Below are 57,671 nucleotides of genomic sequence, written 5' to 3'. Positions count from 1 at the left end.
ACACTGAAGCCCTTAAGCCCGGATGCTTCGATCAATCGAGCAGCATAGTCCCCAGGTGGGTTTCGGAACACGGAGCCCGCATTGGGAAAATTCAGGGGTTGACTATGAATCCGGGCTGTCAACAGCGCTTTGATTTTTTGTCGAGACGTCGTTTGATCACCCTGTTTTAATTTGAACCATCCTCCGACAAACCATTCTTCTCTGTTTGGGCTGCCGGGCGACGGTTGCAAGGCAACATGTCGATAGCCGATTTGGTACATATCGGGGTCGCGCTCGTGTAACCCACCCGCTCGATCAATGCTGCTGACCTTCTCAACAATCTCCCAGGTCTCCGCGCCATAGCATCCCGCATTCATTGCCAAAGCGCCGCCTACTGTACCGGGAATCCCAGCCAGAAACTCAGCGCCCGTCAGGCCGTGCAGCGCAGCAAAACGTGCCACTTTGGCACAAGGCAGACCCGCACCCGCATAAATCACGCTTCTCATTCCCTGCCGTTCAACCAGGATCAAATCATTCAGTCGTGCATGCAACACGACGACCGCACCGCGTATCCCCCCATCACGTACCAGCAGGTTGCTCCCCAACCCGATAATGTGAACAGGCAGGTCATTGGGGCAATGGCATAGAAACTGAGCAAAATCTTGCAAATCTGCAGGCAAATAAAAATTATCCGCGATCCCTCCGGTACGCCATGAAATATGCTTACGCATCGATTCCCGTAGCCGCCATTCGCCTCTTAACAGCGCCGCATCCGTCCCAAGCGAACATTCCTTATCTGAAATATACATCGCGCTCACATGATGACTCGCTACCGATTGATTTGCCTCTAGTTGCCTCAATGCGAGCTTATTCATGATCTCATCTACCCATCACAGCTAATTTTTTTGTCATTTGCGATAGCTGGGCAGCCACTTTGCCTATCGAACCAGCACCCATCACCAGCACAACATCGCCGTCCATCACGATACTCTGGATAGCGGCAGGTAACGCCTCCACTTCCTCTACGTAGATAGGTTCCAATTTTCCGAGCACCCTGATCGCGCGTGCCAATGACTTGCTATCGGCAGCTACGATAGGCTCTTCTCCTGCAGCATACACTTCGGTCAGCAACAACATATCCGCACTGGACAGCACACTGACAAAATCCTCGAAAACATCGCGGGTACGCGTATAGCGGTGGGGCTGGAAAACCAATACCAAGCGGCGGCCAGGGAAGGCGCCTCGTGCCGCCGCCATGGTAGCGGCAATTTCGGCCGGATGATGTCCATAATCATCAATCAAAGTAAACCGGTTTTGTCCAGACTTGACTTCACCGTAGCGTTGAAAACGGCGTTCAACCCCTCTGAATGATGCCATCGCTTGAATGATAGCGGTATCAGGCACGCCGATTTCATTACACACGGCAATCGCTGCAAGCGCATTCTGCACATTGTGCAATCCTGGCAGATTAAGCGTGACTCCAAACTGGCGTGCTGAACCGTTTACACCAACACGCGCCTTGAAATGCATTCTCCCGCTATCATGGCGAATATCGGTTGCGCTGATTTGCGCTTGTGCTGTCAGACCATAGGTGGTTACAGGTTTGGTGATACCGGAGGCGATTTCACATACATTCTTGTCATCTATGCATAAAACGGCCATACCATAGAAAGGCAAATGTTCGATAAATTCGATAAAAGTCTGTTTGAGCTTGTTGAAATCATGACCATAAGTCGTCATATGATCCGCATCGATATTGGTAACCACTGCCAGAATCGGTTGCAGATAGAGAAAAGAGGCGTCCGATTCATCCGCTTCGACGACGATGAATTCTCCACTGCCAAGCTTGGCATGACTCCCTGCCGCCTCGAGTTTTCCGCCGATCACGAAAGTTGGATCCAGTCCCGCTTCTGCGAGAATACTGGCAATCAGACTCGTTGTCGTCGTTTTGCCATGCGTCCCTGCCACCGCTATCCCGTGACGTAAACGCAACAATTCTGCCAGCATAATGGCGCGGGGCACCACAGGTATTCGTCGTTCACGCGCTGCGGCAACTTCGGGGTTATCCGGCTTTACCGCGGTGGAAGTCACCACGACATCCGCTGAAGCGATGTTTTCTTTGGTATGCCCGATTTGAATGGCAGCGCCGAGTTGCAGCAGACGTTCGATCGTGAGGTTATAGGCCAGATCGGAGCCGCTGACTTTAAATCCTTGGTTGATCATCACTTCAGCAATCCCGCCCATGCCGGAACCACCAATGCCAACAAAATGTACATGCCTGACCTTGTGTTTCATCTCTCGGATTTTCCTATTTTTATGCAAGCCTCTGCGACTGATTGCGTCGCATCCGATTTGGCTAGACTTCGTGCACGTATGGCCATTTCCAGCAATCGTTCACGCGTTAGCCCTTTGATCAAGTCTGCCAGTCCTTCAGCACTCAATTTATCTTGCGGTAATAACCAAGCAGCCTGCTGCTCACTCAGATAACGCGCATTAGCGGTTTGATGATCGTCGACGGCAAACGGATAAGGAATAAGCACACTTGCGATTCCTACAGCGGCCAGCTCGGCTATGGTCAGTGCACCTGCACGACAAATCACCAAATCACACTCGGCATAACTGGCTGCTATATCATCGATAAAGGCGACTAGATTACCTGCCACGCCTGCCTCGTCGTAACACCTTCTCAGCTCATCCAAATGCGTCTTTCCGGCTTGATGCGTCACCCACGGACGATCATTCTCCGGAATGAGTTTGAGTACTTTAGGTAGCGTCGTATTCAGTATATGCGCGCCCAGACTGCCGCCGATCACCAGTATCTTGAGCCTCCCGGCACGGCCCGCGAATCGCGTTTCGGGCGTGGGCAACCGTGCAATATCTTCCCGCACGGGGTTACCTGTCACTTGTATCCTGCTGGTTGGACCTTCGAGAGCACCAGGAAAACCGAGCAATGTTCTATCCGCAATACTTGCCAGGATTTTGTTGGCGAGTCCCGGAATGGCATTCTGTTCATGGATTAAAAGCGGCTTATTCAATAGCGAGGCCATGATTCCGCCAGGAAATGCCGGATAGCCCCCCATCCCCAAGACCACGTCAGGTTTCGTGCGCCGGATGATGCGAGCGCTTTGCCAAAAAGCCAACAATAATCGCCACGGCAACCACAACCAGTCGATCGCTTTCTTGCCACGCACCCCCGTGAATCCGATGAGTTCCAAGCGATACCCATACTGGCGCACCAGCTCAGCTTCCATACCGCTTAGCGTACCGAGCCATATGATTTCCCAATCCAGCGACTTCATATAAGCTGCCACCGCCAGTCCTGGAAAAACGTGCCCCCCGGTACCCCCCGCCATGATCATGATTGTTCGCGCCATTTTAGCTCGCTCGATCCGTTTTCATCACACGCTCAACCCCTTTATTTTTTGCCGATTCTCCCAATCGACTCGCAATAACACGGCTAACGCGATACACGTGACAACAATACTGCTGCCGCCAAAGCTCATCAGCGGCAGAGTCAGCCCTTTGGTCGGCAAAATCCCCATATTCACTCCCATATTGATGAATGCCTGAAATCCCAGCCAAACACCAATACCCTGCGCCACCAGAGCCGAGAAGTAATTTTCCAGCATGGCGGCGACACGGCCGATAATAAAAGCACGTATCACGATACAGGCAAACATCGCCATAACCGCCGCCACACCGACAAAGCCAAGCTCTTCGGCAAGGACGGAAAACATGAAATCAGTATGTGCTTCGGGCAAATAAAATAACTTTTCCACACTGCCGCCTAACCCTACTCCTAACCATTCACCCCGCCCAAATGCGATCAACGCGTGACTCAACTGATACCCTTTGCCATAAGGATCCGCCCAAGGATCCAGAAAACCATCGATCCGGCTGCTTCGATAACCGACTGTCATGATTAATAAACTTAAGCTGACAATCAACAAACTCGCCACCCAGACAAATAGCTTCAAGCTCATACCGCCCATAAACATGATCGCAATCGCAATCGCCGTTACCACCACGAATGCACCATAATCGGGCTCTCGTAATAATAGAAAACCGACCAGTGAAATCATGACTAAGATGGGCAAAACCCCTTTGTGCCAACTATCCAGGTAAGCCGTTTTACGCACGACATAATCCGCTGTATAGATCACCATCAACAATTTCATCAGCTCGGATGGTTGAAAATTGACGATACCCAGCGATATCCAGCGTTGGCTTCCGTTGATTTCCCGGCCAATTCCAGGAAGCAGCACTAGAACCAGCAATACGATTCCGATCAGGATCAAATGAGGGCAGTAGGTACGCCACGCGCGCATCGGAAAATGGAAGGCTAGAAACCCAGTCGACAATCCTATGAACAAATAAATACTGTGCCGGATCAAATAATAATAGGAGCCACTTTCACCATATTCTGACTCAGCAATCGCGATTGACGCGGAATAGACCATCACCAACCCAAGACCCATCAAGAGCAATGTCGACCAGATTAAATAAAAATCGAAATCTGCCGACAGTTTTTCACGATCGATATCAGGCAAAACAATCATGGCTCAGTGGCTCTCCCGATCAGAATGAACAAATTTTTGTTCAATTTCTTTGACGGCGTGCGTGAATACCTCCGCCCGATGAATGTAATTTTTGAACATATCTAGACTCGCACACGCAGGTGATAGCATCACTGCATCACCCGGATGCGCCAATAAAAAACTGAGCCGCACGGCTTCTTCCATCGTTGCTACATAATGGAGAGGGACTTGGCTATCCTGGATGGCCTCGGCGATCTTATGAGCATCCCGGCCAAGTAGTACGACAGCGCGTGCGCAGCTAGCAACGGCTGGCTTCAATGGAGAAAAATCCTGACCCTTGCCATCTCCGCCGGCAATCAGCACAACGTTTTTCTGCATGCCGTTCAATGCTGCAATCGCTGATCCCACGTTAGTACTTTTAGAATCATCATAAAAGGTAACATCATTGATCACGGCAATTTTTTGCATGCGGTGTGGCAACCCCTTGAACTCGCGCAAGGCCTGCAACAAAGGTTCATAAGGTAGGGCCACCGCCCGGCACAACGCCATCGCGGCCAATGCATTGGCAATATTGTGCATGCCTGGCACCAATATTTCACTGGTTTTGAGTAAGTTGATCTTGCCCTGTGCAAGCCAAATATCGATGCCATTCCGCTGTAAGCCAAAATCCCTATCAGAAAGTGGTTCCCCCAAACCAAAAGTCAATTGCTTTCTGCCAGGCAACGCCATGGCGCGTATTGCTGCGTCATCCCTATTCAGAATTTGCACACTTTCTCTATCACTGATGAATAACCGGGCTTTGGCCGCCGCATAATCATGCATGCTGGTGTAGCGATCAAAGTGATCTTCGCTTAAATTAAGCACTGCTGCTGCATCGGCTGCAAGGTGTCGTGTCGTTTCCAATTGAAAACTCGAAAGCTCCAACACCCAGTATTGAGGGAGTTTCCCCCAATCCATACGACGCATCAGCGCCTCCAATACCGCGGGGCCTATATTGCCGGCAACTTCCACGTCGCAGCCGGCATTTTTGACCATTTCACCCACCATCGTCGTAACTGTCGTTTTGCCATTCGAACCCGTTATGGCCAATATTTTAGGACGGGGTTGTTCGGCTTGATCGAGCGCCCAGGCAAACAACTCAACATCGCCCACCACAGGCACGCCTCGTCTTATGGCGTCTTGTACCAGCGGCTCAGCGAGCGGCACCCCTGGGCTAATCGCAATTGCGTCAGCATCATCAAATGCCGCCGCATTAAATGGGCCACAATATATTTTTTCAGCAGGTATCATTTGTTCCAAAATAGGCAAATTGGGGGGCGCGACACGATTATCAGCCACGCATACCTCCGCACCCTGCCGGGTCAACCACCTCACCATGGATAGACCAGTTTCTCCCATTCCCAGTACGAGCCATTTTTTACCGTGCCAATTCATCTTAGCTTCAACGTTGATAATCCCACCAATACTAAAATGATCGTCAGAATCCAGAACCTGACGACCACCTGGTTTTCTTGCCAGCCCTTCAGCTCAAAATGATGATGCAGCGGCGCCATGCGAAAAATACGTTTACCAAACAGCTTAAACGAAGCCACTTGCAGCATCACTGACAGTGCTTCCATTACAAATACTCCCCCCATGATGACCAATACAATTTCCTGGCGAACGATCACTGTAATCACACCGAGTGCCGCCCCCAGGGCAAGTGCGCCCACATCACCCATAAAAACTTCTGCCGGATACGTGTTAAACCATAGAAATGCCAAGCCGGCACCCGCCAACGCGCCGCAAAAAACAGCCAGCTCGCCAGCATCCGGGATATAAGGGATACCCAAGTATTTCGCGAAGACGACATGGCCTGCCACATAGGCAAAAATAGCTAACGCACCACTGATCATGACTGTCGGCATGATAGCGAGGCCATCCAAGCCATCTGTCAAATTGACTGCATTGCTTGTGCCCACGATGACCAGATAGGTCAGCACCACGAAACCAAAAACACCTAATGGGATCGCGACTTCTTTGAAGAAAGGGACGATCATATTGGTTTGTTCCGGAAGTTCCGCTGTTGAGACGAGATACCATGCCACACAACATGCAATGACAGATTGCCAGAAAAATTTGACAGACGCGGAAAGACCCTTGGAATTACGGTGAACAACTTTGCGATAATCGTCTACCCAACCAATGAGGCCAAACCCCAAAGTCGTCAATAAAACTGTCCAGATATACCGATTATCGAGATCCGCCCATAACAGCGTGGTAATGACGATCGAGACGAGTATCAACGCCCCTCCCATGGTGGGTGTACCTGCCTTGACCAGATGGGTTTGCGGGCCGTCATCCCGCACTGATTGACCAATCTTATACGCCGTTAATTTACGTATCATCAGGGGTCCGACGATAAATGAAATCACCAACGCAGTGAGTGCAGCCAGCATCGTGCGGAGCGTAATATAACTAAAAACATTAAATGCACGAATATCCTGTGCAATCCATTGGGTAATTATTAGTAGCATACTTATCCTAAGAACAATACAGGTTGCCAATATTGCAGTGACTTTCTGCCATTACTTATTTGTCAATAAGAAGCCATAGCACCTCAACGCTCTAACCGTTTTATTACACGTTCCATCTGCATGAAGCGCGAACCCTTTACCAGCATAGTGACACCGATATCCAACGACTTCTCGGCTGCTGCCAACAGTGCCTCGATACTGGTAAAATGCTGGGCACCTTTACCGAAACCCTTTGCGGCATGTTCGCTCAAATCCCCTAATGTAAACAACTTTTCTATTCCCACATGACTTGCTTCCACACCTATTTGATGGTGAAACTCGGCGGCATCGGGACCCAATTCACCCATATCACCTAACACCAGTATCCTTTTCCCTGGGGTATCTGCCAATACGGCAAGTGCAGCCCTCATCGATTCGGGGTTGGCATTATAGGTGTCATCGATCAAGATTGCATTGTGTAAACCCCGTTTTTTTTGCATACGGCCCTGCACACCAGCAAATGCTGTCAATCCTGCCACAATCGTATGCTGATCAATGCCGACGGCGAATGCCGCTGCCGCTGCGGCAAGCGCATTGCAAATATTATGCCGACCAGGAACTTGTAAATGAAACGTCACGCTATCACCCGGGAAATTCATCTGCCATGCGGTCTTGCCATCCCCAGACCAAGGCTGGGCGGTGATTTGTGCGGGTTGATCTATGCCGAAGTCGATAACGCGTCTTTTTCCAGCAAGCTTCCGCCATAAAAAAGCATAGCGATCATCTGCATTGATGATGGCTATGCCGTCGTTAGTCAAACCATTAAAAATTTCGCCTTTGGCCTGAGCAACCGCTTCAACCGATCCTAACCCCTCGATATGAGCCGCACCTGCATTTGTAATCACTGCGACGGTGGGTTTGGCTAGTTGTGTCAAATAAGCGATCTCCCCCAGATGATTCATACCCATTTCGATTACGGCATATCTATGGTAGTCACGCAACCTCAGTAACATCAGAGGTACGCCGATATCATTATTAAGGTTACCCAGGGTGGCCAGTACACTGCCGGAAGCAGAATTTTTTTCCTTAATCTTTTTTTTGACTGCCTCGCTGAAAATCGAGGCAATCATTTCCTTGACGGTCGTTTTACCGTTGCTCCCGGTAACGGCTACAAGCGGCAAAGAAAAGCGTGTTCGCCAGAAAGATGAGAGTTGACCCAAGCCCAATCGGGTATCTTGCACACTCAACCAACCAAATTCTGGCAAAGACAGCGTGCGATCGGTCTTTTTATCGACCATAGCAGCCACTGCGCCCTGGTCTCGCGCACTGATAATAAATTGATGACCATCGAAGCGCTCACCGGATAGTGCCACAAAGAGATCACCGGGCTGAACGGTTCGACTATCCGTACTCACACTCGTGAATACAACATTGTCACCATACCAATCAGCTTGCAGCGCCTGTGCTGCCTCTTGCACGGTCAACATAACAACGCCTGTGACTTCAGATTGGCCAAATCACGGAGTACCTGACGTGCGACTTCTCGATCATCAAAGGGTATTTTTTTTCCTTTGATCTCTTGGTAAGCCTCGGATCCCTTGCCGGCGATCAACACCACATCACCTTTACGAGCACTGTGTATGGCCTGGTAGATGGCAGAAGCACGATCATCCTCTATGGCATAATTACGACGGTTACGCGGTATACCCAAAATAATCTCATCAATAATGACGTGTGATTCTTCGCTGCGTGGATTATCGCTGGTAATAATGACTTCATCGGCCAATCTGGTCGTGATCTCACCCGCAAGCCGACGTTTCCCCCGATCACGATCGCCCCCACAACCAAACACACAAATCAATCTGGGTTTCTGCAAGTTCGATTCGTTTTTTGTGCGATGGGTAGCAATCATCTCTCGTAACCCAATCAGCACCTTTTCAAGGGCATCCGGCGTATGCGCATAATCAACGATAACAACGGGCTGATCACCTCCACCCAATCTTTCCAACCGGCCAGCGACGGGTCTCACTTGCGATAACGCAGCGATTGCATCCTGAAAATCGATCCCACTTGCTAGCAAGGCGGACAACACCGCTAACAAATTCGATGCATTGAATGCGCTCATCAAGCCAGCGCTGACACGCCCATGCCGCCCATCCCATTCAACATCAAATGTTAACCCATCAATATGCACTGCCAGATTTTTTCCGCGCAGCAACTGAACATTCTTGGCATAGCTGCCAATTTTATCCGGCAATCTGAATCCATAGCCGATAATCTGCAGATCCTCCTTACAAGCAAGCTGATGTAGCAACTCCATTCCCAATACGTCATCCAGATTCAACACTGCGCATTGAAGGTCAGACCAGAAGAATAATTTTGCTTTGGCAGCAGCGTAAGCATCCATGCTGCCATGATAATCTAGGTGGTCGCGTGACAGATTGGTTAAAACCGCCACGGCGAATTTGGCACCGTTAACGCGCCCCTGTGCCAGACCATGCGAAGAAACTTCCATTGCCACGCAAGCCGCATTGGCGGAAAGCAAGTTTGCGATCTCTTCTTGGAGCAAAACAGCGTCGGGTGTTGTATTTCCCGAAGGTTTGAGCGCATCCAGAAATCCATTCCCAAGCGTGCCTATCACCGCCGTTTTCTTTCCGAGATGGGTCATGGTTTGAGCATACCAATGACTACATGATGTTTTACCGTTGGTACCCGTAATACCAACCAGCCACAATTTCTGCGAAGGATGCCCATATACGTGACTGGCAATCACACCTGCCTTTGTTTGTAACCCCTTAACTGCACAATTAGGTATTTTCCAACCCGCGTCCCAGGCAAATTGATGCTTTTCCCATATCACTGCATTGACACCCGCTGCAATGGCTTGCGGAATATCTTTTCGTGCATCGTAATTCTCGCCGGCATAAGCGAGAAAGGTATCGCCTGCCCTCAGTTTACGGCTATCGGTCACGAGGTGTTTGACAGGCACACCTAATTTTTCGAGCAGCTGGGTTACGAAATGTTCACCCGATTTTGGCGTTGCGCTTGCCATTATCCTTCATTCCCAAAGGTCGCAGGCAATGGCGAGGTAACGATATTGCCCAGTGCGTCGTGAGGTACGTTCAAATGTCTCAGCGCGCCCGACATAACCTGACTAAATAGCGGAGCTGCCACGGCTCCTCCAAAATATTGTCCTGCAGAAGGCTCATCAATCATGACCGCCACCACTAAACGAGGATTCGATACCGGTGCAAAACCCACAAAAGTTGAGATATAGCGATTTTTTGAATAACCTCTCATTCCTTCCAACGGTTTATGCGCAGTTCCTGTCTTGCCAGCAACCCGATAGCCACTCACTCTCGCTTGCATACCGGTGCCTCCTGGCTGCACTGCCATTTCTAACATTCTACTCATTGCCTGAGCTGTTTCTCGGGAAATGACTTGCTGTCCGGCAGGCACAACATCTTGCTTTAAAAGGGAGGCGGGTCTTAGCTGCCCATCTGCCGCAAAAATGGTATAGGCACGCGCCAATTGCATTAAATTGACTGAAATACCATGCCCATAAGACATCGTTGCTTGCTCTATTGGCCGCCACCGATGATAGGGACGCAAAACGCCCGTCGATTCACCAGGAAAACTGAGACCTGTTGGCATTCCAAAACCGGAGCGACTCAACATTTCCCAAAAAGTTTGGGGAGGAAGTAATAAAGCAATTTTTGCAGCACCTACATTGCTGGACTCCTGAATGACTTGCGATGCAGTTATCGTTCCTTTATTACGCACATCACGGATCGTTCTGTTGCCTATCTTGAGCAGGCCGGGAGAGGTATGAAACAAGGTATCTGCATTAATTTTACCCACCTCCATTGCGACCGCAACTGCAAACGGCTTCAATGTCGAGCCTGGCTCAAAAACGTCTACCAGCGCCCGATTACGGGTCTTCCCAGGGCGTATACTCGATCGTTGATTGGGGTTGTAGGCAGGGTAGTTAGCCAGTCCCAACACTTCTCCTGTTTGCGTATCCAGCACGACCACGCTGCCCGCCTTTGCTTGGTTGATTTTCACCGCGCGTTTCAATTCTCGATGGGCAAGATATTGAATCTTGCTATCGATTGACAGCGCCAAATTTTGACCAGGCCTAGGAGAACGAATTTTCTCCACGCTCTCAATGACTCGTCCTATGCGATCTTTGATCACACGGCGGCTCCCGTGTTCACCCGTGAGCACGTCCTCCCAGCCCAGTTCCACGCCCTCTTGACCTTTTCCATCTATGTCCGTAAAACCAAGAATATGGGCCGCCACTTCGCCTGTGGGGTAATAACGGTAAAACTCCCTTTTAAGATAAACACCTGCAATATTGAGACTTGCTATACCTGCAGCTATCTCTGGCGGCAATTGTCTTCGCAAATAAACAAATCGTTTTCTTTGATCCAATAACCGTTTGCGAACGACTTCCTCATCCATTTCGATTAGACGAGCCAACGCCTGTATTTGCTCCGGTGTAACGCTGACTTTTTGTGGATCGGCCCAGACAGATTTTACAGGGGCACTGATTGCCAAGACTTCACCATGCCGGTCTGTAATTTTCCCTCGCTGCGCGTTCAATTCGATGACACGGCTATAGCGAGATTGACCTTGTTGTTGCAAAAAATCCTTGTTAAAACCCTGCAAATAAATTGCCCGCACTGCCAAAACAATCATCCCAAGCAATAAAAGCATGACCAGCAGACGTGAACGCCAAGCGGGTAAAATCGATAAGGATGATGAATCACGCCACATGCTCAACGGGACTCCGAAGGATAATCCGAATCTGCGGAAGAAGCAGGCAAGATAATATGAATACTTTGCGGAGAAGGGACGACCATGTTGAGTTGCTCTCTCGCGATTTTCTCGACATGCCCATGCATTGCCCAAGTTCTCTGCTCTAGCAACAACTGATTCCACTCTATACCCAGCTGGTCCGTCAGCTCTTGCTCCTTTTCAAGCGCCATAAATAATTTTCGTGCTTCGTGCTGTGAAGTCACGATACCCAATCCACAAACAACAAGAATCATAATCAGAAAAATATTCAGCTTAACCATACCTTTACCCATTAATCATGATTCTTTCAGCGACACGCATGACTGCGCTTCTCGCTCGTGGGTTCTCCGCTATCTCCCGCGCGCTCGGGCGCAGCGCCTTTCCTACGATTTGCAGTCGCTGAGAACTCAACGCTCTCACTTCCTTATCCCGCAAAGGAAGCTTGTGTGGCAAATTATCCTGACTCGCCTCTTTGCGCAGAAAACGTTTTACGATGCGGTCTTCCAATGAGTGAAAGCTGATCACGACCAACCGCCCCCCCGGATTCAATAAATCTACGCATTGCGGCAGTGTCAACGATAGCTCTTCGAGCTCTTTATTGAGATAAATCCGTATCGCTTGGAAAGTACGCGTCGCCGGATGCTGCTTACTCCCCCGCTGATACCCACACGCGCGCACGACCGCTGCCACGATCTCGGCAAGCTGAATCGTGGTAGAAATGCGCTGCCGTGTTCTTGCCACAACAATTGCTCTTGCAACCTGCTTAGCATACCGTTCTTCGCCATAGCTCCTAATCACCTCTTCCAATTGTGATTCTGTTACAGTATTAATCCATTCCGCCGCTGTTTCTCCATGACTCGTATCCATGCGCATGTCTAGCGGGCCCTCTAAGCGAAAGCTAAAACCACGTACCTCTTCATCCAGCTGAAACGACGATACCCCTAGATCCAACAGCACGCCATCGAGTCGATCAATCTTCAGCACTTGTAATTCTTCGCGTATTTTGGCGTAACTGCTATGCCTCATACTGAACCGTTCATCTTCGATTTGTCTTGCAATTGTCACTGCCGACAAATCTTTATCAAATGCAATCAAACGGCCTTTTTTACCCAGCCGGGACAAAATGAGCCGACTATGCCCTCCCCCTCCAAACGTGCCATCGACATACACTCCATCTTCTTTTATGTGAAGCGCATCCACCGCCTCATTGAGCAAAACCGGCAAATGCACAGCTATAGCGCGCCATTACAACGAGAAACCATCAAGCTCAGAAGGGATATCGTCATCTTTGAAATCGAGCGCAGCTTCAATCACCTGATTCCATTTATCAGCATCCCATAACTCAAATTTTTCACCCTGTCCTACTAGCACGATATCCTTGGTCAACTCCGCAAACTGCCGCAAGGGTGACGCGACCAGTATTCGCCCCACGCTATCCATTTCAACATCACATGCGTTACCCACAATTAGGCGTTGCAGGCTACGGATTTGCGGTTTAAAACTAGAAAGACTGTTTAATTTCTTTTCGATGGGCTCCCAAGCAGGTTGGGGATAAATCAACAGGCATCTGGAGCGGTCAACTGTAATTACCAAATTACCGTTGCAACTTGAAAGTAACTCGTCACGATACTTCGCGGGTACCGCAAATCTGCCTTTGCTATCCAAGCATAATTGTGTAACACCACGAAACATGTCATCCCTTTATCTTTGCCGGGTTCTTTATTTACCCCAAAGGCTCACCACACCTTCCCACTTTCCTACCCTTTCCCCCACTTTTTGCCACTCTAATCAAAAAAATGAGCTCAGTCAAGTAAAAAACTTTACATTTTTACTTTAGCGACAAAGACTTAAGTAGAAAGAAATAAACCCTTATAAATAAACAAGATAAACTCAAGGTTGACAAAATATCGCCAAATAATATCAGCAGCACATCATGTAAAATGCGCCATTTACGAGTAAATGCTTTTTCAGATCAGCAACCCATAGGAATAGTGCTATATGGTTTTACAGACACAGCAGACCTTGCCCACATTTTGGGCGCAGGCGACACATGAGTTAGCAAAACGCGACCTGGTCATGCAACGGCTCATCACACAATTCAGCGACTCAGCACCCCAATCTCGCGGCAATGCTTTCGTCACATTGGCTCGAGCCATAATTGGCCAGCAAATATCGGTAAAAGCCGCTGCCAGCACATGGCAAAAGCTCTCCATGGCTTTGATGGAAGTCACCCCTGCGCATCTGATCAATACCAATACTGAAACGCTGCGGTCATGCGGTTTATCTAGTAGAAAAATAAGCTACCTACAGGATTTATCTAGGCATTTCCTAGACGAGGGATACAATGAAGCAATTTGGCAAAAAATGAGTGACGAAGCGCTGATTTCGCACCTCGTACAGATAAGAGGCATTGGTCGCTGGACAGCTGAAATGTTTTTGATTTTCTATATGCAGCGGCCGGATGTTTTACCAGTCGATGACATAGGGTTACAGCGAGCTGTCAGCATCCATTACAATCGTGAACAACCGATAGAAAAAAGTATGCTGCAAAGCATTGCAATCAATTGGCGTCCTTGGCGAACGGTGGCAACTTGGTATTTGTGGCGTAGTCTTGATCCCATTCCTGTCGATTATTAGTCTTGCCTCACCAGCCATTACCATGGTGCACGCAGGCACGACTGACTTACTGCAATCTAATCCTTGGATCAACCAGCGTATACGATATATCCGTAAAAATCAGGCCGATGATATACAACAGCGATCCAAGAAACACCATTGCCCGCACAACAGCGAAATCCTGTGAATTGATCGCTTCGATCGTATAGCTACCGAGTCCCGGTATACCAAAGAATGATTCAACGATCAAACTGCCAAGAAATAAAAGCGGAATGACGACGACCGCACCCGTCAAAATAGGAATTAAAGCGTTCTTCAACACATGCCTGAACAACACGATACTCTCCGGCAAACCTTTTGCACGCGCAGTACGAACATACTCTTTATTCATTTCTTCAAGAAAAATTGTGCGATACCAACGCACATTCGCTCCCGCGCTACTCACAACACCGATGATAATAGGCAAGATCAAAAATTTACCTGCATCCAAGCCACTGCCATAGCCAGAAATCGGCACTAAATGCCATAATTTACTCACCAGAAACTGTCCGCCAATAATATAAAAAAGACTTGAGATCGACATGAGCGCCACGCATAACACCACACCCCAAAAATCGATGTAAGTCATGCGAAAAAATACGATCACTAGCGCAAATGTAATATAAACGAGCAAACCCAGCAGAAAAACCGGCAGCGCGATCGCCAAACTAGGCATCATCCGTGATTTGATTTCATAGGCAATATCGCGACCATCATCAGCATGGCCAAAATCAAAAACGAACATGGCAACCGATTTCTCAAAGAAAATCGTATCGGTCAATTTGCTTAGCCCCGCCAACTCCGGGTTATATAACAAAGGTTTGTCGTAACCTCGTTCCTGTTTCCATTTCACAATGGCTTCATCGGTCACATGCTTGACGCCCAAATGCATCCTCGCCATATCATCGGGCGTATTCACCACGAAAAAGAGTGTGAAAGTAATGAGATTCACGCCTATTAGAATAGGAATCGCATAGAGTACTCGTCTAATAATATAGTTAAGCATGCTGACTCAAAAAAGGTTTTATTTAGTTAGGCAGACAGTTTCCTGAGCTCGATTTTTCTTTCTCGGCGGCGATAAGCAATAAATCCCGGGATCAGACTCATCACCAGTACAGCCACTCCCGTACCAATTGGCCATATCACCGGCTGATTCCATTCACGCCGTTTCTGCTCACGCAAAACGGGATCGATGCGCAAATACTTCATATTGTTATATGACTGTTTGTTGGGTTTAACATTCTGGAACCAGGCATGATACAGCGCATAATCCATTGGATGAAAACCCCACAACCAGGGCGCATCTTCTCGCAGAATAGCCACCATACGATCGATGATTTGCTCTCGTTCTTGACTATCCTCCATTTTTTCCATTTGTTCAAACAGCCGGTTATATTCGGGATTGTCGTAATTGGCAGCATTGTTTCCACTATGATTGCCCATTTTTCGCTGAGGACCATACAGCAGAAACAAGAAGTTTTCAGGATCGGGATAATCTGCATTCCAGCCCCACTCGAAAATCTGCGCATTACCCTTACGAATTTTATCCTGAAAACGATTGTAATCAGTGCTCCGTACTACCAACTGAATATCGATCTTTCTGAACTGTTTTCGCATCCAGTCAAGCATCGACTTATCATCCACACTACGTGCCGTGACGTCAAAATACAGCACAAGCGGCGTTCCGGTTTTTCTATCGATACCATTCGGATAGCCAGCTTCCGCCAACAATGCTTTAGCCTCCTCTATAGGTCTGCGTTGCGCTTTTCCATCCTGCCAACGATACACAAGGGGGTTGATACCCTCTTTTCCTTCCCGATACCCCGTAATGCCGGGCGGAATAGGCCCTTGCGCCGGAATACCCCGACCATTGGCAAAAATTGAAACATACTCTTCGTAATCCACTGCAATCGAAATCGCTTGCCTCAGCTTACGCGCCGAAGCCTTTTCTTGCTCGGTGCGCCCCCCCACAACCGGATCAAGCATATTGAAGCCCATGTAATAAGTGGAAGGTGCTACTGCAGTTTCCAAGCGAATGCCTTGCGCCTTCATTGCCTCTGTCACCGTTGCTTCACCTTGTCCGGTCAATTGTACTGCCTGATCAAAGCTATCCGAGCTGATTCCAGAAGCATCGTAGTATCCCTGCAAGAACTTATTCCATCGGGGTATACTCTCGCGCTCACGACTGAACACTACCTTGTCGATGAATGGGATGGGCCTGCCCGCATCTTTCAACAAGCCACTTTCCACGTCATCGGGCATTCCTTCAGTTGGGTAGTATTCTCCTGTGAAATGAGGATTTCTTTCTAGAATCATGACACGATTAGGATCATTCTCGGTTAGCATATAAGGCCCTGTTCCAACAGGATACCAGTCTAGCGTGATATTTTTTTCAGCCATCCCGGCCTGCGAATAGAAACGATCGGCTTCCCACGGTATGGGCGCAAAAAAAGGCATTGCCAGCCAATAAATGAACTGGGGGTATTTGCCTCTTATTTTGATGCGATAAGTATGCGTATCCACCACTTCCACCCCTTCCAAGGGAAATTTGCGCAAATCGAGATAACCCTCTCTTGGCAAAGCTTCCACTTCTTTCCTGAGCACCTCGGCATATTCCTTAAGCCCTATGATGTATTCAGCCATTAAGCCGAAGATCGGAGAATGCAGCCGCGGATGCGCCAGACGCTTGATCTGATAAATATAGTCTTCGGCCAACAATTCCCGTGTTCCCTGCTCAGAAAAATCGGCAAGCTTGAAAATGTCTTGCAACTCTTTTTGCGTCAGGTTGTGGTAAAGAAAAGCATCTAGTTCATCTCTGGCAAATGCGGGATGGGGTTGATAATAAATCCCACGCTTCAATGAAATTTCGTAAATGGAGTAGGCAATAGCCGCAGGATCACTTTCAGTTGGCAACCTATTTCCCGCTTCGTCGTAATAATGCACCATGGGCATGATGTCCACCGTCTGCGGAATCAAAGTAAAGGGCCGTTTCAAGTAATGGTACTGCAAAGGCGGCTGATATATCTGAGCAGTAAACAATATTTCATTAGAACTATAAGATTGAACGGGATCGAGATGCTTAGGGCGTTCGGCAAAAGCGTTATAAAGTATATTTTTACCCGCATCTTCACTTGGATAGGGGTTGTTCCACAACGCATCACTGCAACCCGTTAACGTCAAGATCAAGATGAATACAACCAATGGATTCATTTTAAGAAATCCTTAAAAAAAGAGACAAGATGTCCATCATTAGAGAAAGCCGTAAAAATTACGCCTGCAATTGCAAAGAGGGGTGAAAGCACACTCGTCGACTGTTGATACAAGGCGCAACGAGACCAAGCAGCAGAATTATCCAACGGGCGATAAAGTCATCAATACACCTTTCGACACGCAAGCGCACTATCCACACCTACCATTTAAATTTTTCTTTGCTAAGAGTGAGATTAATCTCTCCTTGCCCACCATTCGCAAAGCAGTCAGGTCTGACTTACGCCTTAGTCGCAATCCTTGAGCTATAATAATGTAAATTTTACAAAAAGAAGGACATCACATGGGATTTCTAAACAACAAACGTATTCTCATAACCGGCATGCTCAGCAATCGCTCGATCGCTTATGGCATAGCCAAGAGTATGAAACGCGAAGGGGCTCAATTGGCTTTTACTTTCCAAGGAGAAGATGTCAAAGAACGCGTAGCGAAGCTGGCGAATGATTTCGACAGTCACTTGCTATTCCCTTGCGATGTGAGAAACGATATTGAAATCACCCAATGTTTTGAGAATTTGGCAAAAGAGTGGGACGGCCTTGATGGCATCGTACATTCAATCGCGTTTGCACCCCGCGAATCGCTGACAGGCGATTATCTGGAAAACGTTAATCGTGAAGCTTTTCATATCGCCCATGATGTCAGTTCATATAGCTTCACCGCATTGGCTAAAGCAGGGTTACCCCTGATGCAAGGTAGAAATGCCGCTCTACTCACACTAAGCTATTTAGGCGCTGTTCGTGTAATGCCAAACTATAATGTCATGGGCCTGGCCAAAGCCAGCCTAGAAGCAAACGTGCGTTTCATGGCATCCAGCTTAGGTAAAAAAGGTATACGCGTGAATGCCATTTCGGCTGGCCCCATAAAAACACTGGCAGCAGCAGGTATCGGGAATTTTGGAAAACTACTCGGTTACGCCGAGAAAGTTGCTCCTTTACGGAGAAACGTCACAACCGAAGAAGTCGGTAATGTTGCAGCTTTTCTTTGCAGCGACTTAGCAAGCGGAATTACAGGAGAAATTACCTATGTCGATGCGGGCTTCAATACCGTTGCTTTCGATTTAGATGGATAATGCCCTGCATACTTGCACACTCACGCTCAAAGCAGCTCCTTGCTCATCTCGACAATTACCGCCTATCAGTAGCTCTCTTCGCGTATCTTCACATCATACCGCTGCCGGAGCCCCGTCTGATAGGATGTGATTTCTTCTTGAACAAGCATTTGCTTTAATTGACCACTAAATGCCTGATACCGAGCTTGATCGGATAAATCTGGCTCAGTAGTACGATTTATACGAATCAAATTAAAGCTACCATCTGATCCTGCAACACCGGTATAAGCCGGCAATTTGTCTACTTCCGCCCGGAAGATAGCACGCAACGCATCTACATCCATACCTTGCGATTGCATGTAAGAAACCTCTTTAGCCTCTCCCCAGTCAAGAGCAACTTCTTCCCCTGCCTGTAACATAGCAAGCTTTTCCTTACCTTCTTTCTCCGCCATCTCGGTGGCAAGCTGCTGTTTAACGCGGGCTACGACTTGGTCTCTAACGACATCCAACGATTGAATTGCAGAGGGTTTATGCTCCAATACCCTGGCAGAAACAAACGTATCTGGCATAACCTCTATCGCTTCGGTGTTACGTTTATCGATGATGGCATCATCCGAGAAAACAGCTTGCAGCAAATTCCGATTAGCGATAACAGCAGGTTCTTTCGTATTTTTATCGACCCATTCGCTTCGTTTGATCGACAATCCAAACTGTTCTGCAGCAAGTTGCAAAGTATCGCTTTGCTCGTAAACTGTGTTGCTAAAATCTTCGGCAATCTCACCAAAACGACTTGCAGCTTTCTGTCGTTTTAGCTCGCGCTCAATATCAGCGCTGACTTCTTCCAGTGGAATAACATCGGCAGGTTTTATAGCAGCAAGTTTGATAATATGAAAACCAAAAGCAGTTTGGATAGGCCCACGAATTTCATCGGGTGCCATTTCAAAAAGCGTATCCTCAAACTCCTTAACCAAAATACCACGTCTTAAAAAGCCCAGATCGCCTCCTAATTTTGCCGAACCAGGATCCTCAGAATATTCGCTCGCCAGCTCTGCAAACTTCTCCGGTTCATCTTCTAGCTGAGATAATAATTCCTCTGCTTTAGCGCGTGCCTCTGCTTTCTCCTCATCAGACGCGGTTTCGGATACCGCTATCAAAATATGACTTGCCTGACGTTCTTCTTCCTGGCCAAATTCGCTCTGGTGCGTTTCATAATAATTCTGAATTTCATCGGTCGTTACATCTTCTTGCTGCGCTAGTTCATCTAAGGACAGCACCAAGTATTCAATCCTGACACGCTCAGGCAATAGAAATTCGGACTGATGATTATCGTAATACGATTGTATTGAAGCTTCGTCCGGAGTAACTTGAGAAATAAATTGCTCAGGTTCGATTTTAACCTGGTTTATCTCGCGCTTTACTTCGCTTAGGTAAGCTACGTTTTTGGCTACCTTCTCCGAAACCACCGCACTTTTTGCAATCGCTTCGAGTAATTGCTGCTGCATAATCTCAGCACTTACACGCGATTCGAACATCGCTGGTGTCATTTCCTGACGGCGCAACAATTCCTCATAACGTTGGTAGGAGAATTGCTGATCATCCTGAAAAGCTGAAATACTTTGGATCTCGCGTGCCAATTGTGAATCCAATACGGTCAATCCAACATTAACCGCCTCGCGCAATAATAACTTTCGTTGAATTAAATTCTCCAAAACTGCCAACCGCATCTCTGGGTTATCAAACATCGCACTATCGAAGTTTTCCCCGAGCATAGTGCGCATATTCTCATGTTGATTCCTGAGCGCTTGTTCGAATTCTCTTCGCTGTATCTCTTCACCTTCGACAACCGCGACATAGCTCGCTTGTCCCTCGGTGCGATAAGATTGCACACCCCAAAACATAAACGGCAAAACCGCTATCAATAAAATAATCTGAACAATCGTCTTTTTTCGATGTACAAAATCAAACACAGCGTAGATCCAGTGAAATAAGAGTGGGTGAAGGCAAGACTGACTATAGAGACTATATATTTTTACCCAATCAAACAGAATATTGGCGGAGTGGACGGGACTCGAACCCGCGACCCCCGGCGTGACAGGCCGGTATTCTAACCAACTGAACTACCACTCCTAAGTTTTAACAACCAGTGCTGGTCTTGGTGGGTGCTGACGGGATCGAACCGCCGACATTCGCCTTGTAAGGGCGACGCTCTACCAGCTGAGCTAAGCACCCAACCTATACTTCGCAAGAAGGCGCTTAGTTTACTGCATCTTTGAGCGCTTTACCAGCGGTGAATTTTGGCACTTTCGCTGCTTTGATTTTTATAGCAGCGCCAGTACGCGGGTTACGTCCCGTACGAGCAGCTCTTTTCCCTACTTTGAAGGTTCCAAATCCAACCAATGTAACACTTTCATTTTTTTTAAGTGCAGCCTTGATCGCTGATAAAGCACCATTTAAAGCATCTCCCGCAGATGCTTTAGAAATACCGGCAGACTTTGCAATAGCATCGATCAGATCAGATTTATTCATTTAATTCCCCTTTGTGTTATTTGGGTTATCGGTAGTTAAATCACAAATAGAAAGTCCTGCAGATGCCCTTATATCAAGCCATTTGCGCATGGTCAAGTGATTAGCAAAAAATTTCTTATTATCAGGACTGATTCCGTCGAAATACAGACAAAAACTCAAAAAAATGAAAATTATCAGGTCACCCCTACAAGGAGGGAATTAATCAAACTCTGTTTTTGGCTCGCGATTAAGTATTTTTTTTACCGCCGCCTCTGCCGACATATTCTCATAAAGAATGCTAAATACGGCTTGTGTTACCGGCATCTCGATTTTTAGCTTCCGGCCCATTTGCTGCGCTTCTTGTGCTGTATGCACACCTTCTGCAACATGTCCGATTTTTTGCAAAATATCCGGTAATGGCTGCCCCTGCGCCAACATCATACCTACCCGCCGGTTACGCGACATTTCTCCCGTACAAGTCAGAATGAGATCGCCCATGCCAGCCAATCCCATAAATGTTTCTTTACAGCCACCTAATGCAACCCCCAAACGGGTAATTTCTGCCAATCCACGGGTAATTAAAGCAGCGCGTGCATTGTTACCCAAACGCATTCCATCGGATATCCCAGTCGCGATAGCAATCACATTTTTCACAGCGCCACCTGTCTCGACACCGATCACATCACCGCTCAAATATATTCGCAGATAAGCTGTGTGAATCTCACTCGCAACCCATTTAGTAAACGATTCATCATCCGATGCCAATGTAAGCGCTGTGGGCAAACCCTGCGCCACTTCCTGGGCAAAACTCGGGCCCGATAAAATACCAAAGGGCGCCCCCATCGCACACACTTCGCGCAAGACTTGATGGGGCAACATAGAAGAGTGCGCCTCGAATCCCTTACACCCAAGGATGATCGGCAATGCTTTACCCATCGCGTGAATTCTCAGTAATAGCTCACGCAATCCAGCAATAGGCACCGTAACCAGAACCAAATCAGCCGTATAAGTGGCCACATCGAGCTCTGACGTTAACTGAACAGCTTCAGGAAGAGGAAAATCAGGAAGATAACGCTGATTGATCCGTTTAGCCACGAGTGGACGCAGCTGATTCGGATCTCTTATCCACAGCGTTACTTGATGGCTCAGCGCAAGATTGATCGCCAGCGCTGTGCCCCAGGCACCCGCACCCAGAATCGCAATTCTCATGAACCCCAGACTTGAGCAGACCTGACAAACCCAATCCGGCCGTCGCGATGACGCACCTTAACCCATTCACTCGTCTCAGTGCCCAGCCATTCCATCACCACATTCCTTTGTGCCTGAAAAAGCAGTGGAGAATAACTATCAGGCAATTGATAAATGCTCGCCAGGTGTGCTGTTACAATCACATAGCGTTTATCGCTTAAAAATTTTCTTTCCACCCATGCCAAAGTACCGCTACTGTCGCGTACTTTAACCCATCCCTCTACTTTCACCACCACTTCCAGCGGCAAATAAAGGCTTGCTACGTATAATTTTTCAGCATTGAGTGAGGGCGCATCATACATTGTGACAGCCTGCTCCGAGACAGATAAAAACTCTGCTTCTGCGGCTAGCCCCAGACGTGAAAAAACCACCAATAAAAACAAAAAGAAACCCGTACCTAAGTTTCTTTTTGGTAATAAAAGCGCTCCCATCAATGAATGTTTTCTTTTACAGGCGCATTGGGATCCACGCCATCTTTTGATTCAGTCTGTTGTTTCTTCTGATGATAAATGGCTTCAAAATTGACCGGATTGAGAAGAACCGGAGGAAAACCAGCTCGTATCACGATATCTGATACTGTTTCACGCAAATAAGGAAATAAGATATTGGGACATACGATTCCCAGTACCGGGCTGACATCATTCTCAGGGACGTTTCGTATCCGAAAAATCCCCGCTTGATGCGCTTCGACCAGAAACATGGTTTTCTCCTTAACACGCGCCGTAACAGTAATTGTCAAGAGAACCTCGTAGATGTCCCCCTCTATACATGTATCCTGCGCATTGAGCTGCAAGTTGATCTCGGGCGCTTCACGATCAAGAAAAATACGTGGCGCATTGGGAATTTCTAGAGAAAGATCCTTGACATAGATTTTCTCAATAGCAAAAACGGGTTGTTGCTCACTCATATTAGCTTCCAATTGGATTATATAGAAATTTATAACATTTCAAATTCAAGTCGATAGCAGCCTAGTGATGCCTCCTTGCTGATCAAGCTGTGCAAGATCATCATAACCGCCTACATGGGTTTCCCCGATATAGATTTGCGGTACTGTTCTGCGCCCAGTCTTTTTAATCATTTCAGTGCGTTGTTCAGGATGCAAATCCACCCTGATTTTATCTATCTCCTCAACACCCCTAGATTTCAATAACTTCTCCGCCATAGCGCAATAGGGACAAAAACCCGACACATACATCACCACTTTTGCCATAGGTATCTTATTTCCACTTATTTACTGTTTTTGACCATAGGCAGATTTTCGCGTCGCCATGTATCGATTCCACCATTCAAATTGAAAACTTTCTTAAAACCATTCTTACGAAGCACCGTACCAGCATGCCCTGCGCGTATGCCGGGGCGAAAAATCACAATGATTGGTTTATCTTTAAAGCTCTCCAGCTCTTGCCAGCGTTCGCTGATTCTTTCCACAGAAATATGCTTAGCATTCGGAGGATGACCCTCGGCGTATTCGTTATCATCTCTAACATCGAGCAATAACCCGTCCTCGTAATTGATCATCTTAATGGCTTGCTGAAAATCCACTTCCTTAGCGGCATTGCGTGAAAGTACTGGCCACAGCAGCATCCCGCCGCTCATCATAGCAGCGATAATAAAAAAAATATTGTCCTGAATAAAAGTCGATTCCATCTTTAAGTGCTCTTCCCTATTCCCATCTTCGTTAATAACCTACTAGTTTACCAAAGTATTCAAGAATCTCCATCTCCTAAAAGCAGCAAACACTGCAAAAAAGCAAATTAAGAGACCACAACATGATTGCTGCTTTCTTAGCCAAAATATAATAAAATCTCATGTATCTGCTGCTTTTAAAAATCACTCGCTTCTTCTTTGAAGGTCAACATGAAAAAACTCGTTCTCCTGCGGCATGGAGAAAGCATCTGGAATAAGGAAAATCGTTTTACCGGCTGGACTGATGTAGATTTAACACCCAAAGGAATGGAGGAAGCTAGATCTGCCGGCCAAATTCTACGTGAGAATGGATTTGTCTTTGATATTGCTTACACTTCCGTATTGAAACGCGCTATCCGCACGCTTTGGATCACCCTTGATCAAATGGATCAAATGTGGGTGCCCGTCAATCTGACTTGGCGGCTAAATGAACGGCATTATGGTGCACTACAGGGTTTAAACAAAGCGGAAACCGCGGCACGCTATGGCGACAAGCAAGTCCTATTATGGCGTCGCGGCTACGATACTCAACCACCTGCATTGACGAATGATGATGGACGTTATCCTGGCTTTGATCTTCGCTATAGCCATTTGACTCCCGAAGAAATTCCTTTGACCGAGAGTCTCAAGGATACCGTCATTCGATTTTTACCCTACTGGGATCAAACGATAGTCCCTCAAGTAAAATCAGGACAGCGCATCATTATTGTAGCGCATGGTAATTCGTTGCGTGCGCTAATAAAATATCTAGATAAAGTGTCTGATGATGCTATCGTTCACTATAATATTCCTACTGGCGTTCCGCTGGTCTACGAACTCGACGATAATTTAGAGCCTATTCGCAACTATTATCTCGGCAACTCTGCAGAGATCGAAGAAGCCATGCTTGCGGTGACAAATCAAGCGAAAGCTCACATATAGAACAGCAACTACTTATATAATTTGTTCGACTCTAGACACTTTTTTAAATTTCTATGCATTGGGCGCGATCTTTGAAATAAATGATGTATCATCGTGCAAGCATCTTACTGCGCCAAATTCTTACGTGTATTTTTGCGCTAATATGCACGAGCTTGCTTTATGCAAACCCTCAGGCAACCAAAGACAATTTAAAACAGCTTCAAAGTCACATCAAATCTTTACAAAAAGATTTGGCGAGTAAGGAGGTATCCAAATCGGAAGCGGCAGATGCTTTGCGCAGTTCTGAACGCGCCATTAGTGAAAACAACCGAATATTGGCTAAGCTTTCACAACGGCACATTGAAGCCAATAATAGCCTCAGCAGGTTACTGGATCAGTCCAGGCAAATTCAAGACGAGATAAAATTACACCAAACGTCACTTGGCACCATGCTCTACTATCAATATCTGAATGGTCAGCAGGACTACTTAAGATTATTACTCAGCCAACAAGATCCCAATCAAATTGCGCGCAACCTCTATTATTACGGTTATTTGAAGCGGGCGCGCTTAGAAAACATTAATGCTTTACGTGACCAGCACGAGCAGCTCGAAATACTCACTCGCCAAAGCCGCGAAAAAATGGAAGAGATTGCACAAATCCAAGCTGATCAGGCCAAACGCAAACTTCAGCTTGAGCAAGAAAAAATCAAACGTGAAAAAGTGCTTGCCAATCTCTCTAAAGAAATCACTCTGCAGCAACAGGAAATTAGCAAGCTTAAAAACGATGAGCAGCGTCTTGCCAATCTTATAAAAGAAATCAATAAATTGCTCGCTCAAAAAAAATCTGAGCGAACTACTTCATCCCACGCTCCACCTCATTCGTTGCATAACCGCACACTTCCTGATGCTTCAGGCAGCGGCCGTACCTTTGCATCGTTGAAAGGTCAGTTACGGCTGCCCGTGCGAGGGGAACTTGTTCATCGTTTTAACAGTCCACGGCAAGAGGGAGGTGTTAAATGGAGAGGGTTATTCATACGCTCCCCGAATGGTGGTGAAGTAAAAGCAATTGCGGGTGGGCAAGTTGTCTTTGCTGATTGGTTGCGTGGGTTTGGTAATCTCATGATTCTTGATCATGGAAACGGCTACATGAGTCTTTACGGCTACAATGAAACCATTTACAAGCGCGTCGGTGATAGCGTTCAAGGTGGTGATACTATTGCTGCTGTAGGAAATAGCGGTGGGCATCGTGAATCAGGTTTATACTTTGAGCTGAGACACCAGGGAACACCATTTGACCCGCTCACTTGGGTAAAAATAGAATGAAATTTTGGGTAACATTGTACTAGTTGATAGGTGCGGAGAATACGTGATGCATAATTTTGTAAAAAAACTCAGTTTAATCCTCTTCGGTGTGATTGCCGGAGTCATGATCAGTCTCAATTTTTCTGCCGTCGCCGACAAAACACTCAAGGCTGAGCTGCCCCCTCTCCCGATCGAAGAACTACGCGCGTTTACACAAGTATTTGGTCGAATCAAGAGCGATTATGTGGAACCTGTTGATGACAAGAAATTGATCACGGAAGCCATCAATGGCATGCTCGTCGGTTTAGATCCGCATTCTGCCTACTTAGATAGCGAAGAATACAAAGAATTACAAATTGGCACCCAAGGCGAATTTGGTGGGCTCGGCATTCAAGTAACGATGGAAGATGGCCTCGTTAAAGTCATTTCCCCGATTGAGGATACGCCCGCATTTCGAGCAGGCATCAAAACAGGTGATTTAATCATTAAGCTCGATGATACTGCAGTCAAAGGTTTAACGCTCAACGAAGCCATCAAGCGCATGCGAGGCAAACCCGATACCTCCATCACACTCACGATTGCGCGGGAAGGTGAAACAGAGCCGCTGGAATTTACTTTAGTCCGCGCCATCATCAAAATCGAAAGCGTCAAATCGAAGTTAGTCGAGCCTGGCTACGGCTATTTACGTGTCACACAATTCCAAGAACATACTGGCGAAAACTTAGTGCAAGCCATCGAAAAATTATTCAAAGAAAGTAAAGTACCTATGAAAGGACTTGTACTTGATTTACGAAACGATCCCGGCGGATTACTCAACAGCGCAGTTGCTGTTTCAGCAGCATTTCTTCCTGCAAACGCACTCGTTGTTTATACAGAAGGGCGCACCAATGACGCAAAAATGCGACTTTTTGCAAGCCCTGAACACTATTTGCGAGGAACGGGCAAAGATTACCTAACGTCTCTGCCGCCCGAAGTTAAAACAGTGCCAATGGTTACGCTTGTAAATGGCGGATCGGCTTCGGCATCTGAAATCGTCGCAGGCGCATTACAGGATCATAAGCGATCCATCGTCATGGGAACCCAGACGTTTGGCAAAGGTTCCGTGCAAACGATTCTTCCACTTGGCAACAATACGGCTATCAAATTAACGACAGCCCGCTACTTCACGCCAAACGGGCAATCTATTCAAGCAAAAGGCATCACGCCTGATATTATCGACGAAACTGATGACGCCTCTCGGCAATTGCGGGAATCAGACCTCAATCGGCACTTGCGTAGCAATAAAGACGAAGAAGCCGGGATGACCAGTGTGCCAAAATCATCGAATGCTTCAGAAAACAAATCCAAAAACAAGAAAACCAAGAGCAAGAAAAAAAGTGCTCCCGTAGAATTCGGCTCAAATGATGATGTTCTTCTGGGCAGAGCGATCGAACATCTCAAAAGTGTCAATGCAGGCACCAAAAGAAAACCGACCAGCACCGCAAAGACAAGCAGTTAGCCGATTTTGGTATAGCTAGCGTAAAGCAGTAGCTGGATCGTTGGACTTAGCGGGATCGTGAATGATCATCAGTTACTGCGCTACAGCCGGCACATTTTATTGCCTCAGATTGATGTACGCGGGCAAGAAAGGCTAACACAATCAAGTATTCTGATCATAGGCGCGGGTGGACTCGGTTCCCCCGCAGCACTTTATCTCGCTGCCAGCGGCATCGGTAAAATCATCATCTGCGATCATGACGTTGTCGATCTTACCAACCTACAAAGACAAATCATCCATACGAATGATGCGATAGGACTGGCCAAGACTCAATCGGCCAAAAAGACACTCAATCAGATCAATCCGGAAATTGAGGTTCTCACTCGCCACGAACGAGTAACCGAAAATACGCTGTTGGACTTGCTTCCTTCTGTTGACGCCGTTGTCGATGCCAGTGACAATTTTACAACTCGCCATACTATCAACCGTGCATGCATTCTTCATAAAAAACCATTAATCTCAGGCGCCGTCGTGCGCTTCGAAGGGCAAGTGTCGGTATTTGATTTACGTTATAGTCACAATCCTTGCTATCACTGTCTATTTCCTCTCGAAGGTGAGGGTGAGGACGATAACCTCCACTGTGCCACCATGGGCGTATTTGCCCCCCTGGCAGGGATCATTGGCTGTACTCAAGCTGCCGAAACGATCAAAGTACTGCTTGGAATCGGTGAAACACTCAATGGACGTCTGCTCTTACTCGACGGACTGGGCATGAAATGGCGAACGATTAACCTCAAAAAAGATCCAGCATGCACAGTATGCGGTTCTACTGCACCAAGAAAAATTAACTGAAATTCATTCGAATGGCATATAGACGTCTTGCATCATTGCACCTCAAACTGTAGTGATGCCAATCGCGCATATAAATGACTGCTTGCCATCAATTCGGTATGCGTCCCCAATGCTTCCAGGCGCCCATGATTGAGCACGGCGATTCTATCAGCGGATTTGACGGTACTCAGCCGATGTGCGATTACAATCGTAGTTCGTTTAGCCATGAGCTTAAACAAGGCTTGCTGAACCCAATATTCACTTTCCGCATCCAATGCGCTCGTCGCCTCATCCAGCAGCAAGATCGGCGCATCCGCCAGAATTGCACGCGCAATCGCAATGCGCTGTTTCTGCCCACCTGACAAACCCAATCCAGCATCACCCAACTGAGTTCGATAACCTAGCGGAAGGCTAATGATAAATTCATGCGCATACGCTGCCCTTGCCGCCGACTCGATTTCAGCATCGGAGGCATCCGGACGGGCATAGCGAAGGTTTTCGTCTATGCTGCCATAAAATAGAACTGGGTTTTGTGATACCAATGCGAAACAGGCTCTCAAAGATGTTATTTCCAACTGGCGGATATCGATACCTTCCAATCTTATTGAACCTGACTGAGGATCGAAGAAACGCAGTAATAAATCGAACAAGGTCGACTTGCCTGCTCCCGAGGGACCCACCAAAGCGAGCATCTCACCTGCCTTAATCGCCAACGACAGGTCGTTAATGGCAAGTACATCAGGACGAGATGGATAGGCGAAACACAAACGGTCGATTTCAATACGTCCCGCGACCACCGGCAAAGATACTGGATTCTCCGGCGATATGATTAGACTTGGGGCAGATAATAATTCTACTGTCCGCTCTGCAGCACCCGCCGCACGTTGCAACTCTCCCAATACTTCCGAAATTGAGCCAACCGCAGAACCGACAATGACACTGTAAAAAACAAATGCCGCCAATTCACCGCCACTGATTTGCCCGGCAATTACGTCCATACCCCCCACCCAAAGCACCAAGCCTACCGCACCGAACACCAGAATGATGACTACTGATATCAATAAGGCACGTTGAACAGTTCGCTCCTTAGCGGTGGTAAAGGCATCTTCGACATGTCGCTGAAAGATACGCTTATCGATTTCCTGGTGGTTATAGGCCTGTACGGTTTTTATTTGCCCCAGTATCTCCCCGATATAAGCCCCTACCGCAGCGATCCTATCCTGGCTTTGACGAGACAAGCGACGCACCCTGCGGCCAAATAACAAAATAGGCGTGATGACCAACGGCACACTGATCAAAACAAGTGCCGTCAACTTGGCATTGGTGATAAAAAGCCAAACGATTCCACCCAACATCATTACAAAATTCCGCAACGCCACGGAAACAGAAGAACCGATAACGGTCTGGAGCAACGTCATATCGGCAGTCAAACGAGACTGAATTTCAAGGCTGCGATTGTTCTCAAAAAACCCAGGGTGCAAATTAATCAAATGATCAAATACCTTGCAGCGTATATCGGCCACCACGCGTTCACCCAGCCAGGTCACCCAGTAATAGCGGGTATAGGTTCCCACAGCGAGCGCGATAATAAGTAAAATAAACATCACCATATATTGCGTTAGCAATTCGGCCGAGTGCGTCGCCAGGCCGCGGTCGATCAACAACCGTATACCTTGCCCAATGGAGAGCATAATGGTTGCCGTAAAAAATAGCGCTACAAGACTGTAAGCGACTTGCCGCTTGTAAGGGGCAATAAACGCCATCACCGTTTTGGCTTTTTGCCAGTGTGCATGAAAGGATTGCAAAAACTTAATCATTTGGAAACAACCATGGATGAAAGAAACTGCCCGGCAGCACTGGGATCTCGGTTGATTAACCTTATCCACTGTGGACAAACATTAAGCAGCTATTGGCTTGTAACCCCATCGTAGCACAACCTATCATACACAGCCTCTAACAAATCGATTACGGTACAAAATCTAAGTTATGTTTTATTCCATCATCGCTATCTGCATAGGTGCCTCGTTTGGCGCTGTACTGCGCTGGCTTCTTGGGATTGCCCTCAATGCCTTGATGCCAACGATCCCACTGGGTACGCTTATAGCCAATTATATGGGTTGCTATCTGATCGGTGTCGCGTTAGCGCTCTTCGCCAACCATCCTGAAATTGCACCTGAATGGCGCCTATTCATCATTACCGGCTTTCTAGGTGGACTGACCACTTTTTCGACCTTCTCTGCGGAAATCATCACACTCATTCAGCAAGGTCGGTTACTCTGGGCGGCCAGTGCCATTGGCTTACATGTCATTGGATCGCTGTTGATGACAGTGCTCGGCCTAGCAACCATTACGTTTTTCAAAAACACTTAAAATCCAAGGAAATAGAACATGCATGGTTATCAACTGACTTTTTTTACACACCAATCTCGCAAACATGGCGGGCTGCCCCTGGGTGAATGGCTATTGCAGGAAGCGCGCAGACTGGGTATTAGCGGTGCGACATTGATAGCAGCGAGCCAAGGATTCGGTCATGATGGCAAGCTGCATTCAGCCCATTTTTTCGAGTTGAGTGAACAACCCGTCGAATTGACGATGGCGCTCAGTGAAGCCGCTGCCGAGCGCATGTTTGCCCGATTGCATGAAGAAGATATCCACGTTTTCTATGTCAAAATACCCATCGAATACGGTGTAAGCGGAGAAAACTGATAGCCATACCGCCGGTCAATTGGATAGCTCTGCAACCTATTCTTTACAAAAACGTCACAGAACGATCATTTTCATCGTTTATAACTGCCCACTCAATCAATACTTTCGTGAAGTGAGGAGAGATATGAACGAACAAGATAATGCTTTAATAGAGAGCAATCATGGCGATGAACCCCTGAGTAACCATTCCGATAATCCCCATTTTTCAACGATACTTGAAAAAAGACTATCACGCCGTCAAGTTCTGACGGGTAGTCTAAGTGCAGCGGTTGTCGGAATATTGGGTCTTCCCGGATTGCTTGCAGACGCGCAGGCAAAGAAACATCCTTCTACCACCGGCCTGCCAGTACCTGCCAAGCCTTCTTTTACCTTGAATCCCACATTGAATTTCAAAGCCGTCCCAGTCACCCGATCTGATACGGTCACGATTCCTGCGGGTTACAAAGCACAGGTCATTATTCCCTGGGGCACCCCGATTACTGGCAATTACCCTGCTTATGCGCCCGACGCATCCAATTCAGGTACCGACCAGGAACAACAAGTGGGCGCACATCATGATGGCATGCATTATTTCCCGTTTGAGGATAATCCAAATGGCCATGGTTTGCTGGTCGTCAATCATGAATATGTCGACCCTAATATTCTGCACACCCACGGTCCGACCTTAGTCGATGGACAGCGTCCCGCCGATGAAGTCAGAAAAGAAATAGCCGCACATGGTGTCAGCGTTGTCGAACTTGAAAAAGAACCAGCCAATGGTGATTGGAAAGTAGTGAATGGCCCCTATAACCGCCGGATAACAGCAGGCACATCGATGGAGATTCGCGGTCCCGCGCGGGGTAGCGATTTGGTCAAAACCAAGTATAGCCCCAACGGCACAGAGGCACGCGGCACGATCAATAATTGCGGACACGGTTATACGCCATGGGGCACCTACCTGACCTGTGAAGAAAACTGGGCAGGTTATTTCGTCAATCGTACTCCCCGTCCAAGAGAACATAGCCGCTATGGCATCAGCACCAGCAATAGCCGTTACCGTTGGGATACTGCGCAAGGTAGTGCTGATGAATATATCCGCTTTGATGCCTCAACAAAAGAAAGCAATGCGACAAAAGACTACCGTAATGAACCCAACACGCAAGGTTGGATTGTGGAAATCGACCCATTCGATCCGAGCACAAAGCCTATCAAACGTACTGCTATGGGCCGCTTTGCCCACGAAGGATGTTGGGTTGCGCCGCCACAACCAGGCAGGCCTGTTGTTTTTTATTCAGGTGACGACGCTCAGAACGAGTATATTTATAAATTTGTAACTAAAGCCCGTTACCACAAAGACGTCAAGGGCGATATTCTGGATGATGGTACGCTGTATGTTGCGCGTTTCAACGAGGATGGCACCGGGGAGTGGCTTCCGTTGGATATCAATAACCGATACTTCCACGCGATGTCACTCAGCAAGGGGGTATTCTTCCTTGACCAGGCTGATGTATTGGTCAACACCCGGTTGGCTGCTGACGTGGTCGGCGCCACCAAAATGGATCGCCCAGAGTGGGGTGCAGTGCACCCACAAACCTACGAAGTTTATATGACGCTGACCAATAACAGTAGTCGCACGGAAAGCGGCATCGGTGCCGCCAATCCACGCGCACCCAATGCATACGGCCACATTATCCGTTGGCAAGAGCAGGGCAACCAGCCCTGGGCAACAAAATTCAAATGGGATATTTTCGTGTTGGCCGGCCCTGAGGGCGATAGCCAGGTTTTACCAGAACTAGGCGGCCCAGCATTAACGCCAGACAATATCTTCGCCAGCCCGGACGGCCTCTGGATCGATCAAAATGGTATCCTGTGGATTCAAACCGATATGAGTGGCTCTCAGCAAAGCAGCGGGCCTTTCGGCAACAATCAAATGTTAGCCGCCAATCCATTGACTGGTGAGATCAAACGCTTCTTCGTCGGCGCAGAAGATTGCGAAGTAACGGGTGTAGTTTCAACCCCGGATGGCAAAAATTTGTTCGTCAATATTCAGCATCCCGGAGACCGCTCTGCACCCAACAGCTTTACCAGTAACTGGCCTGACAATGGTCACATCTTCGCCCACCCGGGCGAACCTGTGGTAATTGCGAACCCTAGTGGAGCACGCCCCCGCTCTGCAACAGTTATCGTTACGCGTGAAGATGGCGGCAGCGTCGGTATGTAAATACGATCTGCAAAAATAATAGGGATGACCAGGTTGTTGGCGGAGTCCGATATGGGCATTTTAGAATGCATGTGGCATCAGATCCTGGCTAGATTTTAATTTTGTAGTGCGACTAGGAAGCTGTCCGAGAATAGGGATCGTAGCGAAGGTAAAACTGGCAGAGCTGGAATTTTCGATCATTTGAAGCGAATAGTCGTTCTATTTAACGAAAAGGATCGGAAAATCCGGCCTGGCAGGTTCGTCCGTAGTAGATCGACCTATTTTCGGACAGCACCCTTATCGGGGGAACGAATTATGTACGTGACCCCGATCTAATCATGACTGAGACATCAAAGATCCCTTGCTACCATGAAAGACGTGTAATCCTGACGGCCGAGACACAAAATTGCCAACTATCCATAGCTGGCCATGACCCGGCTTGTATTATCCCGACACGGTCACCAAGTTAACGAGAAGCCAAAATATCAAGCAATCAGCGTCGTTAGCTGCCGGCTGTTTTTTTTCATTACCATACCTGTCTTGTCCGCCAAGCACGGTATACTTTCCTCAGATGTTATCGGAGACGCTGGCATAAAATTCATGCGAAATACGCCGTCAGCAAAGAATGTGCCTGCTTTGTCAATAAATGGTATACAGCTCGCCTGACAGCCGCTATATTTATCTCATAGTAGGATTGAAATTATGACTTAAACTCAAATGGCGAGGGCAGATATTGCCGGAAAGATTATTCTATTCATAATATTAAAATCAAATACTAATGATCAGCTGAGGAATACAGGTTTAATTCAATCATAAGATGCGTGTTTAGGCGTTAGGTAGGATGCGCCAAGTCAACTTTTAGAAGTAGCCCACAGATCCACAACAGAGAAGGAGTGAACTATGAGTGACAAAAAGAAATTGACTACTAGCGTTGGTTGTCCAGTAGCTGATAACCAGAATGTCATGACAGCGGGTCCACGGGGCCCGATGTTGCTGCAGGATGTTTGGTTTCTCGAGAAGCTCGCTCACTTTGATCGTGAAGTCATTCCGGAGCGGCGCATGCATGCCAAAGGCTCAGGGGCTTACGGCACCTTCACCGTGACACACGATATCACTCGCTATACCCGAGCCAAAATTTTCTCTCAAGTCGGCAAAAAAACTGATTTATTCGCCCGCTTCTCCACAGTCGCAGGCGAACGGGGTGCAGCCGATGCCGAACGTGACATCCGGGGATTTGCCGTCAAATTCTATACTGAAGAAGGCAATTGGGATTTAGTCGGCAATAACACGCCCGTCTTCTTTCTCCGCGATCCACTGAAATTTCCCGACTTGAATCATGCCGTAAAACGCGACCCTTGCACCAATCTGCGAAGTGCAAAAAATAATTGGGACTTTTGGACATTGCTACCAGAGGCGTTACACCAAATCACTATCGTGATGAGCGATCGAGGCATTCCGGCAACCTACCGTCACATGCACGGTTTCGGCAGCCATACTTTCAGCCTCCTCAATGCTGGTAACGACCGGTTTTGGGTTAAATTCCATCTTAAATCGATGCAGGGCATCAAGAACTTGACGGACACAGAAGCTGAAACACTCATTGGCAAAGATCGTGAAAGCCATCAGCGCGATCTCTACGCTGCCATTGAACGTGGTGATTTTCCAAAATGGAAGTTTTGTATCCAAGTCATGCCTGAGGAAGACACCGCAAAGGTAGCATACAATCCTTTCGATCTTACGAAAGTGTGGCCGCACGGTGATTTCCCGCTGATTGAAGTAGGCATACTGGAATTAAATCGCAATCCAGCAAATTATTTCGCCGAAGTCGAACAGGCTGCTTTCAATCCTGCCAATATCGTGCCAGGCATCGGCTTCTCGCCAGACAAGATGCTGCAAGGCCGCTTATTTTCATATGGAGATGCGCAACGCTATCGCTTGGGGGTTAATCACCATCAAATCCCAGTCAATCAAGCGCGATGTCCTGTCCATAGCTATCATCGCGATGGTGCAATGCGGGTAGACGGTAATTTTGGTTGCGCCCAGGGCTATGAACCCAATAGTTTGGGTGAATGGCAAGAACAACCCAGTTTTGCCGAACCATTACTCGATCTGAATGGGGCCGCCGATCATTGGGATCACCGTGAAGATACCGACTATTACTCTCAGCCGGGTGCACTGTTCCGTCTAATGACACTTTCACAGCAAAAAGCTTTATTTGAGAATACGGCGCGTTCTATAGGCGGCATTCCACGCGAAATCCAGATCCGGCATATCGCCAACTGCCTGAAGGCTGATTCTGCCTATGGCAAAGGCATCGCTGAAGCACTGGGTATCGCATTGGAGGATATTAAAAAGTAGACTAAGACTGCGTTCGAGAGTCGCATCAATTTGCTTGTAGTCGAAGCTTATTACTGAAAAGGCGCGTTTCTAGATTAGAAAAGCTGCGCAGGTGTTAGCCGAATACCGAAGGATATCCACCGTCCACTATTAGGAAACGAGAACTGGTGACCAACAGTTGCGTCTACTTGAAGCAGGTCTGGGATAATCACAAATCGTCCACCAACTTGCCAAAAAGGATAATCTTTGCTCTCGCCAAATACTTCAGCAATGGCCAGGAATCTGCTTGATAGCTGAAGTTCACTTCCAATCCCCCATGTCAATCGATCATCATTAGAATCACGATCTCGTAACCATCCGAGATTGACATGCATAATTATTTTGTCATCTTTGAATGATGCCGAAAATGGAATGTAAGCATAAACGTTACCCAGCAAATTTGATTCTGGATTAATCTTTGGGTGCAAAATCGTACCAATCGCTATACCTATTCCAAAATCATTAGTCTCCAGAGAACGAAACAACGTCTTCGCCTGAAACACATAATCATTTGAAGCTTGGCTCCCTTCGCTTTTTGCTCTACCCCCTCCAATGGTAAGCTCAAAGTTGCCAGTAGGATTACAAGCTGGCAACGCCCAGAATTCTTGGCTAACAGAATAAATACGGGTCCAGCTTTCAAGTTGACAACTTCCCGCCGTAGTTACCCTGGCATCGTCCGTTACAAATGGTCGCGCCGCAAATAAAGGTATGCTTACTCCTCCGAAAATCACTATAAACAACATTCTATTCATGACAGAATTATATCCAGGGTCTATTATGGCCGAGTTGTTTTGCAATCATTCGAGGAATTCCCAGGTAAAAAATTTAAAACTTAGACCTTAGGCTAGATGCATCAATAAAATTCAAATATACCATCCAAACCAGGTAGCATTTACATTAAAATTTTCAACTTAAGTTCCTATGGGAATCTAGCTTCAATGTCATGAAAATACGCTAGATTAATTGCGCATTTTCGACATATACGTATCCTTGTTAACCATTAGAATCGATGCGGATGCCAACTACTTTCAACACTATATCTCACAGGAGAACATAATGAAAAAACTAACCGGATTGTTTCTGGCGCTGACCGCCTTATTCGTCTTGTCCTCTCAAACGGTCTTGGCGCAAGGTTATAGTTCGATGAGCGGCGGTACAATGGGGAAAAGTTATCCGACCATGGCAGGGGAAAAACTCATGACGGGGGTCGTTAACGCAGCAACCGGTTTTATCGAGCTGCCAAAGACGATTATATTAACCACTCGCAAAGATGGTGCACCCTATGGCCTCACGGTCGGTTTTCTCACCGGACTTATGCATACCGTGGGGCGAACGGTATTTGGTGCGTTGGATACCGCAACATTCTTCATTCCTACCCAACCGACCGTTCAGCCAAATTTTATCTGGCAAGATTTTGATAGAGAAACAACTTACGGCTAGACGACAAGCAATCAGCTGAAAAAAACAGGCCGTAAAAATGATTGATCATGCCTCATTTTTACGGCCTGTTATCCTCTTAGGGGAAGGCTCTAGTTGTCGGGTTGATTCTGTGCCGCGGCTTCACCCCTCTGCACATCCACTCGCATCAATATCAATAGGCCAACAAGAAAATAACTCCCTGTTATCAGCATAGCAAGCCGGTGGTCTCCAGCCGATAGCCATGTCACCAATCCGTAAGTAATCGGCCCCAAGATTGAAGAGACTTTTACCGCCAATCCCCATAATCCAAAAAATTCGGCGCGTCGGGTAGCTGGACTGAACAAACCGACCAATGCACGCCCCGCAGATTGAGAAGCACCCAGACACAATCCAGCGATATTGGCAGCTATCCAGAACATAACCGGGCCCTCAGCCTTCCAAGCCAATAAAATCATGATGATCCAGCCGATGAGTGTTAATGCAATGGTAGGGATATGGCCCAGTTTATCTTGTATGTTGCCAAATACAAATGCGCCTAATGCCGCAGTAATGTTAACCAGCAGGATGAGCATGATGGTATCGCTCGTATCAAACCCCATGGCTTGCTGAGCATAGATCGCAGCCAAGGCAATAACTGCCTGGATACCTGCCTGATAAAAAATGAGACAAACAAGAAAACGCACCAGATCTTGATAATAGCGCACATGCTTAAGCGTTCCACCCAATCGAATAAACGCCTCTTTGACAACGTGCGGGCCAGCCAAATGGGGCTGGGGTTGAGCACGCTCCTTCAGAAACAGAAAAGTGGGAACGCAGGCAACGGCAAAAATCGCCGCAGTGATCAACATCGTAACAGGCACAAACTCGTGCGCTTCTTGCCCTTGTCCTTGCGCCCACGTCACATAGGCAAGCGAGCACCCCAGGCTAAACAACCCCCCAATATAACCGAGGCTCCACCCCCAGCCTGATACCTTTCCGAGTGCCCGGCTGCGCGCCAGCTCTGGCAAGAAAGCAGCAATCAAATTCTCACCGCTTCCAAAAAAGAAATTAGTAAGAATTATAAGGGCAATCGCAAGCCATAAATCCCCCGGACCTGCTAGATAAAGCAAGGCTGTAAACAAAATACAACCGATTGTCGTCACCAACAGTAAGCGCTTCTTGGATGCATACGCATCCGCATAAGCACCTAAAGCAGGGGCGGTCAGTATGATGAGCAAATAGGAAACTGCGAGTGACGCTGTCCATGCGAATGTTCCCCAATCCTGGTTTTGTGCCACGACAGACACAAAATACGCATTAAATATAGCAGTAATCACCACCGTGGTGTAGCCTGAATTAGCAAAATCAAACATCGCCCAGGACCACACTTCGCGCCGGCTAACACCTTCAGCAAGATGGGAAATTTTATTTGTTGATGTCATCGATGAGCAGTCAAGCCAATATCGGCAAGAACGCGTAGATAATTGTTTAAATAGAGGCGCTCTAGGAGCGCTGTACGTTAACACAATTAGCGTCAATTTGGGGTGGAATAAACCATGCAGCATTAACAATTCAAAGTGCAAGACAGACCCGCCCACCCCTGCGTTTGCTTTACAACCCTTTACAACCCTATGCGCTCATTTTATAGCATAAAGCGCAAAGGTAGCAGCAGAAGAGGGTGTCAGGCAAAAAGAAAATCGAGGGGAAGTAAGGAAATGTTGCGACAGATGGGTGATCTTGAAGTGGTTTTTCTGCTACAGCATTCCTTGTAAAGCCGTTTTATCTTCGCGTCTAAGCCCAACCGATATTGAAATCGGGTAGCTCATCAACCCGTTGAAGTAAGTTACGTTTTGCTGAACGTACGATATCGAGCAGACGATTCAACTGCAACCGAAACACTTCATTGGACGTCAGCTGATACCATTCATTACCATCCGGATCTTCCTCATCCAGATTGCGCCAAAAAAGCTCGTCAAACTGACGATAAGCAACAGGCTGCCCAGCAAGTAAGTTCTTTTTGATACCACCGACCCAAGCATACCGTCTACTGATCAAACCTTCAGCACCTTGATGAACAATTACCGTAAGATAATCGTAAAGATCCCTCGTAGTACATATCTTGGCTAGCTCGGGTATACGCTGCCCGTCCGTGACATGTCTGATCAGATCACGCAAAGCCTTGGTTGAAATTTCGAGACTAACGCCTGTTTGCAGAAAGTGAATTTTATCGAGATACATGTTAGGAACAAATAAACCGTCTAAAACAAATATCCGATTGTTTTTTTTAATTAAGGTTCATTTTTAGTGGAATTATCAGGGTACTCATTAGCGCTTATGGCGAAAATTGAACTATTCAACTATTCGTAACGTAAAAAATCTTCCGCCAACGCTTCCTCGCCATAACGGGCGATCAATATACCCAACTCCGCAAGCAAGGAATCATCTTCATCTTCGTCCAACACACCCTCACCAACTAACCTCGCTAACAACCCTGAATTGATAGCCTCTCTAACCGCACCGAGCGTTGGGGGGGAATGACGATTTTCATCATACATGACAGCCTCGATCGCCCGAGAAAGTGGCTCACTAGCTACCTCCTGCACAAAATCGATTGCGAGTGCCGATTCACCAAATTCATCAATCAATGCATTGATCTCATCAAGCAACGACTCATTGACATCAAAATGGTGCAGTTGCTCCGACTCGGTATAGGCAGTAGGCAATAATCCCACGATAAAATCACGTATCGTAGCAAGTGTTATCGATTGTTCGGTCTCCGCTTCATCAAGCCGACTTTCAATCAGCGCTGATAGATTTGAGCTGACTCGAGTAGCCACGTCTATAGAATTGCGAATCATGCTATTTTCCTTATCCTGATAAAGAAGGTTTCTTGCTTGTTAGAACACAGCTTATCATCATTGGCAGCATAAACTATATGAATAGCCATGAGCATACACCGAGCCATCAAATCCACACATCCTTCTGTCTGCGCTGTTCGTCAGGCGACACCAATGGTCGCTTCATGAATTGTCGTTTCAGGTGCAAACGCTCCTCAATCGTCTGTGTTGACTCTGCAGCAAGTCGACTTCCAGTGTTCTGCTGTTGAGGCTGTATCCGTGTATTTTCAGCAGACTGTAAACGATCAAACGACAAAATGAACAATCCAACCATCACTGAGAAAATACTGATCACCGCTGATGGAATAAATATATCTCTCTTCATAATCAGCTCCCCGCTTAACTAAACAATCAAAAAGTGTTCTCGCTTACCGACCACACAAGCATCCGGCACGCTCTATCCTTTTTGGTATCCTCCGCGTATATCCTAAAACGATGGCATAGGCCTAGGAGGCCTCGCCACGTCATAGGATAAACACACTTTAATAATTCCTTACTGAACGGTAATCGTGCGACGTTTTGAAGATTCCACTTTCGGTAAAGTGATCTCCAAAATACCGTTTTTCAAAGATGCTGTAGTCTTGGCGGCATCCACTGCGCCAGGGAGCATTACAGAACGAGAAAATGAAAAACGGGTAATTTCATGCCTGTGATAATCACCTTTTTCATCTTTCACTTCCCGGCTCGACTGCCCCTTAATGGTCAGAAGATTATCGGTCAGTGAAATATTGAGATCTTTCTTTTCCAACCCCGGAATCTCGGCACGAACCAGTATTTCATTATCACGATCGATCACATCCAGATTTGGTGAACGGAGCCCTTCCCGTTCAAATAAATTGTCTAACATAGGCATATCACGCCATCGCCATAACGAAGGCCATCCATGTCTGAAGAGACGGTCAAAAGCATTTTCCATTTCACTGATAGGGTTGACGGAAGCGATTTCGGTTTTAGCTCCCTCTTTCGAGGTTGTAACAGGTACATTCTCTTTGTTTTCATTAGGCATGGTAATGCTCCTTTACTTTAATCAAAAAAATCCTCTTGCGATTTTTTAATGAACAGTATTTTTTTGATAAACCGGATGGATCATGACGATTAATTGGTGTGAGCCGCAATTTTCCACGTCACTAAAAAAAAGCCGTCCGGTAAAATGGGCGCCACTCATGCTCACCACCTCAAATAGGTGGCCAATACGCGAAAGAAAACGTAAATAGGGATTAGCCCGCTTGCCTTTCAGCAGATCAATTTTTGCCAGCTTGGGAAGTATTTTGGAAATATGGAGCTTTGGCAAGTTTTTGGGCGAATCCCCTAATAACTTCGCTCCTGCCTGATTGCAATCACGCACAACACCATCTTCAGAAAGGATTAAAACAGCAAATTCGTCCTCAACAACATAATTGTTAGCTGTTTTGGAATCGTAATCATCTCTTCTCACCAACGTTTCACCGATTAACACACTCATTGTTTTTCCTCCGCTTCTGCTGCTAGCCAATCATCTAGTTCATGCCCCGGTTGAAATCCTCTTGCTTGCGCTTTGTAGTAGGCCGAAACTGCAATCCGAGAAATGTGGTCCTCGCTATTTTGACCATTACTGACTTCACCACTCAAGGGCATCGCTTTCTTCCTACTACTGGTATTTTTTGTAAGTGATTTAATAGATTCCATTTAGCCTCCTTTCTCAATAAATCAACTCAATCATTTCGTGAAAATGAATCTTTGGCTTTATTTCCTCCCTTCTGTTATTTATCATTCTTTGCAATTTATCGAAAAAAGAAGGGTAATTAAATACGTAGAAACACGTAGGTAGTTACCCTTATATCATCCGCAAATCACAAAAGAATATAATTACCAATCGTTCTTATTTTTAAACTTATTGTTGTTAGCAATAGAAAGTATGAGCGTAAAAAAAGTTTCAAGTTGTTTCCCATAACGATAGCCTGCGAGCAATTTACTGAACTGTTAGCTGGTATTTTGTACAGCAGATTTTTTCCGGCAGTACTTTGGCACAAACATAAATCCAATGGTGACGGAAGAACAAAAACTTTCCGAGATGTTTGAAATTATCCGGGGTCTAGGAAAGGAGTTAAAAATCCAGCCTAAAACTCTGAATGCGCTCACTCTGGACAGCTCCTTCGACAAAGACCTGGGGTTCGACAGCCTGACGCGCGTAGAATTTATTAGTCGCATCGAGCTTCATTTCAAGATCAAGCTACCTGATCGTGTATTTGCTACCGCCGATACACCGCGGGCATTGTTGCGAGAAATTCTAAACGCAAGCACCATGCAGGAAGCGCGTTCTATTCACGCTGGTGAGCCTGTAGCGCAAGCAATATCAATGGCCGTCCCTCAACGAGCTGAAACGCTGCTTGACGTGCTTGACTGGCATGCACACACGCACCCCGACCGTCCACATATCAAATTCTACAGCGACGATGAGCAAGAAAAAATCATAACCTATGGCAACTTAAAAGAAGAGGCTGAACGGATCGCCTTGGGATTACAAATGCTGGGTGTTAAAGCGGGAGAAACAGTCTCCCTGATGCTGCCTACCAGCCACGATTATTTCTTTAGCTTCTTCGGCATTCTCATTTGTGGCGCTATTCCAGTACCCATTTATCCGCCCGCACGTCTCAGCCAACTGGAAGACCATTTGCTGCGCCATCGCAGCATTCTGGAAAATTGTCGTGCCGTCATCCTCATCACCGTGCCAGAAGCAAAAGCAGTCGCACATCTACTCATGTCACAAGTCAGCAGCCTACAAAAGGTAATTACCCCTAACGAATTACAAACGCAACAAGGACAAGTCCTCTATCCAAATCGGTTAGCTGAAGACATCGCACTGTTGCAATATACTTCTGGAAGCACAGGCAAACCCAAGGGCGTCACCCTGACTCACGCCAACCTTCTTGCCAATATCCGTGCAATGGGAGAACGTATCAACGTCGATTCCAACGATATCTTTGTCAGCTGGCTACCGCTTTATCATGACATGGGCCTGATCGGGGCCTGGCTTGGGAGTCTTTATTTCTCAACTTATCTGGTGATCATGTCACCGCTGCATTTTCTAGCGAAGCCTGAACGCTGGCTCTGGGCTGTGCACCGCAACCGGGCAACATTGACGGCAGCACCTAATTTTGCCTATGAAATCTGCCTTAAACGAATTCGAGATGAAGATCTCAAAGGATTGCAATTACATTCCTTGAAAGCGGTATTCAACGGAGCTGAGACGATCATACCGGGAACACTCATGCGTTTTTATGAGCGTTTTTCCCCCTATGGACTTCAATTGGAAGCCCTCATGCCAGTATACGGACTGGCAGAATGCTCCGTCGGGCTCTCTTTTCCACCCATTGGCAGAGGGCCTCGATTCGATAAGATTGACCGTGTGCATTTTATGAAAACAGAGCAAGCTATTCCGGCAAATGACAATGAACATGCGTTATGTTTCGTATCGTGCGGCGAACCCCTTGCCGGTCACGAGATTCGCATCGTCGATATGAACGGCCGTGAACTTCCTGAAAGACACCAAGGATTGCTACAGTTCCGGGGGCCGTCCACAACCTGTGGTTATTTCCGTAATCCTGAAAAGAACAAAATACTATTTGACGATGGCTGGTTAAATTCCGGTGATTTCGCCTATATTGCCGATGGCGAGGTGTATATTACTGGAAGGCAGAAAGATATTATCATTCGTGCAGGGCAGAATATTTATCCAGATGAAATCGAAGACGCTATAAACAAGATCGAGGGTATCCGCAAAGGTTGTGTCGCTGTGTTCGGCAGCGCTAGCCACGAGAGAGGAACGGAGCGATTGATCGTACTGGCAGAAACCCACGAAAGTCGCATGACCAACTTAGAAAATATTCGCAGCAAGATCAACAGTGAAGTCATGGCGCTCACAGGTGCACCCCCTGACGAAATCGTACTCGCTCCGCCGCACAGCGTACTCAAAACTTCAAGTGGAAAAATAAGACGAGATGCCTGCCGGGAGATGTATGAACGCGGCAGCATCACAACCGTGCGCGCACCTTGGCTGCAAGTTATCCGTCTACTGGGAATTTCGCTTATCCCGCAAATCCGTCGCGGGTTACGTTCACTGAAAGCATCGTCGTATGCGCTATATGCTTGGCTCGTACTCATTACACTAGCCCTCCCGACCTGGCTACTGGTACAAATCCTCCCTCGTTTGCGATGGCGTTGGAGATTGATTGGTCTAAGTACCCGAGTGCTTGCTTTTGCCACAGCAACACGCATAAACATCAAAGGGCTTGAGCACCTTCCTCCTCCCGGCACACCCTGTGTTCTGGTTTGCAATCATGCCAGTTATGTGGATGGATTGATCCTGGCCGCGACGCTCCCTAGACCAGTCAGCTTCATCGCCAAAGAAGAACTCAACAGACAATTTATCGCTGGCCATTTCCTGCGCCGCATCGGCGCTGAATTTGTCGAACGATTCGATACTCAGAAAGGCGCGCAAGACGCCAAACGCATTACTCGCCTAGTCGCTGATGGACACACCGCTCTTTTTTTTCCTGAAGGCACATTTAGCCGCATACCGGGTCTATTGCCTTTCCATATGGGTGCATTTACAACCGCCGTGGAAGCCCATGTTCCGATCATTCCCATCGCCATACGCGGCTCCCGATCGATCTTACGCGCTGGTTCTTGGCTTCCACGCCACTACCCCATCTCGATCAGCATTGGTGAGCCCATCTATCCAAATGAGTCGGCAAAATTGGACCCTTGGCGCTCTGCCGTAGCCCTACGGGATCATGTTCGCAATCATATGCTGGCGGAAATAGGCGAACCGGATCTCAATTACGAAAAAACGGTTCGCTCCTCTTGATAAGGTCACGCATGACCCTGTTTGGACTGCACAATGCACGTCACGCTAATCCTATCTCACTCGGGCAGGTGATGTCTCCCGACGCTGACGCGTTTTGCTTGTAGTCCCTCTGCGCCCATTTCTTCGATAAACTTGACCTCATCACCTTCCTGCAATTGATCAAAACTCGGATTGGCGACGTTATCGCGATGAAAATAGCGTTCAGTACCATCTGGCCCCGTAATGAAGCCGTATCCTTCCTCATGAAAAATACGCGCCACATGCCCGATATGCTCGGGTACATGCACTTTAGTTTTCTGCTGGATTCGACGGGCATAATCCTCTAGCTGCCGTTTGGCCGCATCAAAGGCATCCCGTAAAGCGACATAGGGATCTTCGTGATGATCGCGGTTGACGATGATTTCACTCCCGGGTACACCAATGTTGATACGCACGGTGAATTCCTTACCTTGATGCTGATGCTTATGAGGCATCTCCACAACGACATGGCATGAAATGATGTGATCAAAAAAGCTTTCGAGTTTTCCAACCTTATCGCGGATATGTGCTTCCAGTGCCTCAGACGCCGGTATATCACGGATCGTGATGCGCAATCTATTTTGCATAATTGTTCTCCTTAATCGCTAACGACGAGTATTGGTTTCTTTTTTTTGCTCGCGCGCCACAAGCTTAGCCAGCGCATCCAGTTCTTCTGACAGCAGGGTAAGTAAATCATCGAGTGCGATGATCCCTATCAACCGACCTTCCTTATCCACCACCGGCAGGCGCCGTACACTCTTGTTGCGCATGTATTGGATCGTCTCGAAAACACCCGTCTCCTCTTTAACCATCGCAAAATCTGGCACCATGATATCGCTGACAGTAATGGTTTCAGGATCGAGTTCCGTGGCCATGACTTCTACTACCAGATCACGGTCAGTCACAATGCCTACTGGCACAGGTTTCCCATTATGCTGATCGACAACCAGCACACTGCCCACATGATGCTGACGCATCAATTTAGCTGCCTGTAGCACGGTGTCTTCAGGTTGTACTACAACGACTTCACGATTACAGATTTCACCGATAGACATGTTTGCAATCCTTTCTTGAGTTGTATCAACATACTAAAGTCATGACGAAGCTGCGTGAATGGCAGCGGTAGAAAACAGCATCTTTATTAGCGGATAGACTAAGCCAATGTAAATGGCTACAGGCACATTCTGCATGAGCGCATCTCACAATTCAATATCAATAATGTTTTTCTTCTCTTCGTCAACCCCACCAAACTAATAAAACCGCCCAAAAGGCCGGCCTTCTTTGACCGGGGACAGATTGGTTATTTTGCATGAGGCGCAGCGGAATCGTCGGCAGGATATCTCTTCTCTGCAGATACACCCCCTTTACCCTGATTTGCGCTCACCCCGGCCGACTTCTGATCGCTGCAACCAATCATCATCAATAGCATAAAAATAAACGGTATCGCATATTTTCTCAATTCAGAATACCTGTATTCCTGTATTCGTTAAACAGCTCGATTTCTCGCATGCAAAAGATCATCGACCCGTATTATGGGATCTATCGATAATTAGGACGCATTCCTATACGTACTAATACGTAAAAATAGACAACCCGACCAACCCTCATCGGTAATGTCGATAGACGCAGGCTATTTTTTTTCGTAGACTGCCACTTATCCGCAACATCATCATGGCAATCACCATTATGGCCAATTCGTTTACAGGCTTGAGTTTCGAAGTATTGTTTAACGCAATGTCCGAAGCCATGCTGTTGGTCAACGACACAGGTCATGTCGTGTTAGCAAACCCTGTTGCACAGGATTTATTGGGCTATGCAGAAAGCGATCTGGTCAACATGACGGTCGAGCAGCTCATGCCAATTCGCTACCGGGAACATCATCTAAACTATCGGCAAACCTATCTCAACGACCCGCGCAAGCGCGCTATGGGCAAGGGTAGAAATCTCGTACTATTAAACCGAGCTGGTCAAGAGTTGGCAGTGGATATCAGCCTAAGTCCCATCAAGATCAACCACCAGCTTTATGTACTCGCCACATTAAACTCAACGAATAAACTTCATCAGGTAGAAGATGCCCTCGAAGCAAGCGAAGAACGCCTGCAACTGGCCAAACAGGCTGCCAACTTGGGGATTTTTGATTTCGACTTCGAGCACAATATCATTCATTGGGATAATCGAATGCAGCAAATTTGGGGAAATAGCAATTGTTCCGATGGCACCATTACTTATGAAAAATTCACTCACGCAATTCACCCCAAAGATCTAGCGATTTATCAGACCACATTCGATAAAGCAACTGATCCCTCAGGGGATGGCGAATTTCATACCGAATTTCGCGTCATTCACCCAGATGGCACGATTTGCTGGGTGGCAACGGCGGGTCAAGTGCATTTTGAAGAGGGGCATCCCAGCCGACTACTCGGTATGGCACGGGATATCACACCGCGGAAAACGCTTGAAGAAGAACTTAAGATACAACGTGCTGAAACAGAAACACTCTTCAAACAGCAAGTAGCGATTCACACTGCTTCGGCCATTGCCCATGAACTCAATCAACCGCTGACCGCTATCTCAGCCTATAGTGAGGTTGCACTCCATGTTGTTGAAAACGATCAAATCAACAACCCCGAGATAAAGCGTGCGCTGAAGGGGTGTGTCGAACAGGCTCAACGAGCCGGTCAAAGCTTGCACGAATTGGTCGATTTTCTGCAAAAAGGCGAAATCAGCACTGAGAAATTAAATTTGAACAAAATCGTCATGGATGCCCTCAGAATTGCCCGCAGCGATGGCTACAGTGAATTTCATGTACAGATCCACTTGGAGCCCCATTTACCCACGGTGCTTGCCAACCGTCTCCATATTCAGAAGTCCCTGGTCAACTTGTTGAGAAATGCGGTCGAAGCTATGCGTACAGCAAATATCGCACCATCGGCCATCACCATTACGGTAAAAACGTTACAAGAAAAAAACATGGCGATGGTCACCGTCCAAGATAATGGACCCGGTGTCGAGCAAGCCATCATTCACCAAATTTTTGAACCCTTCTTTACGACCAAACCGACCGGTATCGGCATGGGGCTTTCCATCAGCCGCACCCTTATCGAAGCAAATGGCGGCCAACTCTGGCTTGATCCCGATACCAAGGAGGGCGCCAAGTTTCATTTTACACTCCCCTTTGCATCATGACTTCTCAACAACCCACGGTCTTTATTGTCGATGATGAACCTGCAATCCGAGATTCACTGACCTTATTGATAACGCAAGAAGGTATCCAGGTTCACACTTTTGAAAATGCTGAAAGCTTTTTGAGCAGCATGCATCCTCTCAATTGCCAGCTTAAAAGTTGCATCATCCTGGATGTACGCATGCCCGGCGAAAGTGGCATACAACTTCAAGAAGCGCTGATTGATCGCAATTGTCTGATACCCATTATTTTTCTGACCGGTTATGGTGACATCCCCACAAGCGTCAAAGCCATCAAAACGGGCGCCTTTGATTTTCTGACCAAACCCGTTACTCGCGCAAAACTGCTTACCTGCATCCAAGCCGCTTTTCTCGAGAGTGAAAACCGTATAGAAGCCAATAAACATAACCAGGATATCCTAACGCGTTTGTCGGCGCTCACCAAACGCGAACATGAAGTCATGGTGCTCGCAATTCAAGGTTGTCACAATAAGGAAATCGCGTCCCGGCTCGGTATCAGCCACCGCACGGTGGAAATCCATCGATCCAATATCATGCACAAAACAGGTGCACTCAACTTGCTTGATCTAGCACGCATCGCTTATGAAGGAAAATTAGATAATTCCTCATAGCATTGCTATTGCCTCCTAATCGATTGGGTTAACCCGATTTAACCAGCAACTAAAATTCGAATCTTAAACATTGGATTAGCAACAATCCATACGTATTTACACGGATAGCCAGCTAGACGGATTCTTGATAGGGTGATACCTGAGGGATCAAAACGGTGAGGAGGTGTCTAGCATGCGGAATATGCACACTGAGATGACAATTTTCGAAGTCATTCTGGCCAGACGGTCTGTCCGTAATTTTACCTCTCAGGCTGTCGGCCTAGACATCATCCGCATATTACTGGAAGCTGCCGTGCATGCGCCCACCGTACTGCACGATGAGCCATGGGCATTCGCCATTATCCGTGACAAACAGCAATTAAAGGATATTTCGGATAGCGCTAAGCCAATGTTCATTCATGAATTGGGAGAAGCAGGTCATGCTACAGACCACGTGACCAAACCTGATTTCAACATTTTCCATAATGCTAACACCTTGATTTTGATTTGTTCGGAACAAACAGGCCCCTTCATAGTGGCAAATTGCTGGCTAGCGGCCGAAAATTTGATGCTCGCAGCGTGCGCCATGAAACTGGGCAGCTGCGTGATTGGCGCAGCGCTGACCGCTTTGAATAAATCTGAAATCAAACACAAACTCAATATTCCCGATAAATTTTCTGTGATTGTTCCGATCATAGTAGGCTACCCAGACGGCGATACCCCTCCCAGTCCGAGAAGAAAACCATTCATTCTCACCTGTTAGGTATATTTAATCTGATAAATAAATATCCCAATTTATTTTTATAAGTCCGTATAATGACTTATTCCTGTACCTAACCAATCGGTTCAGCGGCCTTTTCATTTCATCCGATCAGTTCGATAGTTTTATACATCGATCACCCCTGATCCTTTATTCGTCTGCCTCGTTTGGTGCTACTCGTGAGTAGCAGGCTGCCGTAGGAGCATACCTTTGTCTGTTGAACTAAAAACTCGAGAAATCCCTCTTAGCACACCCGATTTTAATGCATTAGGTCTCAGCGAGCCTATCAGGCGCGCCATTACCGATGCCGGGTACACTACGCCCACGCCTATCCAACTCAAAGCCATACCCCTCGTGTTAAGTGGCGGGGATCTGCTGGCGGGTGCACAAACAGGTACTGGCAAAACCGCCGGTTTCACGTTACCCATTCTACAACTACTCAGCCAGAAAAAAACTGCCGGTCCGGCAAAAAGCTGTCCACGTTGCCTGATATTGACCCCCACACGTGAACTCGCCGCGCAGGTAGAAGAATCGGTCAAAGTTTACGGCAAGTATCTATCATTGACGTCAGCCGTGATATTTGGGGGGGTCAATATCAATCCACAAATCACACGTTTACGCAAACCACTGGACATTCTGGTCGCCACACCAGGCCGTCTGCTCGATCATGTAAACCAAAAAACACTCGATTTAACGGCTATCGAAATTCTCGTGTTAGATGAAGCTGACCATATGCTTGACATGGGTTTCATTCACGATATCAAGAAAATTCTTGCTCTGTTGCCCAAACAAAGGCAGAACCTACTGTTCTCGGCCACCTTTTCTGATGAAATAAAAGCATTGGCGGATAAGCTGCTACGTAATCCAGGTTTCGTCGAAGTTGCACGCCGTAATACCACATCGGAACTGGTGAAACAAACGGTTCATTTAGTCGACCAGAATCATAAGCGCAGTTTAATGAGCCATTTGATCAAGCATCATGACTGGCAGCAAGTGCTGGTTTTTACCCGTACTAAACATGGCGCCAATCGTCTGTCGGAAAAGTTGCTAAAAGAGGGAATCGAAGCTGCTGCAATTCATGGCAACAAGAGCCAAGGCGCCCGTACTAAGGCGCTGGCGCAATTCAAGGAAGGATCTGTACGTGTGCTGGTTGCAACCGATATCGCCGCGCGTGGGCTGGATATTGACCAACTACCCCAAGTAGTGAATTTTGAACTCCCTAATATACCCGAAGACTATATCCACCGCATTGGACGCACGGGCCGCGCGGGCAGCTCTGGTTCGGCCATCTCGTTGGTGGCTCACGAAGAAATGAAATACCTTCGCGATATCGAGCGCTTGATTAAGCATGAAATTCCCAAAACAACGGTTGAAGGGTTTATCATCCCTGTCGAAATAGAACCCGAAGAAGCGAGACCACCCAGACAACAACGCCCGGTCACCCACCCAAACAAAAAAGCGCGCCAGGTCGGCAGAAAAACCGAGGAACGTACCGGCATGCATGTACATAGCCGCACAGAAAATGGGCGATCAGAACAACACAAACAAAACCTAGCCCAAAAATCAAAACCAATGGGTAGTCGCCCGCTATCGGGTGATCCACAAAACTCACCCAAAAAACAACCTGCAAAAAAAATGTCAGAAGCCGCACGCCATCAGGCTATGCCCCAGACCACCTGGTTTTCACAAAAACCGAGTCGTCCTTCCAGTAATCGTGGGCGTTAACTGGGTATTGAAAAACAGCCTCAAAGCTTTGATGCCATAGCGCCATAGCGCCATAGCAGATCATTTTATTTCAATTTTTGTCCGAATCATGAAAATATGGGTAGACGCAGACGCTTGTCCCGTTGCTATCAAGGAAATATTATTCCGTGCGGCAGAACGCACACGGATTATGACCACCTTGGTTGCCAATAAACCACTGCGCGTCCCGCCCTCCCCTTACATCAAGACGCTGCAAGTACCCCCCGGTTTTGATGCAGCGGATAACAAAATTGTATTGAAGCTGCAAGCTGGCGATCTGGTCATTACAGCCGATATTCCGCTTGCAGCGCAGGTAATTGCGGCGGGGGGGCATGCGCTCAACCCGCGCGGTGAATTCTACACGCCTGACAACATCCAAGAGTACCTTTCCATGCGCAACTTCATGGAAGAACTTCGTAACAGTGGCGTGAATACCACAGGCCCCACGTCATTTAGGATGGCTGATCGGCAGGTATTTGCAGCGAAACTCGACAGCTTTATGACGCGTCGTATTCAGTCACGCCTTTGACTCACTCGGATAATCATCGACAGTTTTTAATTGCGCCACTACCGATTGAAGGGTCATCGCTTCCACCACAAAGGACAATTCATCAGGTAACAATGGCTCTTGGGTCTTCAATTGTTGTTCTAAAACAGCCATATCCGCCTCGGAAGCGTCTCTGCCTGCTGTACTGCGCGCCTGAACACGCTGTCTGAGCACGGATTCAGGCACTGAAAAATCCAGAATATAAAATGCCGCTCCACATCGTACGGCGATTTGCTGAAATAAACTACGCTGCCAATGCGCGATAAAAGTCGCATCGACCAGCACACTCCAACCCGCATTCAGCAGCACTCCGGTAAGCTCTCCCAAATACTGATAGGTACTTCGGGAAAAATCTCGCGTGTAAATACCTCCTTCAAGCGTTGAACCGCTTCTGGCTAGCGCATCCAATCCCGCCAGGCGTTTGCGTTCGATATCGGATCGCAGCATGACCAGACCAAGCTGCATGATTAGCTGTTGGCCAAATGTCGTCTTACCCGAGCCTGATAGGCCATGCGTAATCACCAATTTCACTTTTTCAGGTTGGCAAAATCGCTTGGCCAAGTGAAGATAACCGATCCCTTGCTGCCTTTCCTGTGCAACGCTTGAAGGCGATAAATCTGACTGATTTGCCCGGATAAACGCTACTTTTGCGCGCACCATGGCACGGTAAACCACGTAGTAACGTAAAAGCTTTACGCCGGCATAGTCCCCCGTCCGCGACAAGTAATTATTGAGGAAACGGCAAGCCAAATCATCATGATTGCGATGCAGCAAATCCATATAGCAAAAGGCGACTTCCGATATCACATCGATCCACCGCAGTGCAGGATTGAACTCGATACAATCGAATATCAGCAATGTCTCTCCATGCCAGGCCATATTGCCAAGGTGCAAATCACCATGGCATTCCCTGACAAATCCTTGCGCGCGCCGACACTCGAAATCAGTTGCCAGCCTTGTATGCTCGGCTTCACTCCAGTGACGAAGCCCGGTCAACAAAGCTATCATTTCATCATCACCATCAACTAGCGTAGCCATTTGCTCAAAATTTTGCGTAACCGGCTGCAATAACGTTTCTGCCTTGCCCCAAGGCAACTCGTCGGGCACAAGCGGTATCCGTGAATGGAAATCCGCTAACTTATCCGCAATCATATCGACATGACGCAGGAGCAAGCCAGCTTGCTCCTCAAGACGATCCAGTGTCGATTCCGGATCAAATTGCCGCATTTTGACCGCATAATCCAATACCGGCCCTGCACCATTGAGAGATGGCGATGAGACTTCACCGTTAATACTGACCACTTCCAGATAAACATCCGGTGCAAGCCGACGATTGAGCCGCAGTTCTTCCTCACAGTAAAAGCGGCGTTTCTCCAATGCGCTGAAATCAAGAAAACCCAGATTCAGCGGTTTCTTAAACTTGTAAGCAAATTCGCCTGTCAGCAATAGATGGGAGATATGCGTTTCCACATGCTGGATATTTTTCACAGGATGTGGATAGCGTGTCGGATCGCGCAATCCTTCAATCAAGCATTTTTGCTGAATTTCAGCAAGATCAACGTCTGGTTTTATCATTGATTCATCCGATTCGTTTCATGGGGCCACTCACTCAGAAAATGACTCACACTTACAACTCAAAGAGAAGAAGTATAGTATATAAAGACGACTCCCCCGACTGGCACCAAGAAGTGAGAAAAGAAATTCTCTACTTACCATTTCACTTTATTTATCCCAAGTACTTCAATATTTCGATGGGGCTTGGCTGTTTATTGATCTTATTGCTGCTCTCCCCACCCGTCACCGCGGAATCCGTTCAGGCCTCAGCTCATGACGATGTGCTGGAGGTTTTTGTGCGGGATGGCTGCCCGCATTGTGCAAAAGCCAAAGCATATCTCACCCAGTTAGCCAGTGAACGTCCTTGGTTGAAGATTATCTATCGCCCGGTAGACCATGATACCGATGCACGCAACGATCTGATGCAGCACGCACTAAAAGCGGGCGTTTGGCCTCCCGGCGTCCCGACTTTCCGCTTTAAAGATCAGATATTGGTGGGATTCGACCATGCTGACCATATGGGCCTGCTATTGGCCGATTTGATCGATCAAACCGCACATCATCAAGAGACTAAGCCCAATCATGTTGAAACCACGCTCTTCGGCACGCTCAGCGTAACCAATCTGGGACTGCCTGTGTTTACTCTCGCCATCGGCTTGCTCGATGGATTCAATCCCTGCGCCATGTGGGTGTTGTTATTTCTGTTATCCATGCTGATCCATCTGCAAAATCGTCAAAAAATGGCGCTGATTGCGGGCACATTCGTCATCGTGAGCGGTATGGTCTATTATGCGTTCATGGCGGCCTGGCTGAATGTATTCCTACTGATCGGCCTTTCGGCTGCCATGAGGTGGACACTAGGCGGCCTGGCCTTGGCGATTGGCGGGCTGAATGTAAAGGATTTTGTCGCATGGAAAAGGGGATTTTCATTATCCATACCCGATTCCGCCAAACCCGGGGTATATGCCCGCGCGAGGGCGATTCTGGCTACAGAAAAGACATTGCCAGCACTGACTGCGGTTGCTACGCTGGCGGTCATGGTCAACTTCATCGAATTACTTTGCACCGCCGGTTTTCCAGCAATCTATACGGCAATCCTCACACAACAAGACTTAAGCCCAATCGCTTATCATGCCTACCTGGGTCTTTATATTTTAGGCTATATTGCTGACGATGCCCTCATGGTCGGCATAGCTGTCATGGCGTTGAGCAGCCACAAGCTGACCGAGCGAACCGGACGTTTACTCAAGCTAATCAGTGGTCTCGTCATGCTAACATTAGGCGTGGTGTTGCTGTTGTTCCCGAAATGGCTGGTCTAGGAGGTTGCCCAAGAATAGCGAAATAATCGGCTGGACGCCGCAAATAGCATGCTCGATATGCATGCAGCCGACCAGATACTGATTTATCCGGCGCTCGCCAAGGGCGGATCATTCACGACACGCCACATTTCGCTGCACGCGCGCACAGCGATGTGGCTGATCGAGCAATTTTTACCGGTTACTTTTACGATAGCAGAACCTGCAGGACAGATCCATTTTATCGTCATCCTTTTGAGAAAGCTGCCATGATCCCAATACACGAACTACTCGCGCGTATTCGCTGGGACCCAGAATTCGGCAAAGGAAAATTCGAGCTCGCTTATGAAGATAAAGTTGCCCGCACGCTCAAACGCGTGCCGCTCGAACGGATCGTTATCGAACCGGGGCAACATTTTACTTTCGATGCGGAAGAAAACGACGGCACGCTCCACACGGTGCCATTGCATCGTGTACGGAAAGTTTGGCGGGATAATGTACTGATTTGGGAACGGCATCCCGCGACGGGGAGTAAACTAAAACGATGAACCCATTGCTCGAACAACGCCTGCAATCGCACGTCAATAAACTCGCTCTCGACATCGGCGAGCGTAACGTCTATCGGCCCACGGCGCTGCACGTTGCGGCCGATTATATCCGTACCACTTGGCAGCAGCTTGGCTATGAAGTCCACACCCAAGGTTATTACGCCAAAGGGGTTTGGAGTGAAAACCTCGAAATCGAAATCACAGGCAGCACCTCTCCCGGTGAAATCATCCTCGCCGGTGCGCATTACGACAGCGTAACGGGCAGCCCAGGCGCAGACGACAATGCTTCAGGCATTGCAGCACTGCTCGAAATCGCGCGGTTGCTTTCCGGAAGCCAACCAGCCCGTACGTTGCGGCTGGTCGCATTCGTCAACGAAGAGCCACCTTTTTTCTATTTCGGCGCGATGGGCAGTAAAATCTATGCGCAAGCGGCACGCGCACGCAACGATGATATTCGCATGATGCTCTCGCTTGAAATGCTTGGCTACTATAGCGATCAGCCTGGCAGCCAGGCTTATCCGCCCTGTTTGCGCTGGTTCTATCCCGATCACGGTAACTTCATTGGCTTCGTTTCCAATCTCAAATCCCGCCAGGCACTCAAGAAATTCGCGCGCGCATTCGCTGCCCGATCGGATTTTCCGTTCGAAACCCTCACCAGCCCCGCGTTCGTACCCGGTGTTGCCTGGAGCGACCAAATCTCCTTCTGGCACGCAGGCTATCAGGCAATCATGGTGACGGACACGGCCTTTTATCGCAACCCCCATTACCATCGCGCGAGCGATACACCCGAAAAGCTCAGTTACACCCCAATGGCAAGAGTGGTCGATGGACTAGCAAACGCGCTGGCAACGCTGGTGAAGGCACAATGATGGCAATGCAACAACTCAGATCGATTCCTCAACCCCATACATAAAATTCATCTTGCAGCTACGGGGTTTAACCTTATAACGGATCTAGGCCTAATCCAAGCGTCTTCCACTGTAAAAATTAATGCGAGAAACCTTCTGGGATTGCGTTCCCTACCTATCGCTGCTCATTCCCTATCTCTAATTCATCAAACTACTTATCTTTGTTTTTCACGAGCACTTCCGCGTAAAATGCCAGTTTCGTTTGCACAGGCGTAATAGAGATAAAAAATAATATGCGTGGGTGGCTAAAACATCACATTATGAAAATGAGTAAACCGCTTCAGCATGATGCTTACAGGGACATCGTTCATGAACCGACCAAAGGACAATACCTACAGCTGGGTGTTTTAGCAAACTTGCCACAACTAGCCAGGATTCCGCTGAAAAGATCCTCCCCGAGGACTGCATTATGATGTTGGCTTTTGTTGCCGTTGTATGCGGACTGATGTTGCTGGTTTGGAGCGCTGATCGTTTCGTGAATGGTGCGGCTTCCACCGCGCATTACTTCGGCATGCCCCCGCTTCTGATCGGCATGGTGGTGGTTGGTTTTGGCACTTCCGCACCAGAAATGGTCGTTTCTGCGCTCGCCGCTTCGCAGGGTAATCCCGGTATTGCTCTCGGTAATGCCTATGGTTCGAATATTGCTAATATTGCATTGATTCTTGGTGTAACGACCTTGATTAGTCCGGTCACAGTCCATTCACAGGTTTTGCGAAAAGAATTGCCTATTCTGACCGCTGTAACAGTGCTGGCGGCCTGGCAAGTCTGGGATGGGAGTATTTCCCGTCTCGATGCCATTACTTTACTGGTCGTATTTGCTGGATTGATGAGTTGGGCAATTTGGCAAGGATTGCAGAAACAAGCTGATGCATTGGGTGAAAACATAGCGCAACAATTGGAAGTCCGCACCATGACGCTTCGTCAGGCACTATTCTGGCTTGTACTCGGCTTGGTGTTATTGATTATAAGCTCACGCATTTTAGTATGGGGCGCTGTCGAGATCGCGCGTGGTTTTGGAGTAAGCGATCTGATCATCGGACTGACGATCGTGGCTGTCGGCACATCCCTTCCCGAACTCGCCTCATCGATCATCGCTGCCCGCAAAGGTGAACACGACATCGCGGTAGGCAATGTCATCGGCTCCAATCTATTCAATACACTCGCCGTGGTAGGTATCGCCGGAACAATTCATCCTTTGGAAGTGGGGCAAGAGGTGTTTTATCGGGATATTGCCATCATGGGTACGTTGACCGTGTGGCTATTCATTATCGGTTATCAATCGAGCGGGCCTGGACGTATTAACCGGCTCGAAGGCACTTCACTGTTACTCTGCTTCATTGGCTATACTGCGTATCTGATACATAGCGCT

55 protein-coding genes and 2 tRNA genes (2 of these 57 running past the window's edge) are annotated in these 57,671 nt (G+C 47.5%); 22 read left to right on the top strand and 35 right to left on the bottom strand.

What is annotated here, in order from left to right:
• The 12 genes from murB to mraZ form a co-directional block, all read right to left on the bottom strand.
• A protein-coding gene (gene murB / locus C8R30_RS08230) for a UDP-N-acetylmuramate dehydrogenase (protein WP_090667495.1) crosses the window boundary here: on the bottom strand, window positions 1–788 show its 5' portion. It extends 178 nt beyond the left edge of the window; 788 of the gene's 966 nt are visible here — the first part of the coding sequence; the start codon lies at window positions 786–788; its stop codon lies beyond the left edge, outside the window.
• A gap of 70 nt (window positions 789–858) precedes the next feature.
• Window positions 859–2,274 carry a UDP-N-acetylmuramate--L-alanine ligase gene (gene murC, locus C8R30_RS08225; protein WP_090667282.1) on the bottom strand — a complete coding sequence of 472 codons (1,416 nt, stop codon included), beginning with the start codon at window positions 2,272–2,274 and terminating at the stop codon, window positions 859–861.
• Window positions 2,271–3,353: an undecaprenyldiphospho-muramoylpentapeptide beta-N-acetylglucosaminyltransferase gene (gene murG / locus C8R30_RS08220; protein WP_258191967.1), complete on the bottom strand. Its 1,083-nt coding sequence runs from the start codon at window positions 3,351–3,353 to the stop codon at window positions 2,271–2,273. The genes murC and murG overlap by 4 nt, the downstream gene beginning before the upstream one ends.
• A gap of 24 nt (window positions 3,354–3,377) precedes the next feature.
• The gene (ftsW, locus tag C8R30_RS08215) at window positions 3,378–4,538 is read right to left on the bottom strand and encodes a putative lipid II flippase FtsW (RefSeq protein ID WP_090667279.1); all 1,161 of its coding nucleotides are present in this window, start codon (window positions 4,536–4,538) and stop codon (window positions 3,378–3,380) included.
• Between the two features lie 3 nt (window positions 4,539–4,541).
• A complete protein-coding gene (gene murD, locus C8R30_RS08210; protein WP_090667276.1) occupies window positions 4,542–5,951 on the bottom strand; it encodes a UDP-N-acetylmuramoyl-L-alanine--D-glutamate ligase in 1,410 nt (469 codons plus the stop codon).
• Complete coding sequence (gene mraY / locus C8R30_RS08205) at window positions 5,948–7,033, bottom strand: phospho-N-acetylmuramoyl-pentapeptide-transferase (RefSeq protein ID WP_107783997.1); 1,086 nt, start codon at window positions 7,031–7,033, stop codon at window positions 5,948–5,950. The genes murD and mraY overlap by 4 nt, the downstream gene beginning before the upstream one ends.
• A gap of 83 nt (window positions 7,034–7,116) precedes the next feature.
• Window positions 7,117–8,499, bottom strand: coding sequence for a UDP-N-acetylmuramoyl-tripeptide--D-alanyl-D-alanine ligase (locus tag C8R30_RS08200; RefSeq protein ID WP_107789928.1), 1,383 nt, complete (start codon window positions 8,497–8,499; stop codon window positions 7,117–7,119).
• Complete coding sequence (locus C8R30_RS08195) at window positions 8,493–10,064, bottom strand: UDP-N-acetylmuramoyl-L-alanyl-D-glutamate--2,6-diaminopimelate ligase (protein ID WP_107789927.1); 1,572 nt, start codon at window positions 10,062–10,064, stop codon at window positions 8,493–8,495. Before C8R30_RS08195 ends, C8R30_RS08200 begins: the two co-directional genes overlap by 7 nt.
• A complete protein-coding gene (locus C8R30_RS08190; protein WP_107789926.1) occupies window positions 10,064–11,791 on the bottom strand; it encodes a peptidoglycan D,D-transpeptidase FtsI family protein in 1,728 nt (575 codons plus the stop codon). The genes C8R30_RS08195 and C8R30_RS08190 overlap by 1 nt, the downstream gene beginning before the upstream one ends.
• Before the next feature lie 2 nt (window positions 11,792–11,793).
• Window positions 11,794–12,093, bottom strand: coding sequence for a cell division protein FtsL (gene ftsL / locus C8R30_RS08185; protein WP_090667489.1), 300 nt, complete (start codon window positions 12,091–12,093; stop codon window positions 11,794–11,796).
• 4 nt (window positions 12,094–12,097) lie between these two features.
• On the bottom strand, window positions 12,098–13,042 hold the full coding sequence (gene rsmH / locus C8R30_RS08180; RefSeq protein WP_107783999.1) for a 16S rRNA (cytosine(1402)-N(4))-methyltransferase RsmH: 945 nt from the start codon (window positions 13,040–13,042) through the stop codon (window positions 12,098–12,100).
• A gap of 15 nt (window positions 13,043–13,057) precedes the next feature.
• Window positions 13,058–13,504: a division/cell wall cluster transcriptional repressor MraZ gene (mraZ, locus tag C8R30_RS08175; RefSeq protein ID WP_090667258.1), complete on the bottom strand. Its 447-nt coding sequence runs from the start codon at window positions 13,502–13,504 to the stop codon at window positions 13,058–13,060.
• Between the two features lie 306 nt (window positions 13,505–13,810).
• Between mraZ and C8R30_RS08170 the strand changes: the two genes are divergently transcribed.
• Window positions 13,811–14,449, top strand: coding sequence for a DNA-3-methyladenine glycosylase family protein (locus tag C8R30_RS08170; protein ID WP_107789925.1), 639 nt, complete (start codon window positions 13,811–13,813; stop codon window positions 14,447–14,449).
• Between the two features lie 46 nt (window positions 14,450–14,495).
• Here the strand turns inward: C8R30_RS08170 and C8R30_RS08165 are convergent, their stop codons facing one another.
• Both C8R30_RS08165 and C8R30_RS08160 read right to left on the bottom strand, forming a co-directional pair.
• A complete protein-coding gene (locus C8R30_RS08165; protein WP_107784001.1) occupies window positions 14,496–15,473 on the bottom strand; it encodes an ABC transporter permease in 978 nt (325 codons plus the stop codon).
• Window positions 15,474–15,499: 26 nt separating this feature from the next.
• Window positions 15,500–17,677 carry an ABC transporter substrate-binding protein gene (locus C8R30_RS08160; protein ID WP_090667251.1) on the bottom strand — a complete coding sequence of 726 codons (2,178 nt, stop codon included), beginning with the start codon at window positions 17,675–17,677 and terminating at the stop codon, window positions 15,500–15,502.
• A 340-nt stretch (window positions 17,678–18,017) separates the two neighbouring features.
• On the opposite strand from C8R30_RS08160, the gene C8R30_RS08155 reads away from it, so the two are divergent.
• Entirely contained in the window at window positions 18,018–18,803 is a 786-nt protein-coding gene (locus C8R30_RS08155; protein WP_107784002.1) for an enoyl-ACP reductase FabI, read from the top strand.
• A 65-nt stretch (window positions 18,804–18,868) separates the two neighbouring features.
• Here the strand turns inward: C8R30_RS08155 and C8R30_RS08150 are convergent, their stop codons facing one another.
• The 9 genes from C8R30_RS08150 to C8R30_RS08110 form a co-directional block, all read right to left on the bottom strand.
• Entirely contained in the window at window positions 18,869–20,749 is a 1,881-nt protein-coding gene (locus tag C8R30_RS08150) for a SurA N-terminal domain-containing protein (protein ID WP_090667246.1), read from the bottom strand.
• Between the two features lie 83 nt (window positions 20,750–20,832).
• Window positions 20,833–20,909, bottom strand: a tRNA-Asp gene (locus C8R30_RS08145).
• Window positions 20,910–20,935: 26 nt separating this feature from the next.
• Window positions 20,936–21,011, bottom strand: a tRNA-Val gene (locus C8R30_RS08140).
• A gap of 24 nt (window positions 21,012–21,035) precedes the next feature.
• Entirely contained in the window at window positions 21,036–21,308 is a 273-nt protein-coding gene (locus C8R30_RS08135; protein WP_090667244.1) for an HU family DNA-binding protein, read from the bottom strand.
• 198 nt (window positions 21,309–21,506) lie between these two features.
• On the bottom strand, window positions 21,507–22,496 hold the full coding sequence (locus C8R30_RS08130) for an NAD(P)H-dependent glycerol-3-phosphate dehydrogenase (RefSeq protein ID WP_090668751.1): 990 nt from the start codon (window positions 22,494–22,496) through the stop codon (window positions 21,507–21,509).
• Window positions 22,493–22,966 carry an SH3 domain-containing protein gene (locus tag C8R30_RS08125; RefSeq protein WP_090668748.1) on the bottom strand — a complete coding sequence of 158 codons (474 nt, stop codon included), beginning with the start codon at window positions 22,964–22,966 and terminating at the stop codon, window positions 22,493–22,495. Before C8R30_RS08125 ends, C8R30_RS08130 begins: the two co-directional genes overlap by 4 nt.
• Window positions 22,966–23,442, bottom strand: coding sequence for a protein-export chaperone SecB (secB, locus tag C8R30_RS08120; protein WP_090668745.1), 477 nt, complete (start codon window positions 23,440–23,442; stop codon window positions 22,966–22,968). The genes C8R30_RS08125 and secB overlap by 1 nt, the downstream gene beginning before the upstream one ends.
• Before the next feature lie 45 nt (window positions 23,443–23,487).
• Window positions 23,488–23,745, bottom strand: a complete 258-nt coding sequence (gene grxC, locus C8R30_RS08115) for a glutaredoxin 3 (protein WP_090668742.1) — start codon at window positions 23,743–23,745, stop codon at window positions 23,488–23,490.
• A gap of 17 nt (window positions 23,746–23,762) precedes the next feature.
• Window positions 23,763–24,182 (bottom strand): rhodanese-like domain-containing protein, encoded by a 420-nt coding sequence (locus tag C8R30_RS08110; protein ID WP_090668739.1) that lies wholly within the window; start codon window positions 24,180–24,182, stop codon window positions 23,763–23,765.
• A 210-nt stretch (window positions 24,183–24,392) separates the two neighbouring features.
• Between C8R30_RS08110 and gpmA the strand changes: the two genes are divergently transcribed.
• From gpmA to C8R30_RS08090, 4 genes are all read left to right on the top strand, one after another.
• Complete coding sequence (gene gpmA, locus C8R30_RS08105; protein ID WP_090668736.1) at window positions 24,393–25,142, top strand: 2,3-diphosphoglycerate-dependent phosphoglycerate mutase; 750 nt, start codon at window positions 24,393–24,395, stop codon at window positions 25,140–25,142.
• A gap of 80 nt (window positions 25,143–25,222) precedes the next feature.
• Complete coding sequence (locus tag C8R30_RS08100; protein ID WP_090668734.1) at window positions 25,223–26,446, top strand: murein hydrolase activator EnvC family protein; 1,224 nt, start codon at window positions 25,223–25,225, stop codon at window positions 26,444–26,446.
• Window positions 26,447–26,492: 46 nt separating this feature from the next.
• A complete protein-coding gene (locus tag C8R30_RS08095; protein ID WP_107784006.1) occupies window positions 26,493–27,923 on the top strand; it encodes a S41 family peptidase in 1,431 nt (476 codons plus the stop codon).
• Window positions 27,924–27,980: 57 nt separating this feature from the next.
• A complete protein-coding gene (locus C8R30_RS08090; protein ID WP_090668728.1) occupies window positions 27,981–28,754 on the top strand; it encodes a HesA/MoeB/ThiF family protein in 774 nt (257 codons plus the stop codon).
• Window positions 28,755–28,786: 32 nt separating this feature from the next.
• Here C8R30_RS08090 and C8R30_RS08085 read toward each other — a convergent pair whose 3' ends face one another.
• Window positions 28,787–30,550: an ABC transporter transmembrane domain-containing protein gene (locus tag C8R30_RS08085; protein ID WP_090668725.1), complete on the bottom strand. Its 1,764-nt coding sequence runs from the start codon at window positions 30,548–30,550 to the stop codon at window positions 28,787–28,789.
• A 169-nt stretch (window positions 30,551–30,719) separates the two neighbouring features.
• Between C8R30_RS08085 and crcB the strand changes: the two genes are divergently transcribed.
• The 4 genes from crcB to C8R30_RS08065 all read left to right on the top strand — a co-directional run bounded on the left by crcB (window position 30,720) and on the right by C8R30_RS08065 (window position 35,976).
• Window positions 30,720–31,103 carry a fluoride efflux transporter CrcB gene (crcB, locus tag C8R30_RS08080; protein WP_090668722.1) on the top strand — a complete coding sequence of 128 codons (384 nt, stop codon included), beginning with the start codon at window positions 30,720–30,722 and terminating at the stop codon, window positions 31,101–31,103.
• 18 nt (window positions 31,104–31,121) lie between these two features.
• A complete protein-coding gene (locus tag C8R30_RS08075) occupies window positions 31,122–31,439 on the top strand; it encodes a DUF190 domain-containing protein (protein ID WP_090668719.1) in 318 nt (105 codons plus the stop codon).
• A 124-nt stretch (window positions 31,440–31,563) separates the two neighbouring features.
• Window positions 31,564–33,639, top strand: a complete 2,076-nt coding sequence (locus tag C8R30_RS08070) for a PhoX family protein (RefSeq protein WP_107789924.1) — start codon at window positions 31,564–31,566, stop codon at window positions 33,637–33,639.
• 879 nt (window positions 33,640–34,518) lie between these two features.
• On the top strand, window positions 34,519–35,976 hold the full coding sequence (locus C8R30_RS08065; protein ID WP_107789923.1) for a catalase: 1,458 nt from the start codon (window positions 34,519–34,521) through the stop codon (window positions 35,974–35,976).
• A 74-nt stretch (window positions 35,977–36,050) separates the two neighbouring features.
• Here C8R30_RS08065 and C8R30_RS08060 read toward each other — a convergent pair whose 3' ends face one another.
• The gene (locus C8R30_RS08060; RefSeq protein ID WP_090668705.1) at window positions 36,051–36,746 is read right to left on the bottom strand and encodes a hypothetical protein; all 696 of its coding nucleotides are present in this window, start codon (window positions 36,744–36,746) and stop codon (window positions 36,051–36,053) included.
• Between the two features lie 304 nt (window positions 36,747–37,050).
• Here C8R30_RS08060 and C8R30_RS08055 point away from each other — a divergent pair, with 304 nt between their 5' ends.
• Window positions 37,051–37,434 (top strand): exosortase system-associated protein, TIGR04073 family, encoded by a 384-nt coding sequence (locus C8R30_RS08055; protein ID WP_090668702.1) that lies wholly within the window; start codon window positions 37,051–37,053, stop codon window positions 37,432–37,434.
• Between the two features lie 89 nt (window positions 37,435–37,523).
• Here C8R30_RS08055 and C8R30_RS08050 read toward each other — a convergent pair whose 3' ends face one another.
• The 7 genes from C8R30_RS08050 to C8R30_RS08020 all read right to left on the bottom strand — a co-directional run bounded on the left by C8R30_RS08050 (window position 37,524) and on the right by C8R30_RS08020 (window position 41,954).
• Entirely contained in the window at window positions 37,524–38,834 is a 1,311-nt protein-coding gene (locus C8R30_RS08050; protein ID WP_107784013.1) for an MFS transporter, read from the bottom strand.
• Between the two features lie 349 nt (window positions 38,835–39,183).
• Window positions 39,184–39,630, bottom strand: coding sequence for a hypothetical protein (locus C8R30_RS08045; protein WP_090668699.1), 447 nt, complete (start codon window positions 39,628–39,630; stop codon window positions 39,184–39,186).
• Window positions 39,631–39,749: 119 nt separating this feature from the next.
• A complete protein-coding gene (locus tag C8R30_RS08040) occupies window positions 39,750–40,250 on the bottom strand; it encodes a hypothetical protein (RefSeq protein ID WP_090668696.1) in 501 nt (166 codons plus the stop codon).
• 106 nt (window positions 40,251–40,356) lie between these two features.
• Entirely contained in the window at window positions 40,357–40,614 is a 258-nt protein-coding gene (locus C8R30_RS08035) for a hypothetical protein (protein WP_090668693.1), read from the bottom strand.
• A 168-nt stretch (window positions 40,615–40,782) separates the two neighbouring features.
• Window positions 40,783–41,295, bottom strand: a complete 513-nt coding sequence (locus C8R30_RS08030; RefSeq protein ID WP_090668690.1) for an Hsp20/alpha crystallin family protein — start codon at window positions 41,293–41,295, stop codon at window positions 40,783–40,785.
• Between the two features lie 45 nt (window positions 41,296–41,340).
• Window positions 41,341–41,751 (bottom strand): nitrogen regulation protein NR(II), encoded by a 411-nt coding sequence (locus C8R30_RS08025; RefSeq protein ID WP_090668687.1) that lies wholly within the window; start codon window positions 41,749–41,751, stop codon window positions 41,341–41,343.
• Entirely contained in the window at window positions 41,748–41,954 is a 207-nt protein-coding gene (locus C8R30_RS08020) for a DUF2934 domain-containing protein (RefSeq protein WP_090668684.1), read from the bottom strand. The genes C8R30_RS08025 and C8R30_RS08020 overlap by 4 nt, the downstream gene beginning before the upstream one ends.
• Before the next feature lie 355 nt (window positions 41,955–42,309).
• On the opposite strand from C8R30_RS08020, the gene C8R30_RS08015 reads away from it, so the two are divergent.
• Entirely contained in the window at window positions 42,310–45,135 is a 2,826-nt protein-coding gene (locus C8R30_RS08015) for an AMP-binding protein (RefSeq protein ID WP_107789922.1), read from the top strand.
• 56 nt (window positions 45,136–45,191) lie between these two features.
• Here the strand turns inward: C8R30_RS08015 and hpf are convergent, their stop codons facing one another.
• Complete coding sequence (hpf, locus tag C8R30_RS08010; protein WP_090668678.1) at window positions 45,192–45,740, bottom strand: ribosome hibernation-promoting factor, HPF/YfiA family; 549 nt, start codon at window positions 45,738–45,740, stop codon at window positions 45,192–45,194.
• Between the two features lie 18 nt (window positions 45,741–45,758).
• Window positions 45,759–46,208: a CBS domain-containing protein gene (locus C8R30_RS08005; RefSeq protein ID WP_107789921.1), complete on the bottom strand. Its 450-nt coding sequence runs from the start codon at window positions 46,206–46,208 to the stop codon at window positions 45,759–45,761.
• 616 nt (window positions 46,209–46,824) lie between these two features.
• Here C8R30_RS08005 and C8R30_RS08000 point away from each other — a divergent pair.
• From C8R30_RS08000 to C8R30_RS07980, 5 genes are all read left to right on the top strand, one after another.
• Window positions 46,825–48,339 (top strand): PAS domain-containing sensor histidine kinase, encoded by a 1,515-nt coding sequence (locus tag C8R30_RS08000; protein WP_258191966.1) that lies wholly within the window; start codon window positions 46,825–46,827, stop codon window positions 48,337–48,339.
• A complete protein-coding gene (locus C8R30_RS07995; RefSeq protein WP_107789920.1) occupies window positions 48,336–48,968 on the top strand; it encodes a response regulator transcription factor in 633 nt (210 codons plus the stop codon). Before C8R30_RS08000 ends, C8R30_RS07995 begins: the two co-directional genes overlap by 4 nt.
• A 172-nt stretch (window positions 48,969–49,140) precedes the next feature.
• The gene (locus C8R30_RS07990; protein ID WP_107789919.1) at window positions 49,141–49,710 is read left to right on the top strand and encodes a nitroreductase family protein; all 570 of its coding nucleotides are present in this window, start codon (window positions 49,141–49,143) and stop codon (window positions 49,708–49,710) included.
• Window positions 49,711–49,917: 207 nt separating this feature from the next.
• A complete protein-coding gene (locus tag C8R30_RS07985) occupies window positions 49,918–51,432 on the top strand; it encodes a DEAD/DEAH box helicase (RefSeq protein ID WP_258191965.1) in 1,515 nt (504 codons plus the stop codon).
• Window positions 51,433–51,520: 88 nt separating this feature from the next.
• Window positions 51,521–51,979, top strand: a complete 459-nt coding sequence (locus C8R30_RS07980) for a YaiI/YqxD family protein (RefSeq protein WP_090668663.1) — start codon at window positions 51,521–51,523, stop codon at window positions 51,977–51,979.
• On the opposite strand, the gene C8R30_RS07975 is transcribed toward C8R30_RS07980, so the two are convergent.
• Window positions 51,968–53,572 carry a bifunctional aminoglycoside phosphotransferase/ATP-binding protein gene (locus C8R30_RS07975; protein WP_090668660.1) on the bottom strand — a complete coding sequence of 535 codons (1,605 nt, stop codon included), beginning with the start codon at window positions 53,570–53,572 and terminating at the stop codon, window positions 51,968–51,970. The two genes, C8R30_RS07980 and C8R30_RS07975, sit on opposite strands and share 12 nt — an antisense overlap.
• Window positions 53,573–53,685: 113 nt before the next feature.
• On the opposite strand from C8R30_RS07975, the gene C8R30_RS07970 reads away from it, so the two are divergent.
• From C8R30_RS07970 to C8R30_RS07945, 5 genes are all read left to right on the top strand, one after another.
• Window positions 53,686–54,870 (top strand): glutaredoxin family protein, encoded by a 1,185-nt coding sequence (locus tag C8R30_RS07970; RefSeq protein ID WP_239654240.1) that lies wholly within the window; start codon window positions 53,686–53,688, stop codon window positions 54,868–54,870.
• A 30-nt stretch (window positions 54,871–54,900) separates the two neighbouring features.
• Window positions 54,901–55,119, top strand: coding sequence for an RNA 3'-terminal phosphate cyclase (locus C8R30_RS07965; protein ID WP_258191968.1), 219 nt, complete (start codon window positions 54,901–54,903; stop codon window positions 55,117–55,119).
• Entirely contained in the window at window positions 55,116–55,394 is a 279-nt protein-coding gene (locus tag C8R30_RS07960; RefSeq protein WP_107789915.1) for a DUF504 domain-containing protein, read from the top strand. Before C8R30_RS07965 ends, C8R30_RS07960 begins: the two co-directional genes overlap by 4 nt.
• Entirely contained in the window at window positions 55,391–56,263 is an 873-nt protein-coding gene (locus C8R30_RS07955) for a M28 family peptidase (RefSeq protein WP_107789914.1), read from the top strand. The genes C8R30_RS07960 and C8R30_RS07955 overlap by 4 nt, the downstream gene beginning before the upstream one ends.
• A gap of 448 nt (window positions 56,264–56,711) precedes the next feature.
• A protein-coding gene (locus C8R30_RS07945; RefSeq protein WP_090668645.1) for a calcium/sodium antiporter crosses the window boundary here: on the top strand, window positions 56,712–57,671 show its 5' portion. The gene runs 9 nt beyond the window's last position; only the first 960 of its 969 coding nucleotides appear in the window; it begins with the start codon at window positions 56,712–56,714; its stop codon lies beyond the right edge, outside the window.

Origin of the sequence: Nitrosomonas nitrosa, assembly GCF_003051105.1 — a bacterium.
Classification (GTDB): Bacteria; Pseudomonadota; Gammaproteobacteria; order Burkholderiales; family Nitrosomonadaceae; genus Nitrosomonas; species Nitrosomonas nitrosa.
The sequence above is the reverse complement of the archived record's forward strand: the minus strand, read 5'-3'. Positions and strand labels throughout refer to the sequence as shown.

Bases quoted from the DNA above. Each gene is read 5' to 3' on its own strand.
- C8R30_RS08190 (WP_107789926.1), bottom strand. From the start codon at position 11,791: ATGTGGCGTGATTCATCATCCTTATCGATTTTACCCGCTTGGCGTTCA.
- C8R30_RS08130 (WP_090668751.1), bottom strand. From the start codon at position 22,496: ATGAGAATTGCGATTCTGGGTGCGGGTGCCTGGGGCACAGCGCTGGCG.
- C8R30_RS08035 (WP_090668693.1), bottom strand. From the start codon at position 40,614: ATGAAGAGAGATATATTTATTCCATCAGCGGTGATCAGTATTTTCTCA.
- C8R30_RS07955 (WP_107789914.1), top strand. From the start codon at position 55,391: ATGAACCCATTGCTCGAACAACGCCTGCAATCGCACGTCAATAAACTC.
- C8R30_RS07990 (WP_107789919.1), top strand. From the start codon at position 49,141: ATGCGGAATATGCACACTGAGATGACAATTTTCGAAGTCATTCTGGCC.
- secB (WP_090668745.1), bottom strand. From the start codon at position 23,442: ATGAGTGAGCAACAACCCGTTTTTGCTATTGAGAAAATCTATGTCAAG.
- C8R30_RS07960 (WP_107789915.1), top strand. From the start codon at position 55,116: ATGATCCCAATACACGAACTACTCGCGCGTATTCGCTGGGACCCAGAA.
- C8R30_RS08155 (WP_107784002.1), top strand. From the start codon at position 18,018: ATGGGATTTCTAAACAACAAACGTATTCTCATAACCGGCATGCTCAGC.
- C8R30_RS08025 (WP_090668687.1), bottom strand. From the start codon at position 41,751: ATGAGTGTGTTAATCGGTGAAACGTTGGTGAGAAGAGATGATTACGAT.
- C8R30_RS08050 (WP_107784013.1), bottom strand. From the start codon at position 38,834: ATGACATCAACAAATAAAATTTCCCATCTTGCTGAAGGTGTTAGCCGG.
- C8R30_RS08000 (WP_258191966.1), top strand. From the start codon at position 46,825: ATGGCAATCACCATTATGGCCAATTCGTTTACAGGCTTGAGTTTCGAA.
- C8R30_RS08085 (WP_090668725.1), bottom strand. From the start codon at position 30,550: ATGATTAAGTTTTTGCAATCCTTTCATGCACACTGGCAAAAAGCCAAA.
- C8R30_RS08165 (WP_107784001.1), bottom strand. From the start codon at position 15,473: ATGCTTAACTATATTATTAGACGAGTACTCTATGCGATTCCTATTCTA.
- C8R30_RS08195 (WP_107789927.1), bottom strand. From the start codon at position 10,064: ATGGCAAGCGCAACGCCAAAATCGGGTGAACATTTCGTAACCCAGCTG.
- C8R30_RS08045 (WP_090668699.1), bottom strand. From the start codon at position 39,630: ATGTATCTCGATAAAATTCACTTTCTGCAAACAGGCGTTAGTCTCGAA.
- C8R30_RS08125 (WP_090668748.1), bottom strand. From the start codon at position 22,966: ATGGGAGCGCTTTTATTACCAAAAAGAAACTTAGGTACGGGTTTCTTT.
- C8R30_RS08110 (WP_090668739.1), bottom strand. From the start codon at position 24,182: ATGGAATCGACTTTTATTCAGGACAATATTTTTTTTATTATCGCTGCT.
- C8R30_RS08065 (WP_107789923.1), top strand. From the start codon at position 34,519: ATGAGTGACAAAAAGAAATTGACTACTAGCGTTGGTTGTCCAGTAGCT.
- C8R30_RS08020 (WP_090668684.1), bottom strand. From the start codon at position 41,954: ATGGAATCTATTAAATCACTTACAAAAAATACCAGTAGTAGGAAGAAA.
- C8R30_RS08030 (WP_090668690.1), bottom strand. From the start codon at position 41,295: ATGCCTAATGAAAACAAAGAGAATGTACCTGTTACAACCTCGAAAGAG.
- mraY (WP_107783997.1), bottom strand. From the start codon at position 7,033: ATGCTACTAATAATTACCCAATGGATTGCACAGGATATTCGTGCATTT.
- C8R30_RS08055 (WP_090668702.1), top strand. From the start codon at position 37,051: ATGAAAAAACTAACCGGATTGTTTCTGGCGCTGACCGCCTTATTCGTC.
- ftsW (WP_090667279.1), bottom strand. From the start codon at position 4,538: ATGATTGTTTTGCCTGATATCGATCGTGAAAAACTGTCGGCAGATTTC.
- grxC (WP_090668742.1), bottom strand. From the start codon at position 23,745: ATGGCAAAAGTGGTGATGTATGTGTCGGGTTTTTGTCCCTATTGCGCT.
- C8R30_RS08160 (WP_090667251.1), bottom strand. From the start codon at position 17,677: ATGAATCCATTGGTTGTATTCATCTTGATCTTGACGTTAACGGGTTGC.
- C8R30_RS07995 (WP_107789920.1), top strand. From the start codon at position 48,336: ATGACTTCTCAACAACCCACGGTCTTTATTGTCGATGATGAACCTGCA.
- C8R30_RS07975 (WP_090668660.1), bottom strand. From the start codon at position 53,572: ATGATAAAACCAGACGTTGATCTTGCTGAAATTCAGCAAAAATGCTTG.
- mraZ (WP_090667258.1), bottom strand. From the start codon at position 13,504: ATGTTTCGTGGTGTTACACAATTATGCTTGGATAGCAAAGGCAGATTT.
- ftsL (WP_090667489.1), bottom strand. From the start codon at position 12,093: ATGGTTAAGCTGAATATTTTTCTGATTATGATTCTTGTTGTTTGTGGA.
- C8R30_RS07980 (WP_090668663.1), top strand. From the start codon at position 51,521: ATGAAAATATGGGTAGACGCAGACGCTTGTCCCGTTGCTATCAAGGAA.
- C8R30_RS08170 (WP_107789925.1), top strand. From the start codon at position 13,811: ATGGTTTTACAGACACAGCAGACCTTGCCCACATTTTGGGCGCAGGCG.
- murD (WP_090667276.1), bottom strand. From the start codon at position 5,951: ATGAATTGGCACGGTAAAAAATGGCTCGTACTGGGAATGGGAGAAACT.
- murG (WP_258191967.1), bottom strand. From the start codon at position 3,353: ATGGCGCGAACAATCATGATCATGGCGGGGGGTACCGGGGGGCACGTT.
- C8R30_RS08100 (WP_090668734.1), top strand. From the start codon at position 25,223: ATGATGTATCATCGTGCAAGCATCTTACTGCGCCAAATTCTTACGTGT.
- C8R30_RS08005 (WP_107789921.1), bottom strand. From the start codon at position 46,208: ATGTCTATCGGTGAAATCTGTAATCGTGAAGTCGTTGTAGTACAACCT.
- C8R30_RS08095 (WP_107784006.1), top strand. From the start codon at position 26,493: ATGCATAATTTTGTAAAAAAACTCAGTTTAATCCTCTTCGGTGTGATT.
- C8R30_RS08200 (WP_107789928.1), bottom strand. From the start codon at position 8,499: ATGTTGACCGTGCAAGAGGCAGCACAGGCGCTGCAAGCTGATTGGTAT.
- C8R30_RS08135 (WP_090667244.1), bottom strand. From the start codon at position 21,308: ATGAATAAATCTGATCTGATCGATGCTATTGCAAAGTCTGCCGGTATT.
- murC (WP_090667282.1), bottom strand. From the start codon at position 2,274: ATGAAACACAAGGTCAGGCATGTACATTTTGTTGGCATTGGTGGTTCC.
- hpf (WP_090668678.1), bottom strand. From the start codon at position 45,740: ATGCAAAATAGATTGCGCATCACGATCCGTGATATACCGGCGTCTGAG.
- crcB (WP_090668722.1), top strand. From the start codon at position 30,720: ATGTTTTATTCCATCATCGCTATCTGCATAGGTGCCTCGTTTGGCGCT.
- C8R30_RS08040 (WP_090668696.1), bottom strand. From the start codon at position 40,250: ATGATTCGCAATTCTATAGACGTGGCTACTCGAGTCAGCTCAAATCTA.
- C8R30_RS08015 (WP_107789922.1), top strand. From the start codon at position 42,310: ATGGTGACGGAAGAACAAAAACTTTCCGAGATGTTTGAAATTATCCGG.
- C8R30_RS08070 (WP_107789924.1), top strand. From the start codon at position 31,564: ATGAACGAACAAGATAATGCTTTAATAGAGAGCAATCATGGCGATGAA.
- gpmA (WP_090668736.1), top strand. From the start codon at position 24,393: ATGAAAAAACTCGTTCTCCTGCGGCATGGAGAAAGCATCTGGAATAAG.
- C8R30_RS08075 (WP_090668719.1), top strand. From the start codon at position 31,122: ATGCATGGTTATCAACTGACTTTTTTTACACACCAATCTCGCAAACAT.
- C8R30_RS08060 (WP_090668705.1), bottom strand. From the start codon at position 36,746: ATGAATAGAATGTTGTTTATAGTGATTTTCGGAGGAGTAAGCATACCT.